38 protein-coding genes and 1 tRNA gene are annotated in these 40,459 nt (G+C 42.7%); 30 read left to right on the top strand and 9 right to left on the bottom strand.

Features of this window, described 5'->3' with window-relative positions:
* From QZ488_RS09605 to QZ488_RS09575, 7 genes are all read left to right on the top strand, one after another.
* A partial coding sequence (locus QZ488_RS09605; RefSeq protein ID WP_293748004.1) for a PLP-dependent transferase occupies window positions 1–1,158 on the top strand: 1,158 nt, incomplete at its 5' end.
* Window positions 1,159–1,225: 67 nt separating this feature from the next.
* Window positions 1,226–1,462 carry a DUF2164 domain-containing protein gene (locus tag QZ488_RS09600; protein WP_293748002.1) on the top strand — a complete coding sequence of 79 codons (237 nt, stop codon included), beginning with the start codon at window positions 1,226–1,228 and terminating at the stop codon, window positions 1,460–1,462.
* A gap of 184 nt (window positions 1,463–1,646) precedes the next feature.
* A complete protein-coding gene (locus tag QZ488_RS09595; protein WP_293748001.1) occupies window positions 1,647–2,768 on the top strand; it encodes an efflux RND transporter periplasmic adaptor subunit in 1,122 nt (373 codons plus the stop codon).
* The gene (locus tag QZ488_RS09590) at window positions 2,768–5,911 is read left to right on the top strand and encodes an efflux RND transporter permease subunit (protein ID WP_293748000.1); all 3,144 of its coding nucleotides are present in this window, start codon (window positions 2,768–2,770) and stop codon (window positions 5,909–5,911) included. The genes QZ488_RS09595 and QZ488_RS09590 overlap by 1 nt, the downstream gene beginning before the upstream one ends.
* Before the next feature lie 74 nt (window positions 5,912–5,985).
* Window positions 5,986–6,546: a hypothetical protein gene (locus tag QZ488_RS09585; protein ID WP_293747999.1), complete on the top strand. Its 561-nt coding sequence runs from the start codon at window positions 5,986–5,988 to the stop codon at window positions 6,544–6,546.
* Between the two features lie 117 nt (window positions 6,547–6,663).
* Entirely contained in the window at window positions 6,664–7,251 is a 588-nt protein-coding gene (locus QZ488_RS09580; protein WP_293747997.1) for a glutathione S-transferase family protein, read from the top strand.
* Window positions 7,252–7,265: 14 nt separating this feature from the next.
* Window positions 7,266–7,574, top strand: coding sequence for a DUF1244 domain-containing protein (locus QZ488_RS09575; RefSeq protein ID WP_293747995.1), 309 nt, complete (start codon window positions 7,266–7,268; stop codon window positions 7,572–7,574).
* A 141-nt stretch (window positions 7,575–7,715) separates the two neighbouring features.
* On the opposite strand, the gene QZ488_RS09570 is transcribed toward QZ488_RS09575, so the two are convergent.
* Entirely contained in the window at window positions 7,716–8,555 is an 840-nt protein-coding gene (locus QZ488_RS09570; protein WP_293747993.1) for a class I SAM-dependent methyltransferase, read from the bottom strand.
* A 310-nt stretch (window positions 8,556–8,865) separates the two neighbouring features.
* Here QZ488_RS09570 and QZ488_RS09565 point away from each other — a divergent pair, with 310 nt between their 5' ends.
* From QZ488_RS09565 to QZ488_RS09530, 8 genes are all read left to right on the top strand, one after another.
* Window positions 8,866–9,570 (top strand): ABC transporter ATP-binding protein, encoded by a 705-nt coding sequence (locus tag QZ488_RS09565; RefSeq protein ID WP_293747991.1) that lies wholly within the window; start codon window positions 8,866–8,868, stop codon window positions 9,568–9,570.
* 7 nt (window positions 9,571–9,577) lie between these two features.
* The gene (locus tag QZ488_RS09560; protein ID WP_293747989.1) at window positions 9,578–10,579 is read left to right on the top strand and encodes an HlyD family efflux transporter periplasmic adaptor subunit; all 1,002 of its coding nucleotides are present in this window, start codon (window positions 9,578–9,580) and stop codon (window positions 10,577–10,579) included.
* Complete coding sequence (locus QZ488_RS09555) at window positions 10,576–11,571, top strand: efflux RND transporter periplasmic adaptor subunit (protein ID WP_293747987.1); 996 nt, start codon at window positions 10,576–10,578, stop codon at window positions 11,569–11,571. Before QZ488_RS09560 ends, QZ488_RS09555 begins: the two co-directional genes overlap by 4 nt.
* A complete protein-coding gene (locus QZ488_RS09550; RefSeq protein WP_293747985.1) occupies window positions 11,568–12,770 on the top strand; it encodes an efflux RND transporter periplasmic adaptor subunit in 1,203 nt (400 codons plus the stop codon). The genes QZ488_RS09555 and QZ488_RS09550 overlap by 4 nt, the downstream gene beginning before the upstream one ends.
* Window positions 12,763–14,004, top strand: coding sequence for an ABC transporter permease (locus QZ488_RS09545; RefSeq protein ID WP_293747983.1), 1,242 nt, complete (start codon window positions 12,763–12,765; stop codon window positions 14,002–14,004). Before QZ488_RS09550 ends, QZ488_RS09545 begins: the two co-directional genes overlap by 8 nt.
* A 119-nt stretch (window positions 14,005–14,123) precedes the next feature.
* On the top strand, window positions 14,124–17,408 hold the full coding sequence (locus QZ488_RS09540) for a S41 family peptidase (RefSeq protein WP_293747981.1): 3,285 nt from the start codon (window positions 14,124–14,126) through the stop codon (window positions 17,406–17,408).
* Between the two features lie 88 nt (window positions 17,409–17,496).
* On the top strand, window positions 17,497–17,964 hold the full coding sequence (locus QZ488_RS09535) for a (2Fe-2S)-binding protein (protein ID WP_293747979.1): 468 nt from the start codon (window positions 17,497–17,499) through the stop codon (window positions 17,962–17,964).
* 1 nt (window position 17,965) lies between these two features.
* Window positions 17,966–20,164, top strand: a complete 2,199-nt coding sequence (locus QZ488_RS09530) for a molybdopterin cofactor-binding domain-containing protein (protein ID WP_293747976.1) — start codon at window positions 17,966–17,968, stop codon at window positions 20,162–20,164.
* 59 nt (window positions 20,165–20,223) lie between these two features.
* Here QZ488_RS09530 and cdd read toward each other — a convergent pair whose 3' ends face one another.
* Entirely contained in the window at window positions 20,224–20,634 is a 411-nt protein-coding gene (cdd, locus tag QZ488_RS09525; protein WP_293747974.1) for a cytidine deaminase, read from the bottom strand.
* A 245-nt stretch (window positions 20,635–20,879) separates the two neighbouring features.
* Here cdd and nlpI point away from each other — a divergent pair, with 245 nt between their 5' ends.
* The 12 genes from nlpI to QZ488_RS09465 all read left to right on the top strand — a co-directional run bounded on the left by nlpI (window position 20,880) and on the right by QZ488_RS09465 (window position 29,705).
* Window positions 20,880–21,788, top strand: coding sequence for a lipoprotein NlpI (gene nlpI / locus QZ488_RS09520; RefSeq protein ID WP_293747972.1), 909 nt, complete (start codon window positions 20,880–20,882; stop codon window positions 21,786–21,788).
* 41 nt (window positions 21,789–21,829) lie between these two features.
* A complete protein-coding gene (locus tag QZ488_RS09515; protein ID WP_293747970.1) occupies window positions 21,830–22,903 on the top strand; it encodes a hypothetical protein in 1,074 nt (357 codons plus the stop codon).
* Window positions 22,904–22,994: 91 nt separating this feature from the next.
* On the top strand, window positions 22,995–24,053 hold the full coding sequence (gene nadA, locus QZ488_RS09510) for a quinolinate synthase NadA (RefSeq protein WP_293747968.1): 1,059 nt from the start codon (window positions 22,995–22,997) through the stop codon (window positions 24,051–24,053).
* A gap of 108 nt (window positions 24,054–24,161) precedes the next feature.
* A complete protein-coding gene (locus QZ488_RS09505) occupies window positions 24,162–24,749 on the top strand; it encodes a beta-phosphoglucomutase family hydrolase (protein WP_293747966.1) in 588 nt (195 codons plus the stop codon).
* A gap of 54 nt (window positions 24,750–24,803) precedes the next feature.
* Window positions 24,804–24,938, top strand: coding sequence for a hypothetical protein (locus QZ488_RS09500; protein WP_293747964.1), 135 nt, complete (start codon window positions 24,804–24,806; stop codon window positions 24,936–24,938).
* A 74-nt stretch (window positions 24,939–25,012) separates the two neighbouring features.
* Window positions 25,013–25,102, top strand: a tRNA-Ser gene (locus QZ488_RS09495).
* 340 nt (window positions 25,103–25,442) lie between these two features.
* Complete coding sequence (locus QZ488_RS09490; protein WP_293747962.1) at window positions 25,443–26,675, top strand: DUF1800 domain-containing protein; 1,233 nt, start codon at window positions 25,443–25,445, stop codon at window positions 26,673–26,675.
* Window positions 26,676–26,684: 9 nt separating this feature from the next.
* A complete protein-coding gene (locus QZ488_RS09485; RefSeq protein ID WP_293747960.1) occupies window positions 26,685–27,812 on the top strand; it encodes a DUF1501 domain-containing protein in 1,128 nt (375 codons plus the stop codon).
* Between the two features lie 269 nt (window positions 27,813–28,081).
* On the top strand, window positions 28,082–28,651 hold the full coding sequence (locus QZ488_RS09480; RefSeq protein ID WP_293747958.1) for an RNA polymerase sigma factor: 570 nt from the start codon (window positions 28,082–28,084) through the stop codon (window positions 28,649–28,651).
* Window positions 28,635–29,006, top strand: a complete 372-nt coding sequence (locus QZ488_RS09475; protein ID WP_293747957.1) for a hypothetical protein — start codon at window positions 28,635–28,637, stop codon at window positions 29,004–29,006. The genes QZ488_RS09480 and QZ488_RS09475 overlap by 17 nt, the downstream gene beginning before the upstream one ends.
* A gap of 1 nt (window position 29,007) precedes the next feature.
* A complete protein-coding gene (locus tag QZ488_RS09470) occupies window positions 29,008–29,274 on the top strand; it encodes a hypothetical protein (protein ID WP_293747956.1) in 267 nt (88 codons plus the stop codon).
* Window positions 29,271–29,705, top strand: a complete 435-nt coding sequence (locus tag QZ488_RS09465; RefSeq protein ID WP_293747955.1) for a DUF3106 domain-containing protein — start codon at window positions 29,271–29,273, stop codon at window positions 29,703–29,705. Before QZ488_RS09470 ends, QZ488_RS09465 begins: the two co-directional genes overlap by 4 nt.
* 90 nt (window positions 29,706–29,795) lie before the next feature.
* Here the strand turns inward: QZ488_RS09465 and QZ488_RS09460 are convergent, their stop codons facing one another.
* From QZ488_RS09460 to QZ488_RS09445, 4 genes are all read right to left on the bottom strand, one after another.
* Complete coding sequence (locus tag QZ488_RS09460; protein WP_293747953.1) at window positions 29,796–30,683, bottom strand: hypothetical protein; 888 nt, start codon at window positions 30,681–30,683, stop codon at window positions 29,796–29,798.
* 189 nt (window positions 30,684–30,872) lie between these two features.
* Window positions 30,873–31,181, bottom strand: coding sequence for a hypothetical protein (locus QZ488_RS09455; protein ID WP_293747951.1), 309 nt, complete (start codon window positions 31,179–31,181; stop codon window positions 30,873–30,875).
* Window positions 31,182–31,243: 62 nt separating this feature from the next.
* The gene (locus QZ488_RS09450) at window positions 31,244–31,495 is read right to left on the bottom strand and encodes a hypothetical protein (RefSeq protein WP_293747949.1); all 252 of its coding nucleotides are present in this window, start codon (window positions 31,493–31,495) and stop codon (window positions 31,244–31,246) included.
* 1,285 nt (window positions 31,496–32,780) lie between these two features.
* Window positions 32,781–33,335, bottom strand: a complete 555-nt coding sequence (locus QZ488_RS09445) for a hypothetical protein (RefSeq protein WP_293747947.1) — start codon at window positions 33,333–33,335, stop codon at window positions 32,781–32,783.
* Window positions 33,336–33,632: 297 nt separating this feature from the next.
* Here QZ488_RS09445 and QZ488_RS09440 point away from each other — a divergent pair, with 297 nt between their 5' ends.
* The 3 genes from QZ488_RS09440 (at window position 33,633) to QZ488_RS09430 (ending at window position 38,333) form a co-directional block, all read left to right on the top strand.
* Window positions 33,633–35,087, top strand: a complete 1,455-nt coding sequence (locus tag QZ488_RS09440; RefSeq protein WP_293747945.1) for a sensor histidine kinase — start codon at window positions 33,633–33,635, stop codon at window positions 35,085–35,087.
* Window positions 35,080–36,432, top strand: a complete 1,353-nt coding sequence (locus QZ488_RS09435) for a sigma-54 dependent transcriptional regulator (RefSeq protein ID WP_293747943.1) — start codon at window positions 35,080–35,082, stop codon at window positions 36,430–36,432. The genes QZ488_RS09440 and QZ488_RS09435 overlap by 8 nt, the downstream gene beginning before the upstream one ends.
* Before the next feature lie 404 nt (window positions 36,433–36,836).
* Window positions 36,837–38,333 carry a M20/M25/M40 family metallo-hydrolase gene (locus tag QZ488_RS09430; RefSeq protein WP_293747941.1) on the top strand — a complete coding sequence of 499 codons (1,497 nt, stop codon included), beginning with the start codon at window positions 36,837–36,839 and terminating at the stop codon, window positions 38,331–38,333.
* Between the two features lie 88 nt (window positions 38,334–38,421).
* Here QZ488_RS09430 and QZ488_RS09425 read toward each other — a convergent pair whose 3' ends face one another.
* The 3 genes from QZ488_RS09425 to QZ488_RS09415 all read right to left on the bottom strand — a co-directional run bounded on the left by QZ488_RS09425 (window position 38,422) and on the right by QZ488_RS09415 (window position 40,308).
* Window positions 38,422–38,733 carry a TraR/DksA C4-type zinc finger protein gene (locus tag QZ488_RS09425; RefSeq protein WP_293747939.1) on the bottom strand — a complete coding sequence of 104 codons (312 nt, stop codon included), beginning with the start codon at window positions 38,731–38,733 and terminating at the stop codon, window positions 38,422–38,424.
* 165 nt (window positions 38,734–38,898) lie between these two features.
* Window positions 38,899–39,387 carry a hypothetical protein gene (locus tag QZ488_RS09420; RefSeq protein ID WP_293747937.1) on the bottom strand — a complete coding sequence of 163 codons (489 nt, stop codon included), beginning with the start codon at window positions 39,385–39,387 and terminating at the stop codon, window positions 38,899–38,901.
* A gap of 27 nt (window positions 39,388–39,414) precedes the next feature.
* Window positions 39,415–40,308 (bottom strand): serine hydrolase domain-containing protein, encoded by an 894-nt coding sequence (locus tag QZ488_RS09415; protein ID WP_293747935.1) that lies wholly within the window; start codon window positions 40,306–40,308, stop codon window positions 39,415–39,417.
* Between the last annotated feature and the right edge of the window lie 151 nt (window positions 40,309–40,459).

Below are 40,459 nucleotides of genomic sequence, written 5' to 3'. Positions count from 1 at the left end.
CTGTTATCTAATGTTCTGACTCATGGAGATGTGTTGATTGTATCGCGCAATGTATACGGTGGTGTGTATCAATTATTGCACGACTATTTTGCTCGCGAAAACCGTTTGAATGTTCAATTGGAGTGGTTTGATGGTTACACGGCAGAAGAGTTCGCTAGTTTTATGCAACAGACTAAAGTTAAACACGCTAAACGCCTTGCCGAAGGCAGCGCGTTGCATGTATATATGGAATCACCTTGTAACCCACATGGTTATGTTCTCGATGTTGCGGGGATCAGTAAATTAGCCCATGCATCTGGCCATGTTGTGATGTTGGACGCCACACTCGCCACCCCCATATTGCATCAGCCACTGCAACGACTCGACAAAGAAGAACGCCCCGATTATGTAGTGCATAGTTATACCAAAGATATTTGCGGCAGTGGGGCCACTACAGCAGGAGTGGTGATTGGTGAAGCCTATCGTATGTTCCAAGGAAAAGGCGATTGTGTGAATGGTTACGAATGGTCAAAAACCATGTTTTGGGATGTGTATTACATCAAAGGTGCATTTTTAGACTCTGAAAAAGCCTTTGATGTCTTAACTGGTATGAAAACCCTTGAGATGCGTATTATGCAGAAGGTGATTAATACTTTTGTGTTTAGTCAGTTTCTCGCATCTCATTCAAGTTTTAATGTTAATTGCCATGCCATAGATGGACATCCCAATGCAGAATTGCGAGAAGGTCAAATGCGCCACGGTTGGCCATGTGCATTATTTACTGTGGATATGCATGGAACAGATATTAGTCGCGATACGTTTGTGCGTTTCTTTGATGCCCTTGAGCCAGCTTTTAGTCATCAAGTTAGCATTGGTCAGCACAACACTATTATTTTGTGTCCTGCCTTAACTTCTCACAGTGAGCTAGACAAAACGGCACAAGCTAAAAGTGGAATTTATCTGACAACCATGCGCGTGGCAATGGGTACAGACAATGTACGTGAATTAGTCGCGCATTTTATCAACAGTGCCATATTGCATATTGATCCGGTTATTCCTGGGTTTAGTGAGCAATTTATGTCGGCACCTGAGATTGATGACTTATATTTGCAAACATGTATGCGGGTAAGCAAACAACACTTTTCTAGTGGTGGTTCTATTTCTGAAATGTTGTCTTAGCATAAGTAAGGAGCATGTAAGCCGAGTATGGGTCATACTCGGCTTTTTATTTTAAGCGAGATAGCAGATGTCCAAAATTGCGTTTCCAGCACAATTAAAAGAACAAGTGATTCAAAAGCTACAAAACTATATGAGTCTAGAATTAGAGATTGAACTCGGCCAATTTGATGCTGATTTTCTGCTTGATTTTATTTCTAAAGAAATGGGCAGTCACTTTTACAATCAAGGCCTTTATGACGCACAAGCGGTGCTGGCAGATAGAATGGAGTCACTTAACGATGCTATTTATCAGCTAGAACAGTAAAACCGTTTTCAAAATGTATATTTTAATTTTTCACTTGAAGTCTAACAATTATTCTCAACCCATAACGTGGTTGTAACAATCTAAGCATTTAGTAACACTTTCACCGGTAAATTGATGATTTTCGCCATGATATTGCCGTCAAAAAAGGGTAAATTATGCGTTCTTAACTTACCGCGGAACAGTCATGGCGTTTACACTCAACAAACTTAGGCAACAACCAGCATGGATTGCATTGATACTTTTTATCGCTCTTTGTTTATGGGTCGCCTCAGGTATGCTGAAAGCGCAAGATGATAATGGCTTGGCAAAAAGCAAAAGCACCGAAATTCCCTTAGTCAAAGTCACGGTAGAGCATATTACCGCTGATGAAGTGACCCGTGAAATAAGTCTGTACGGAAGGACTGAACCAGACAGAGTTGCTACGCTGCGCTCAGAAGTAAAAGGTTTAGTCGAAGAAGTATATGTAAAAGAAGGGGATCGTGTCAGTAAAGGTCAGAAAATTATTAGCCTTGAAAACAGTGACAAAGTGAGCCGTTTGCAATCCGCCAATGCAACGTTAAAACAACGGGAAGTGGAATTGAAAGGGGTACAGTCCCTTAAAAATCAAGGTTTTCAATCGCAAACCGCATTGGCTCAAGCAGAAGCTAATGTAGAAATGGCCAAAGCCGATGTGGTGTCCTACCAATTAGCGGTTTATAAATCACAAATTATTGCGCCTTTTGATGGCATCATAAACGAACGTTTTGTTGAACTGGGTGACTTTCTAAAGGATGGCGACAAAATCGCTATGTTAGTTGATTTAGATCCCTTAGTGATCACTGCCAATGTCACAGAGAACAATTTACATGGATTGAAAACGCACCAGCAAGCTACTGGGCGCATGGTGAAAGGCGATTTGTTACAAGGCAAAATCCGTTACATTTCGAGTATTTCAGAGCTCGGAACCAATACCTTTAAAATTGAAGTTGAAGTGCCTAATCCAGATTTCACTCAAATGGCTGGCATGAGCACTGAGTTAGCTTTACCCCTCGAAAAAACTTGGGCTATGCGCATCTCGCCTGCGGTGATGGCTTTAGATGAACAAGGAAATTTGGGTGTTAAAACCGTGGTCGATGAACACGTTAAATTTGTGCCTATCGATATTGTAAAAAGTGATAGTCAAGGTGTGTGGCTAACTGGTATGGGTGAAAGAGCAGATATCATTACCCTTGGCCATGGATTTGTGCGAGACGGTGACAAGGTAGAAGTAGTCCGCACTGACGAAAGCAGTAACGCCTCAAGCAGTATTTCCGCAAAGGCTAACTAATGAATAATATAATTTATGGGGCCTTAAGCCACAGCCGAACAGTGTTGATGATATTTGTTTTGTTACTTGTATCTGGTGTGGTGACCTATTCGAATATCCCTAAAGAGTCTAATCCAGACGTACCTATTCCGGTGATTTATGTGTCTATCACCCATGATGGTATCTCCCCTGAAGATGCTGAACGTATGCTGGTTAAACCCATGGAGCGCGAGTTACGTTCAATTGATGGGGTAAAAGAAATGAGAGCTACCGCTGGCGAAGGTTTTGCCAGTATTACATTGGAATTTATTGCTGGTCTTGATTCTGATGCCGCACTAGCGGATGTGCGAGATAAGGTCACAGTAGCCAGAGCAAAATTACCCTCAGAAACCGAAGAACCAACTATTCACGAAGTCACTATGGCTGGGCAACAAGCGGCGGTGACTGTGGTGTTATCCGGGCCTGTTTCAGAAAGGGCACTAGTAACCGTGGCCCGGGAGTTAAAAAACAGACTTGAAGGCATTAGCGAAGTTTTAGAAGTGGATATTGGCGGTGATCGTGAAGATATCGTTGAGATTGTGGTTGATCCATTGTTGATGGAGTCTTATGGACTGGATCAAACTGACATCTTGAATTTATTGTCTCGCAACAATCGGCTTGTTCCAGCGGGGACTATGGATAATGGCAAGGGCAGTTTTGCGGTTAAAGTACCCTCTGTGTTTGAATCAGTAAAAGATGTGATGGAACAGCCTGTTAAGGTACAAGGCGACAGTGTTATTACCTTTCAGGACGTAGCACAAGTGCGACGTTCTTATAAAGACCCTAGTAGTTTTGCCCGCTTAAATGGCGAGTCATCTGTCTCTCTAGAAGTGAAAAAACGGCCCGGTGAAAATATGTTGGAAACCGTTGCTAACGTGAAAGCCCTAGTCACAGCAGCGCAAGAGTCAACTATCTGGCCAGCTAGTATTAACGTGACCTATACGGGCGACCAAACCGTCGAAGTTAATATGATGCTTAACGACCTGCAAAATAATGTATCCAGTGCGGTAATTTTGGTAGCCATTGTAATTGTGGCTATTTTAGGTCTGCGCACAGCTTTTTTGGTCGGCGTGTCTATTCCCGGCTCATTTTTAACCGGCATTTTGATTATTTCTTTGTTTGGTTACACCTTAAATACAGTGGTGCTTTTTTCACTCATCATGGCGGTTGGTATGCTGGTGGATGGAGCAATAGTCGTAACCGAATATGCTGACCGCTGCATGAGTGAAGGCATGGATAAAAAACTGGCATACAGTAAGGCGGCACAACGTATGGCTTGGCCTATTATCGCCTCTACTGCTACCACCTTGGCCGCATTTGCACCCTTGATGTTTTGGCCGGGTATGATGGGTGAATTTATGAAGTATTTGCCTTTTACTCTGATTGCTGTGTTATCAGCATCATTGTTAATGGCATTAATTTTTGTGCCTGTATTGGGCGGTGTATTTGGTAAACCTAGGCATGTTTCTGAGTTTGATAAACAACAAATACATGAAGCAGAAAATGGTGATATCAGAAATTTACAGGGGTTTACCGGCAAGTATATTCGTGTTCTCGCTACCGCTATTCAACACCCATGGAAAATTTTACTTGGCGCCATAGTCGTCGCTTTCTTATCTTTTACTGCTTATGGACTATCTGGTTTAGGCACGGAGTTTTTTCCACATGTAGACACTAAGGGAATTAATGTAACAGTGCGCAGTGCGGGTGATATGTCGATTTATGAAAAAGATACTGTTGTGCGCAAAGTGGAAAATCGTTTGCTTGATATGCCAGAAATTGAATCTTTATATGTGCGCACTGGTGGCCGCGACCAAATAGGTTACATGAGATTGAACTTAGTCGACTGGCATTTACGTGCACATTCTGACGATGTACTTAAAGATGTCCAGTCTCGGTTAAAAGACATGGCCGGTATGGATATCGAAATTACACCAGACCAAAATGGCCCTCAATCGGGCAAAGATTTACAAATTCAGTTGTCCTCTCGTTTTCCTGAATTGTTAGATGAAGCAGCGTTACAAATACGCTCAGTTTTAGATAATAACGATAAGTTTACTTCGGTCAGTGACACCGCTTCTCAAGCCGGTATTGAATGGCAACTTAAAGTGAATCGCGCCGACGCTGCCCGCTTTGGTGCGGACGCCACACTGGTGGGCAGCACAGTACAATTTCTGACTAATGGTTTAAAAATTGGCGAGTATCGCCCCGATGATGTAGATGATGAACTTGATATTCGTGTGCGTTATCCGGTGGAGTCTAGATATATTGGTAAACTTGATCAGCTTAGAATGAAAACGGCTGGTGGCATGGTGCCCATCTCCAATTTTGTTGAGCGCACGGCTAAACCGAAAACGGACTTGATTAGACACATTGATAGTCAAAGAGTGATCACGGTGCAAGCGAACATGGTCCCAGGAGAATTGTTGAGTATTGAGCTACCTAAATTGCAAAAACTGTTACCTAGTTTAGGTTTAGATCCTCGAGTGAGTCTCACAGTCAAAGGGCAAAATGAGCAACAAGATGAGTCAACAGCATTTCTTCAGAACGCATTTTTAGTCGCTCTATTTGTGATGGCGATTATTTTGGTGACCCAGTTCAATAGCTTCTATCAGGCATTTTTGATTTTAAGTGCAGTGCTGTTTTCTACAGTAGGAGTATTTCTTGGACTGTTAATTTTTCAAAAACCCTTCGGTATTGTTATGTCTGGTATTGGCGTGATTGCTTTGGCAGGCATAGTGGTGAATAACAATATTGTACTTATCGACACCTACAACATTTTACGTAAAGAAGGTGTGGCTGCTATGGAAGCCATTTTGCGCACGGGAGCTCAACGTCTGCGCCCCGTATTGATGACCACAGTCACTACTATTTTAGGTTTGTTACCTATGGTGGCAGAGGTCAATATCGATTTTATAGACCGTAATGTGGATATTGGCGGCCCTTCAACAGGGTGGTGGTCACAACTCGCCACTGCAGTGGCGGGGGGCTTAGCTTTTGCTACGGTTTTAACCTTAGTGTTAACCCCTTGTATGTTGGCACTTAAAGCAAAGCGTGATGATCGAAAAGCCTTAGTGGCATCTAAGTCAACCAATAACCAACAAACAGAGGCGGTTTCACTTTAATCTAAATCAAAATAAACTTTTTGAGCCTGGCCTTCGACTTAGATAATGAATTTACTAAGAACGAGACGAGCCAAATGAAATCATTCAACAAAAAGTTTATTTTGACTGCCACTTTGATTGCATCGATCTACACCGCTTTAGTTTGGGCGGGAACGGATACAGATAGCAACTTCGAGTTCGTAGTCATGAAAGACTGCCAAGTCGTCATGCAAAAAGAGATGACACCCGAGCAGCGTGAAGCCTATCTATCCCTAAAGCAACAAGAACAAAAAATGCATGAGTTGGAATTACCCATTCAAGATATTGAAGTGGAAATTCAACAATACTCGGAGCAAATTGAGTCGCTAGTAAAACTTGCCATTGTGGATAATGAAGACAGTTTGTATATAGATAAAACCTTGCTGGCAGAACATGATGCAATCGCCAGGGAGTTCACTGACTTTATGTCTGACCATCAAGCTAAATTCGATGCGGTTGGTCAGCACGGACAAGTGATTGTTGAATATGCTAATGTATTTGAAAGCAGTATCAAAGCTGATTTAGATAATGTTGATTATGATCATATTCAAGTTATTACACCTGATAAACCAACTGTTAATGCTTGTTACGACAACAATTTTGCTAAGTTTATGTGAGCTAACACCACTGATTTATGGTGATTAACAGTTAGGGCAAGATAATAAATCTTGCCCTTTTTTTTATTTGGATTAAGTTAATTAGTGCAAACAGTGATTGAAAGGATGTATTTATTTATGCTGACACTTTATGGTTCAACTACCTCCCCCTACGTTCGTAGATTACGTATCTGGTTAGCTAATACCGAACACACATTTGTAAATTTACAGATTTTTGAAGAGCAGGACAGGTTAGCTCTTGCCGCTAAAAATCCAACCATGAAAATTCCTATGCTCGAAGATGGTGTCGATGAAAAAGCCGAAGTTATATTCGACTCTAGGGTGATTTATCGTTACCTCACCGCTAAATTTGCGGATCCAAACTTAACCTGGGAACAAGAAAACCAACTGACTCTGATTGATTCGGCAAATGATTCCTTGGTACAAATGTTTATCTTGTCGAATTCAGATGTTAAAGCTGACGAAGATAAATTGTTTTTTAAATTACAAAAAGAACGGGTTAATGCCGTTTTATTGCAACTTAACGACTTGGTAGGTGATAAACAATTTAGCAGTTGGCATTACCCTTCAGTTTGTTTGTATTGCTTAATCGACTGGATTGAATTTAGGCAGTTGCACAATATGCAGGGCTTAAATCATCTATTAACCTTTCACGATGAAAACGCCGAACGAATTGAAGTCACCGCCACCGACCCGCGCAAATAAAAAGGTAATCCCAAATGAACGAACAACAAAAAATCGCCACCGAAGCCGCCGCTTTTAGACGCCTACTCAAACACTTAGATGAAAACAAAGACGTGCAAAATATTGACCTGATGATATTGGCTGATTTTTGCCGCAATTGTTTATCAAAATGGTATATGGCAGGGGCAAAAGAACAAGGAGTTGAGGTAGATTACGACCAAGCCAGAGAAGCGGTGTACGGTATGCCTTATAGTGAATGGAAAGCCAATCATCAATTGCCTAGCACACCAGAACAATTTTTGGCTTTTGAAGCGAGAGAAGCCACCCGTAAAGGCTCTAGCTAATCTATTTTTGAGTTGGATTCGCAGTGGCTTTGAATTTTATACTTTACATGTCATTGCGAACAACAGTGCGATAATCACAAAAGATCTAACATGCAAGGCTACTTTATCATCTTAATAGACTAGTTTTTGCAGCTCCTTTAGTTAAATTTCTGCCGGTTTATGAGCAATGATTTCAATTGGTGCAATATGACCATTTAGTATATTAGTAATCATATTTGTTATTTTATCTGCAGTACTGTCCTTCATCAAAACATGTAGGCCTAAAGGAGGAGCGCCTTTTTTCGCAGCAGCTTTAATTGCTAGTTGTTGAAAAAAGCTAACAGCAAAGTCACGGCGACTTGCTACTTTTGACACGGTAAAACCCGCATCCTTTAAAGCTTGTTGGTATTGCTCTGGCGTTGCTAGTTTGCTGGTATTCTGGTTAGCCGCCCACGGAACGGGGTAGATTGTCTCACCGTGTTTTTCACGCATTATGTCATAAACGCCAAAATATGCGCCGGGCTTTAGGACCCGATATATTTCTGAGAATAATGCGATTTTATCATCAATGTTCATGCCTACATGCAGCATAAATCCTGTATCAAACATATTGTTTTTAAAATGCATTGCAAGCGCACTACCTTGTTCAAGGCTGACCTGTTGTTCAAGACCTAACCATCTGCACAATGTTTTGCCTGTTTGAATATACTCATGGGTTAAATCAATGCCGGTAACATGGCTTTTATATTTAGTCGCTACATACCTACTGGCACCACCTAAACCACAACCCAGATCTAAAACGTGGCTCTGTTGTGTAAGGTTAAGTTGACCGAGTAGATGATCAGTTGCTTGGCTCCCGCCAATATGGAATTCATCTACTGGGGCAAGATCTTCAATTGTTACATTCTCAGTCGTTTTACTCAGAGCTGGAAGTGCGGATTCAATGGCATTGAGTAAATCACCATGTGAATAATGATTTGATACAGTTTTATCATACGACATGAATATTTCCTTTTTCTGATTTCGAATGTAAAACATAAAACTGGCAAGGTCATGGATTATGAATACTTTTTAACAGATGACTAACCGTACCGGCATTTTGCCAGCTGCGTTTATACTCTTAGAGTTTACATTTGCAATAACCATTTAAACCGTCAAGCAAACTATGAAAAACAGCTACTAGCTTGATTAGATAAGGAAATATTTTGAAACAGTTAAGCTAAGCGATAACACTAGGGTTTAGCCTTAGTTGCATTGATAGTTGATTGCCATCTGTATATGGTAAGACTAACGCCATTTTAGTCAAATTATCATGCTCGAACTTCGTAATATTGCCAAATCTTTTGCCAATGGATCTGAAATAGTCCATGCGCTTACTGATATCTCATTAACCATTGAGCAAAATGAATTTGTCGCTTTTATGGGCAGCTCAGGCTCAGGTAAGTCTACACTAATGAATATTTTGGGCTGCTTAGACACGCCTAATAGCGGTCAGTATTTTTTAGATAACAAAGATGTGGCGACCTTAGACGATGACACCCTTTCAGCTATTCGTAATCAACACATAGGTTTTATCTTTCAAACTTTTCATTTGTTACCCAAATTGGATGCCATAGGTAATGTGAAGTTGCCATTGCGTTTTAGCGACGTGTCGGAAGAAGAGGCGAATGAGCGCGCTCATGAACTTCTGGATAAAGTTGGCTTAGGCCACCGCAAAACTCACAAACCTTTTGAAATGTCTGGTGGCCAGCGACAACGAGTGGCTATCGCTCGTGCCTTAATCAATCGACCAACAGTTGTATTAGCCGATGAGCCAACAGGCAATTTAGACAGTAAAACCTCAGTTGAAATCATGGCCTTATTGACCGATTTACATCAACAAGGGCAAACCATAGTCATGGTGACCCACGAAGACGAGATTGCTTCTTATGCGCAACGAGTGATCACTATGCGAGATGGGCAAGTTTTAAATGACACAGGTGCCAGTCAGACATCGCCATTAACGGCGCAAGGTTAAAAGAACTATGTTTGTTAAAAATCTACTTTTTGTGTGTGGCTTTCTACTTGTTAATCAAGCAAAAGCGAATGATCAAGTTACCTTGCTGACCGGTATTATTACCTCATCAGAATACCATTTAGTCACAGCGCCTAAAACGAATCGCTGGCAAGTACAGATTCAATGGATGGCCGATGAAGGCAGTATTGTTAATGAAGGTGATCTAGTGGTTGTATTTGATTCAGGGGGAATTGAATCACAACTAGAAGTTAACGAGGAAAAGCTTGAGACGGATGCCTTAGAGTTATTGAAATTAGAAATGGACAAAGGCCAAGCAGTGTTAGAGGCTGAAGGTGCATTAAAGTTAGCTAACATTATGCTTGAAAAAACTCGTATCGAAGCGTCAGTGCCAGACGGTGAAATCAGCGCCTATGAAAAAGGCAAAAGTGTGATTGATTATGAAAAAGCCCTAACCGCCAAAATTAAGGCCGAAGAAAACTACAAACTTAAATTAGAAGAACAGCAAGTTGAGTTAAATAAAAAAAATATCGAAATACTGAAATTAAAAGAACAAATTGTTTATCAACGTAACCAGCTAGAAAAGCTTAGTGTTAAAGCCAAAGTCACTGGGCCAGTCACCCACGCAATGCATCGATGGATGCCGCAAAAAGTGGCGACTGGCATGAACATTCAATCCAGTTCAGAAGTCTTGACTGTGCAAGCCGCCGCAACCTATCAAGTCACGGCATGGTTGCATGAAATTGATGCCGCCCGTATTGATTTGCAGCAAAGCACATTTGAATTAGCCCTCGATGCTTATCCTCATCAAACCTACTCTGGAAAGGTATTGTCAATATCTAGTCAGGCAGAGCAAAAAAGCCAATGGAGTGATAGTGCTTACTATCGCGTTGAAATAGGTTTTGTTGAGCCACTTAAGCAAGCAATATTCCCGGGCATGAGTGTACGGGTCACGCTAAAACAAACAGATGTTGCTTTGCAAAATACGCCAAATGATGAGGAGTCACTATGAATTCCGTTTCTTATGTTCGCACAGCTATTTTGGCCCTCAGTAGTATGTGGTTAGTGGCATGTCAATCGGAACAAGAGCCAATTAAGCAGGAAGTGGTAGCCGCTAAGGTCACAGCTTCTGCAGAACTCATTTCACTTGAAAATGCCACTATTGGCCCACCTAATGTGTCACGTATGTGGCAATACAAAATTCAAAAAATGGCTGCTGAAAATAAACTCGTTAAAAAAGGCGAAGTCATTTTAGTGTTCGATGGAGATAGATTAAACAATAATTTAATTGATAGGAAAAGTAAGCTTAAAGCAGCGGTAAAAAAAGCTGAAAGCGACAAGTTAAAAGATGATGCAGTCACCCAAAATTTAATTTTACAGCTAGCTGAAGCAGAAATGGAATACGAAAAAGCTAAACGCAAAGCTGAAATAGTGGATGAATCTCGGTCTAAAATTGAACGTTTAAAACAACAGGCTGATTTTCGCTATCAAACAGAAAATTTCGCTCAAGCTCAACAAAAATTGGCTCATCATAAAAAGGCCATGTTGATTAATGTCAAAGTGTCCGAAGGCAAAATAAGGAGCATGCAAAGTAGGGTGAATAGCATTGAACGGGAAATTGCCAAACTAAGTGTAAAAGCACCAAAAGACGGATTGGTAATGTACCGAGAAAACGGCGATGGTGAAAAACCGGCTGTGGGTGAAACGGTTTTTATGGGGCGAAGCTTATTGCAATTGCCCTCTCTAGACTCTATTGCTTTAAAAGCTGAATTTGCCGAACCTGACAAAGCTAAAATCAAACAAGGTCAAGCGGTAAGAGTGATCTTTGAGGCTTATCCTGAAATGTCCTATATGGGCACAATTTCTAAATTAGGCCAGGCATTTTATCCCAAGTCAGCTAATAACCCTAAGGTGATATTTGATGCTCAAATTGAACTAGGTGAATCAAGACCCGACTTCATGCGACCAGGCATGAAAGCTAAAATTGAGGTGATAGGTTCATGAAAAACGGAATTTTATTGTGCTGCTCTATATTGTTTTTAGTGGCCTGTAGTGAATCACCACAATCTACCATGCCTTTGTATCAAGTCGAACAAAAAGAGTTTGCAGTGCTTATTCCAGCTGTGGGTGAATTGGAAGCAGCCCAAGCTGAACGAATAAACACCCCAGGTCGCAGTCCCATGACGATTGAATGGTTAGCAGAGGAAAATAGTTGGGTCACTAAAGGGCAAGTAGTCGCACGTTTTGACGCGGAACAACTCCTGCTAGACAGCCGCGAAGAAGAATTGGAAATGATGCTGTTAGATATGGATATGCGTCAACAAAATGCGCAAGAAAGTCAGCAGCAAAACGAGTTGAATTCTGAAAAAGTGTTAGTTGGTAAAGAATTTAAGTTTGTTGATACCTTTGCTATAGATGACCTTAGGCTTTACTCCAAAATTGAAATTATCGATACCTTGTCAAACCGTGATTATCTTGGGGCCAAGGAGGAGTTTATCGAATGGAAAGAAAGCAGTATTGGTGAGAGAAATCAAAGCGCATTAGAAGTATTAGATATTCGTAAAGGCGGCCATCAAGCCAAATTTCAGCAACATCAATCGGCACTTGCTCAATTAGAGGTGTTAGCCCCGTACGACGGTATGTTGGTATACGAACAAAACTGGCGTGGCGAAAAAGCCAGTGTTGGTCAAACTGTTTTTCCAGGTAGTACGATTGCCAAAATTCCTAACTTAGAAAAGATGCAAGCCAAGTTGTTTGTATTAGACAAGAACGCCATAAATTTGGAAGTGGGCCAAAAAGTAAACCTGACCTTAGACGCGCATCCAGATGAAAACTTAACCGGCAATGTGCTGTCTGTTTCTGGGTTTTCGCGCACCACTAAGCGTGGTAATCCGACTAAATATTTTGAGTTGGTGGTCTCCTTGGATGAACAACCATCAACTTTACAGCCTGGCGCTAAAGTAACTGCCAGCATCAGTGTTGCTGCTGCTCAAGCTAAAATCATCATTCCTTTACAGGCCATATTTAACGAAAGAAGCGAAAACTACGTGTATATAAAAGAAGGGCGAAGTTTCACTCGTCGACCAGTTAAAACCGCTGAGAAAAATCTATATTTTGTGGAGATTGTGCAAGGTTTGACTGCTGGAGACACGATTGCTTTGAGTATCCCCGATGACGTAGCGCGGAGTTCTTCCTATGAATAATAGTTTTTTGCCCTTAGTGTTAGATGCGCTGGCTGAAATGGCCTCTCACAAATTGCGGACATTGTTGACCTTGCTAGGCATGATTTTTGGTGTAGGTGCGGTGATTGCGATGCTTAATATTGGTGAAGGTGCTGAGCGTCAGGCGTTAAAAATGATTGATTCCATGGGACTTCGAAACTTAATCATAGAAGCCAAACAATTTGCTGATGATGAGCTTATCGAAATACGCCAAGAATCTTTAGGATTGACCATGGCAGATGTTGAATCAGCCAGGCAAACCCTGCCCTTTGTTGAAGATTACAGTGCAGAAAGGCATATCAAAACCCAATCTGTATACAGTGATTTAGGCGCAGCAGATTTAAAGGTGGTAGGCGTCAGTGATAGTCATTTTAGGTTGTCCAATATGCAAGTAAAAACAGGGCGACTGTTAACACAGCAAGATAATAAAAATGTGGCTCAAGTCGCAGTGATAGGTGCTAATGCTGCCAAACAGTTGTTTCAAGACAATCAAGCAGTAGGGCAGTATTTAAAAGTTAATCACTTATGGTTAGAGGTTGTAGGAGTTTTAAACAATCCATTTTTTGATAAAGATGAATTTCAAGGTGTGAAAATCGGCGGAGACAGTGCGCGTATTTTTGTGCCTCTTAGTACCAGCATGAAAAAGCTCAGTAGTCCGGCTTTAGCCAGCGAATTAGATTTGGTTAAGCTAAAAATTGCAGAGGGAATCGATCCCATAGTCGCAGCAAAAGCGGTGGCGCATTTATTCAAGTTACGGCATGGAGAGGCTGAGGATTATCAGCTGGTTATCCCCGCTGCTTTGTTGGCGCAACAAAAACAAACTCAGCAAATATTCAACATTGTTATGGCTTGTGTGGCAGGTATTTCATTATTGGTGGGTGGCATTGGCATAATGAATATTATGTTAGCCAACGTGCTTGAGAGAACCAAAGAAATTGGTTTGCTGAGGGCTGTGGGTGCCACACAAAAAAATATCAAAATGCAGTTTATCGCTGAAAGCTTTACGATTTCAGTATTGGGCGGTTTATTGGGGGTCGCCTTTGGTTTGATCTTATCCGAAGTTATAGGTTTTTATTCTGGTTGGGCGGTCAGTTGGTCAATCACTGCTATAGTGTTGTCGCTGACGATTTGTATGGCAGTAGGCATTGGTTTTGGTGTGTATCCGGCTATCAAGGCTTCGCAACTTAATCCTATTGATGCATTGCACAGTGATTAATTTGGACTAGAAATATTATTGCTTTGCAAAAATTGATAAGAATTGGCTGGTACAAAAAATGTACAGTGGTTTTGCTGTCTATTTTATTTCACGACTACCATCACGAAAAGGAACTGAGAATGAATAAGTGTTTACCTTGGTTACTGGTTTTGACCAGTTTATTTTTATTACCCAAGTCTTTTGCCCAAGAAACACGACTGTTGCGACAGCCTAGTATGAGCGATAATCATATCGCGTTTGTCTACGCCGGTGATATTTGGATAACCGACTTGTCAGGGCAAAATAGTAAAAGACTGACCAGTACCGCAGCAGTAGAAAGCCATCCCCATTTTTCTCCCGATGGTCAACGCTTAGCGTTTTCATCTAATCGCTCAGGAACTGATTCAGTTTACGTTATGCCGACTAATGGTGGCGAAGCTAAGAGATTATCATGGCATGCAGTTGGTGGAAGTGTTCGAGGATGGACTCCTGACGGTAAAAAAATATTGTTTGCTTCAGGACGAGACACCGCGCCAGGGCCGATTAATCGTTTATGGACAATATCAGCCAATGGCGGCTCAGCCGAGTTAGTGCTTAATCAATGGGCATATAATGGCGCGTATTCAGCTGATGGCAAACAAATCGTGATTGACCGTATGTCTCGTTGGGATGGTGAATGGCGTAATTATCGAGGTGGGCAAAATACCCCATTAGTGGTGATTGATTTAGATAACTTAAAAGAAACTATGATCGATAGTGACTCAACTATCGACATCGAACCTGTTTGGGTAGGTGACACTGTCTATTTCTTATCAGACAGAGATTGGGTTTCGAATATCTGGTCATATTCTGTAAAACGTAAAAGACTCAAACAAATTACAGAATTTAAAAATGCTGATATCAAACAATTAGACAGCAATGGCAAACAGTTAGTATTTGAACAAAATGGTGATTTATTTACTTTTGACTTAGCCAGTAAACAGCAGCAAAAATTGTCTATTAGCCTTACCGGCGATTTCCCTTGGGCTGAAACCAAATGGCAAGATGTGGGGAAAAAAGCAAATTCTGCATCACTGTCACCCTCTGGTAAACGTGCGGTCATGGCTTCTCGCGGTGAAATTTTCACTGTTCCAGTTGAACATGGCAGTGTTCGTAATCTCACGCAATCATCTGATGCGGCTGACAGAGCGCCTATTTGGTCACCTAAGGGCGATCAGATTGCTTGGTTTTCTGATAAAGGCGAACAAGGTTATCAGTTGATGTTGCAATCTCAAGATGGTTTATCTGAACTACAGTCTATTGCAATCGGAGAGTCAAAAATGGCCTGGGAGCCTAAATGGTCGCCTGATGGCAAGTATATTGCGTTTGTAGACGATGATGTGCGTATTCGGTTAATAGAGTTAGCGACTAAAAATATCATTACCGTTGATGTGGGCGGCAACAATTTAGAACGAGGTAGAAATGATTTAGTCTGGTCTCCAGATTCGAATAATTTAGCTTACGTCAAAACCGCTGATAACAGTTTTCAGCAAATAAAAATCTACTCAGTAGACAGTCAAAAAACGCATTTTTTAACCAATAAATTTGCCAATTCATTGTCACCTGCGTGGGATCAAAACAGTCAATATTTGTATTTCTTGGCTAGCACCGATTATGGCTTAAATAGTGGGTGGGCAAATACCAGTTCAATGGGAGCTGACTCAGAGTATGCGCCTTATGTAGTGAGTTTATTGGCCGATGAAACCTCGCCTTTTGCGCCGCGCAGTGATGAGGAAGACATTGCCGAGGATGAACCTAAAAATGAGGACGAAGAGTCTACCGAGGACGATGAATCGGTAAAAAATGACACTGAGAGCAAAGACTCAGAAGAACAGCCGATAGAATTAATAAAGATAGACTTCGAAAATATTGAAAGACGTATTTTACCGCTACCCATGCCAGCGGGAAATTATGCTTTTACTCTGACAGCCCCAGAAGGAACAGTGTTTTTTGCCAAAAGACAAGGCGAAGACAGAGATGTCGAATTGCTAAAATTTGACTTGAAAACACGAAAAGCAAAACCCTTTATAAGCGGTATTCAATCAGCCAGTATTTCGGCAAATCATAAAAAAATGTTGGTCAAAAAAGGCCCTGAATGGTTTGTAGTGGATGCCGATAAAGCAAAAGCCAAAACCGAAGATCCTTTAAATGCCAAGTTGATGATGAACCTTGATCGCCAACAAGAATGGCGACAAATGTTTGTAGAGGCCTGGCGTTATCAACGTGATTATTTTTATGATAAAAACATGCACGGGCGCGATTGGAATGAAGTGTTTAGTCGCTACGAACCCTTAGTGAAACATATCAAACATCGTGTTGATTTGACCTACTTATTGGATCGGGTGAACGGTGAATTATCGGTAGGCCATAGCTTTGTGTTTGGTGGCGATTATCCAAAAACAGAAAAGGCCAGTGCAGGTTTATTAGGTGCCGATTTACGCATTAATCAAGGGCGTTGGCAGCTTAGCCGAATATTTACCGCCGAAAGTTGGAACCCTAAACTAAAAGGCCCATTGGATCAGCCAGGTTTGAAGGTTGCGCAAGGGCAATATTTGGTGGGTGTAAATGGCAAAGAATTAACTAGCGCAGATAACCCTTATGAATTTTTAGACGGTACAGTCGGTCAGCAAACCGTATTGCATATTAACGATAAACCTAATTTCAGCGAAGCATGGCAAATAACAGTCAAACCTATAGGTAAAGAAAGATCTTTAAGACAACGTGCTTGGGTCGAAGATAATCGTAGATTGGTCGACAAGTTATCGAACGGAAAATTAGCTTATGTTTGGGTACCTAATACGAGTACACCGGGCTTTGTGTCGTTTAATCGATATTTCTTTGCCCAACAAGATAAGTTAGGGGCGGTAATTGATGAACGTTTTAACGGTGGTGGTTATTTAGATGATTACATGGTGGATTTGATGAGTCGAAAACTCCGCTCTGCTCTTACCAACGAAGTACCTAATGGTAAACCCTTGTTGCTACCAGCAGGGATAAAAGGGCCTAAAGTGCTGCTTATTAATGAGTTGGCTGGTTCGGGAGGGGATTATTTTCCTTGGGCCTTCCGTCAACAAAAAATAGGTAAGTTAATTGGCGCACGTACTTGGGGTGGTTTAGTCAAATCATCGGTGCATTACGCCTTACTTGACGGTGGCGCACTCACCGCCCCAGATAATGCTGTGTTTGACCCTCTGAACAATAAATGGGTCGGAGAGAATGTCGGTATTGCCCCTGACATTGAGGTATACCAAGATGCTAAATCTCTGGCTAAAGGTAATGATCCACAATTACTCAGAGGCGTGCAGGAATTGATGAAACAGTTGAAAAAGACTAAAAATAAACAAGTAAAACCACCTAAATATTCTACGCCAGCGATTCAAGATTAAACTTATGTTTATCTAGCAGCGTAAACAAAACAATTAGGCAGATTCAGACCATCGATTCAGCCTACAGCTAAGTTAAGCGGAGAGAGTGATGAGTCAAAGTATTAAGATTAACGGTAAAAGTTATCCTATCGATGTTGAAGGTGACATGCCTTTATTATGGTTTCTACGAGATAAACTTGAACTAACAGGCACCAAATTTGGTTGTGGTATGGGTTTATGTGGAGCTTGTACTATTCACATCGATGGGCAGGCAACACGTTCATGTGTGATGCCGGTATCGGCTGTTGCGGGCAAATCTATCACTACCATTGAAGGTTTATCTGAAAATGGTGATCACCCATTGCAAAAAGCATGGTTAGCCAACAAGGTTCCACAATGTGGCTACTGCCAAGCTGGTCAAATCATGAATGCCGCCAGTTTTTTAGCGACCAATAAAACCCCTAGTAGTGACGATATCGACAATGCCATGCAAGGGAATATTTGCCGCTGTGGTACCTATCAACGCATCAAACAAGCGGTTTCTGATGCAGCTGAAGAAATGTATAAGGAGGCTTAAAATGACTATAGCAAAGCAAAATACAGTTTCTAATCAAAGTCGTCGTAAATTTCTTAAACAATCGGGTTTAGCTACAGGTGGTTTAGTGTTGGGTATTAGTTTACCGCAAACCACTATTGCCGGTTTTAAAATGGGCGAAGATAACACCTTTAATCCGAATGCGTTTATTCATATTGCTGACAACGGCGACACTTTAATCTACTGCGGCCGCTGTGAAATGGGGCAAGGTATTAGCACCGCATTACCAGCAGCAGTCGCCGATGAACTTGATGCCGATTGGACCCGAGTGAGTATTAAACAAGGTGAAGGTAACGAAGAAAAATACGGCTCTCAAGCCACTGGCGGCTCGGCCAGTATTCGCACTATGTATATTCCCATGCGTGAAGCAGGGGCCGCTGCAAAAGTTATGTTAGTGGCCGCCGCAGCTAAAGTCTGGGGAGTACCCGCATCTGAGTGTATGGCTGATAACCACTTTGTGATTAACAAAAATAATCAACAAAAGTTGGGTTATGGTGAGTTAGCTAGTCTTGCAGCTGACCAAGCAGTGCCTGACAGTGTTACCTTAAAAGAGAAAAAAGATTACAAATATATCGGCAAAGACATCGCTAGACACAATCAAGGTGACATTGTGGTGGGTAAGTTAACCTACGGCGTGGATACCAAAATGCCAGGCTTAAAATATGCCGCTATGACCCACTGCCCAGTTATGGGTGGTAAGTTAAAAAGTGTCGATAAAACCGCAGCCATGCAAGTCAAAGGCGTGCTGGATGTGATTGAAATTCCAATATTTGAAGTGCCTTTTGGAACACTTGGCGGCGTAGCTGTAGTGGCAGACAATACCTGGACTGCCCAACAAGCTCTAAAAAAATTAAAGATTGAATGGGACTTAGGCGAACACCAAAGTTACGACACTAAGGCCTATAAAGCCCAGCTAGTTAAAAATGTAGAAAAACCCGCGCAGTTAGCCGCTGAACGTGGTGATATCACCAAAGCGTTTACCGAAGCAGAACACATAGTGAAAGCCACCTACACGGGCGGCCATTTATCTCACTCACCTATGGAGCCAAATGCTTCAGTGGTTTGGGTGCAAAAAGACAGCTGTGAAGTATGGGCCGCCACACAAAGCCCAGCAGATATCCAAAAAGTATTGGCGCAATATTTAAAACGTGAACCTAAAGACATCATGGTCAATGTGACTATGGCGGGTGGCGCGTTTGGTCGTAAGTTTAAATGTGACTACGTACACGAAGCTGCGGTTTTATCGCAGGCAGTGAATGCACCCGTACAACTAACTTGGTCGCGAGAAGAAGACATGCGCACCGGCTATTACCATTCGATTAGTGCTCAACATATTGAAGCGGCGATAGACAAAGATGGTAACGTCACAGGTTGGTTACACCGCGCTGCCTTCCCGGCAATTGCATCATTGTTTGACCCTTCACTTGATAGAGCCCCGGCCAATAATTTAGGTGATGTGGATAATCACCCTTTTGGTATAGCCAACTATCGCAGTGAAACCGGTGAGGCAAAAGCTCATACTCGTATTGGTTGGTACCGAGCGGTATATGCCATATTTTACGGTTTTGCCTTTGGTAGTGCGGCCGATGAATTGGCTCACAAAGCTAAAACAGACACCCTTAGTTTATTAAACAGCATTTACGATAACAACAAAAATGCCGAACAAGCCGAGAAAGTCGCACGTTCAAAAGGTGCATTAGCTATCGCGGCTAAAAAGTCCAACTGGGCTAACCGAGATAAGCTACCCAGTAACCAAGGTTTAGGCATAGCTGTGCATTTTAGTTTCAACACCTATGTGGCCATGGCTGTGCGAGTGGAAGTTAACGGCGATGACATCAAAGTGCTTGAAGTTGACGCTGTGGTTGATTGTGGTCAAGTGTTAAACACCGATAGTGCAACTGCACAAATGGAAGGCGCAGTGGTCATGGGCATGTCGTTGTCGTTACGCACCGAAGTGGTGTTTAGAGAAGGGGCAGTAGTGAATTCAAATTTTCACAACTACCCAGTACTACGCATTAACGAAATGCCACAGGTCAATGTACATTTTGTTGAAAATGACTTTAAACCCACAGGTTTAGGTGAACCAGGCCTAGGTCCATTTGCGCCGGCATTAGCCAATGCAGTGTTTGCCGCCTCAGGTAAACGTTATCGAGATCTACCGTTTAAGCCTATGTCGATGTAGTTTGGAATGTAGACTGATGAAATGCCGCTAAATATAGCGGCATTTTTGTGTGTTACGACCTAGTTTTTATCAAAACCAAATGCCAACGGCAGTAACTCGGTAAACTTAACGGTTTTGATTTCACCGGTTTTCGTTGCCATATGCACTTCTGTTTGAGTATCAGCAAACTCAGCAATCTTTTGACGACAACCGCCACAGGGGGGGCAAAAATCGTCGTTGGGACTGGCGATCAATATTTGTTTTATTTTCTTACTACCAGAGGCCACCATGGCTGAAATAGCACCAGCTTCGGCACATTGCCCCAAAGGATAGGCGGCATTTTCCACATTACAGCTGGCATGTAGTTGGGCGTTTTCATCAAGAATGGCCGCACCTACATGAAAGTTTGAATAGGGCGCATGGGCATTTTTTTGTGCTTTATTGGCAAGGGCCATAAGCATTTTGTGTTCGGCTGTTAGTTCAAGTGCCATAAAAAATTAGACTTTAAATTTAACTCGGCCGCGTAGTTTGCTTTATTTTGGGCTTTGGATTCAAGTTTAATTGATATTTTAACTGGACAGATGCTCCGGCAACTTTACTTTTACAGGGAAATAAGCGACTCTACAAACATAACTTCTTCATGTTTTCTGACTATTTTAAAGGCTTGTATTGAAACCTAGGCTCAAAATGAGAGTCATATAAATAGTCTATTTTCAGGTAAAACTTCTCAACTAATATGCATAAACATCTCAGCATCATCATTGTACTTAGCGCACTCTTTTTTGGCTGTGCAAATAATAATGGCTCTACCCAGGGCAACAGGCAAATGGGCAATTTGTTATTGGCCGAACCTGCACCGATGAATCCGCGTTCACAACTAGCCATTGCCCGTTATAGCCATATTTTGGTAAACACTGAATTAGAAGACGAACAACGAGCACAACTGCTACATCAGCGCGGCACGTTATACGACAGTGTGGGGTTGTCTGGACTCGCACAATACGATTTTAATCAAGCTATTCGTTTAAAGCCTGATTTGGCTGAAGCTTATAATTCTATGGGTGTACATTACACTCAGCAAATGGATTTCATCCAAGCGTACGAAGCCTTTGACGCTACCTTAGATATTAATCCTGAAATGGAGTTTGCCTTTTTAAACCGTGGTATTGCTTTGTATTACGGAGGTCGTCCTGATTTAGCAGTACGTGATTTTGGTACTTTCTATAATAAAAATGCTTCAGATCCCTATCGCGCCCTTTGGAGTTATCTTGCGTCTAGCGAAATAGACAAACCGAAGGCGCTGATTGAACTTGCTCAGCAACGTAAAAATTTAGACGATACTAACTGGGCAACTCAGTTGGTCGATTTATATCTTGATAAAACCACTGAAAGTGAACTACTCAATACCTTAATAAGCGGTGTGACTAGCCAACAACAATTAACCGACAGGTTATGTGAAGCCTACTTTTACCTAGGTAAATACCACTCTGCACGCGGCAACACGGGTATCGCATCAAACTACTTTAAGTTAGCGTTAAGTACTAATGTGTTCGAGTATGTTGAACACCGCTACGCGCGTTTAGAGCTTAACTTATTGCGTGACTCTGCCAATAAAACCGCTACAAACGAGCTACAAACCCAATAACCATGTTTGCAATGACCAAATGGGGAATAGCCTTAGCTTGTATGTTAACCCCTGTTTGGCTCATGGTTGAACATTGCAATTTAGCTCCCTCACACCAACAAGAATATGTGCCTGTTGCCAAACAGGTACCGAATAAAGTGGCTGAACAACAACTTGCCTATGGCTTAGCATTATGGCGAGATAAAAAGTACCAGCAAGCATCTCAGGAATTTTCAGTACTTGGCTCACAAAATCTGAGCTTAGATTTACAATCATTAACTGGGTTGTACCAATATCACGCTGCCGCCTTCACGCAAAACCGCAATGCTGACTTTATCCAGCAGTTATCCTCTTTGCCTAAAAGCTGTAAACAAACACTGTTGTTCGTGACGCCAGACATCGAGTCATTGGCACAGGCCGAACATTTTAGATCACGTTTCGCCCAAGACGCGCGCCTCAAAGACTTATCGATTTGTATCCATGATGTGACTTGGTTTGATCCTGTAGACATTACGTGTGATAAAAATTGGCAACAAAGCGGTAGGTTAGGTTGCCAACTATTGTCCTTAGCCGAAAAGCTAAAACCTTTACCTTTTACCCATTTAGTGATGTTTGCCAACCAAGGTAAAGCTAACGTACATAACGGTATTATGTTTCTTGACCGCCAAGACACCTACGATGTGTTTATCCATGAACTAGCCCACTTCTCTGGCTTTATAGATGAATACCCTCTCAGTCAAGGACTCGCACAACGTGTATGTGCAGGCGTTGATGCACCTAATATGGTATTTAAACAAGCAGAACAAACAGAGCCAGACCAACAATATTGGCAATCAATTGGTGTGCAAAAACACACCGACCTATTTACCGCTCGCACCTGTGATAATCACGCCACCCAAGCGTTTAAAGCGTCTAACCAGTTAACCTTTATGGAATATCACGATACTGGCTTTATTCCAGCGCTGTACTTAACCGCGTGGCAAAGGCAGCTGCAAAAAGCCCCTAATCAACCTTCAGCGCATATAAACTTTGCACAACTGTACGAACAGTCTAATAACCTATCAGAAAGTAAATTTTGGCGAGCTAGGTATCAGCAATACTTAAACGCAAACAGCAAAAACATTAATAATCTATAACAAATGAAAATGCCATTTATGTGACAAGGCCCTATCACCAAGGGTATAATACTCGGACGTTATTTGCTCCCGTTAGTATTATATTCAGATTATGTCCCAGTTATTTCCCATTGAAACCATTGAATATCCGTTTCCTGCTAAGCCTGTTGCGCTAAGTAAAGAACAACAGCAACAATACGTGTATGGCATAAAAACACTGCTAAAACAAAAAAATGCAGTGTTGGTTGCCCACTATTACACCGATCCTGAAATCCAAGCCTTAGCCGAAGAAACCGGCGGATGTATTTCTGACTCACTCGAAATGGCCCGTTTTGGCCGTGACTGCGAAGCCGATACTTTGATTGTGGCTGGTGTTAAATTTATGGGGGAAACCGCTAAAATTCTCAGCCCTGAAAAAACCGTATTGATGCCAACCTTAGAGGCCACCTGTTCACTTGATATTGGTTGCCCTGATGAGCAATTTTCAGCTTTTTGTGATGCTCACCCCGATCATACAGTGGTAGTGTATGCCAATACCTCAGCGGCGGTAAAAGCTCGAGCTGATTGGGTGGTTACCTCAAGTATTGCCTTAGAAATCGTGGAACATTTAGACTCACTAGGTGAGAAAATTATCTGGGCACCGGATCGCCATTTAGGCGCGTATATTGCCAATCAAACCGGCGCTGATATGTTGATGTGGCAAGGCGAATGTATTGTTCATGACGAGTTTTCAGCAAAAGCGCTGTTAGACATGAAACACCTCTACCCTGAAGCCGCTATTTTGGTACATCCAGAATCACCTGCCAGTGTAGTCGCTTTGGCTGATGCGGTAGGTTCTACCACTCAGCTAATCAATGCAGCTAAAACTCTACCCAATAGTCATTTTATCGTGGCCACCGATCGCGGTATTTTTTACAAAATGCAGCAAGCGGCACCCGGTAAAATATTGTTAGAAGCACCTACCGCTGGTAACGGTGCAACCTGTAAAAGTTGTGCTCATTGTCCTTGGATGGCCATGAACGGCCTTAAAGCGATTCACCAATCACTAACAGATACCAGTGGCCACGAAATTTTTGTAGACGAAGCGTTGCGCCAACGAGCATTAGTACCGTTGAATCGTATGCTCGATTTTTCAGCCGAATTAAAAATGAAAGTAACGGGCAACGCCTAGTAAGTTTGTTTTGCCGTTCAATCAACAACTTAAAAGCCAGCAACGCTGGCTTTTTGATTTATAACCCTCATAACCTCTGTAGTGTTTTAATTATAAGGAATGTGTGCAATGCCCGATTTAAGCCGCTACAAAGGCATAGTGTTCGATATGGACGGTACATTGATAGATTCAATGGGTGCACATGGTAAAGCGTGGCAACAAATCTGCGAATTATATGATTACCCCTACGACAGTGAATACATGCATAACCTTGGTGGCGTGCCTACCCGAGAAACTGTTGAGTTAATGAATGAAAAATATGGGCTTAGCCATGATATAGATGACGTTACCGAAACAAAACGCTTAGCCTTTCTCGACCTTAAAGATAGCCCAAGTATTATCGAGGATACCTTCCAAGTGATGCAACGTTACCAAGGCAAACTTAAGATGGGGATTGGTACCGGCTCAGATCGAAATAACGCCATTAAAATACTTACAGCAACAGGTTTACTCGACCGCGTAGAAACCGTTGTTACCGCTACCGATGTAAAACAAGGCAAACCCCATGGCGAAACCTTTTTAACTGTAGCTAAAAACATGGGCTTAGCAGCAGAAGAGTGCGTAGTATTCGAAGACACCGAAATAGGCCGCCAAGCAGCCCAAAATGCTGGTATGGATTGCATCATGGTCATCAAGGGTAAGATAGTTTTACCATGATATTCAGGCTAACTGTCGCCAGTAAGGTCATTTTTGTATGCTATTGGCGGTGATGTGAATAAAAAACAACCACATCACTCCCATGACTGCAGTTATTACTTGCGCAGCCATGCGGTTTTCCCTAACATACGCGCCTCTTTCGTAGCAGCGACTATAGTCGCGAATAGCCAACAGACTGCAAAAGAGTAAAAACCAAAGCGCAGGCCAAGCGCCTAGTTGAATAAAACCAACTTAAATAAATAGGCAAAGATTTTAAAAGTTTTGGAGAGCTGGCTGAGTGGCTTAAGGCGCACGCCTGGAAAGTGTGTTTAGGGTTAAACCTAACGAGAGTTCGAATCTCTCGCTCTCCGCCAAATACAAAAGAACCCGCACATGTTGCGGGTTCTTTTGTATTTGGCACAGAGCGATGATTTGGTTCCAACCTCCAGCTTCTGATTCCGTTGTTTAACATTCCCTTTATCTATTTTGATTTGCCTATTGCCAGCACAATACAGCTACGAGCCGCCAAAATTGACATCGACAGCACAAGATTAAGGCCTTTTGTCGCAACATTATCTCCTTTAACCAAACGTCTGATAGATAGGAAGTTTGCTTGCGACCCATTTATTTACAAAAATGTTGCACCTGCCTGTCAACCAAAATCCCTTTGGTGCGTTTTAACTTAGTAGGTTAACAACGTACACGAGGCACATTATGAGCAAACTCTCGACCCAACAAGCTAGTCATCTGGCCAGGCGTGCAGGATTTTCAGCGAACAATAATCAGTTAGAACGACTCGCTTCGGCGAATTCTCTGGAAGAGGCAATAGAACAATTACTCACACAGTCACCTAGCTTGCTGGCACTGCCACAATGGCACAATGAAACGCCCACTGGCCGGGTTGAGGATGCGACACTTCGCCAACAGTTAGCCCGCCAAAGGCGCAACATGGGCAAAGAGTTAAAGTTCTGGTGGTTTCAACAGATGGTGAGCAACACCTCGTCACTGCAGGAAAAAGCCACACTATTTTGGGCGAATCATTTCACCTCTTCATTGGAGAAAGTCAAATGGGCGCCGGCCATGCTGCAACAGAATCTCAGTTTACGAGAACACGCCTTGGGCAGCTTCAGAGATATGCTCAAAGCCATGCTTAGAGATCCCGCTATGCTCAAATATCTCGATAATGCTAATAGCAAAAAACAATCGCCAAATGAAAATTTATCCCGGGAACTACTGGAATTGTTCACTATGGGCGAAGGTCATTATTCAGAGCAGGATGTTAAAGAATTGGCCCGCGCATTGACCGGCGCATCCGTTGACAGACAAACCGGCAAGTATGTTTTCAGGCGGGGTATTCATGATAATGGATCCAAGACAATCTTCGGTGAAAGTGCAAACTTTGGTCCCGATGACGTGGCCGATCTGATTTTACGGCAGCCACAAGTCGCCTCTTTTATCACCGATAAACTTTGGTGCTTTTTTGTTGATGAGCAGCCTGATATGGCTGTCATTGCCACACTGAGCAATAGCTTTGTTCAAAGCGACTATGATCTGGCCGAGTTATTAAAGGCAATATTTCTACAAGATGCCTTTTGGTCGGCTCAGGGCGGACAAATCAAATCCCCCATGGAGCTGGTCGTGGGGAGTATGCAGTTGTTTGACACCGCGATGTTAAGTCAGCAACAGGTACTCAAAATATCCGGAAATATGGGGCAGGATCTATTTAGTCCACCACATGTTAAAGGTTGGCCTGGAGGCAAGGCATGGTATTCCAGCGGTAATCTGGCGATGCGAGAACGTGCCGCTAGTTTTTTTGCCAAACGCGCAAGTTTCACTCCAGACATAGCCCAATTATTAGCCACAGATGCCGTTGGTAATTTACCCGCAACAGACGATAGCGATTATTTAGTTGCCGTGCTGAGCGATCCAGCTTTTCAGGTTGTATAGGAGACTATTATGCAAAGACGTACATTCTTAAAGACCCTGGGCTCACTGCCTGTTGTGGCTTATTTTCCGACAGTCGCTGCAGCACAACAAGCTGAGGATCAAAAACTGTTAATACTGGTCCAATTTGGTGGTGGCAACGACAGCTTGAATATGTTTGTTCCCTATGCCGATCAAGCCTACTATGAGGCACGGGAAGATCTGGCCATATCTGCTCAGGAAGTTATGCCTTTGAGTGCCAATATAGGCATGAACCCGGTAATGAGCGACTTGCTTAACGCCTGGGAAGAAGGCGATATGGCGGTGGTGCAAGGGCTGGGCTATCCTGAGCCCAACAGATCCCATTTCCGCTCAATTGAGATATGGCAAACGGCTTCCGATGCTGACGAATTTAGCCACCAGGGTTGGTTAAATCAACTACTACCTGAGTCTGACTTTTCCTTACAAGGTGTGATGATAAGCGGCAGTCCGGCAGCTTTGTCGGGTGAGACAAACCAGTTTTCGCTGACGTCCTCAGATGACGATCAAAGCCAAGTCTATATACCCGAAGGGCTCGCAACTACCACGGCAGTGCAGCACGTACTTGATCAGCGCCACAGTTATAACAACGCAGTAAGCTTATTAAACGCTGCATTTGAACAAGACATAAGCTTATCAAATGAATTTGCGGGTGATGACTTTTCTCAAGATTGTAAATTGGTTGCAGAGCTAATTGCAGCGGGAATAAGACCCCATGTGATACATTTGAGTCTGGGAAGTTTTGACACACATAGTAATCAACGTACGCCCCATGATAATTTGCTTGATCAACTGAGCAAGGGACTATCAGCACTGCGCGCTGAGTTACAGGCACTTGGTCTGTGGCAGCAAGTAAGCATCGCGAGCTATTCGGAGTTTGGCCGGCGAGTAGCGGTAAATGCCAGTAACGGAACTGATCACGGTACCGCTGCGAGCCATTTCGTATTGGGTGGTGATGTTAAGGGAGGGCTGTATGGCTTGGCTCCATCACTTACAGAGTTGGATAATGGCGATCTGATATTTACTGAAGATTTTCGAGACTACTATCGAACTTTGGCAGATTGGATGCAATGGCAACCATCACAGGAAATACAGAGCTTTACCAATATGGGATTTTTGTAGGGCTGCTTGGGTCATAGTTAAATTTTTTTTTTGACCTTAATATTGCCATGCTTGTCAACCAAAATGAGTTTGAGTCGTTAACATAAAGACAGTATTTAATTACAAGCGATTAGTTTAGTGTGTAGTAATACCATTAATCAGTATAAGACCATCGAAGCGCAAATAAGAGCGTAATCGTTCAGTGTCGTTGTGTTGATTAATTGAAAGCAGAATAATCGAGTAATACTTATGTGCAGTAGGTGGCAAGAACCGATGGTTTATTAATATAAATGCTGATTGTTGAGCACAGCACCGACGAGCCACAAGATATGGATAGCTTTTTGTTGCAGATAGAACAAAAAGCATACCGTATGGCTCTGATGTCAGTGAATCAGCATGCTGACGCCATAGATTTACTGCAGGACAGTATGTTAAAACTAGTTGTAAATTATGCCCACAAGCCACCCCAGGAATGGAAGCCTTTGTTTTATCGAATTTTGCAAAATAGGATCCGGGATTGGCACAGGCAACAAAAAGTAAAACAGTTACTTTTTTTCTGGAAAGCGAATAATCATCCAGATGATGCAACTGAAGAATGGTCCAGCTATGTTGGGGATGCAAAAGAATTACCTGACAATCGCTTAGACGCCAGCCAGCAGCAAGACACGGCATTGAAAGGATTGGCTGAATTATCAGAGAAACAACGGCAATGTTTTCTGCTGAGAAGCTGGGAAGGTATGTCTGTTGCAGACACCGCTGACATTATGGGCTGCTCACAAGGCAGTGTAAAAACCCATTACTTTAGAGCGGTGCATAAATTACGAAGTGTGTTGGAGGATGCCCATGACATTACAATCTAAATCAGGCACGGTGGAGCAACAGATAAATGCACGACTCGATCAGGCCAATGCAGCCTTGCCTGAATCGGTTAAACAAGACATTGGGGCCGCGCGACTCAATGCTCAGGCCAAAGCCCTTGCACTCACCCAAAAAAGGACAACAGTGCGCAATTGGCACTTTACCTTGCCGGCTACCTTTACGTCGGTAGGAGTTGCTTTAGCGGTGGTTGTGTTAGTAAGCTATAAGCAGACACCGCTCATTCCCGTATTACCCGCGGAGCTGTTAACGCTAGATGTTCCTCTGAAAGATCTAGCCTTGTTAGAGGATTTGGAATTTGCAGACTGGTTGGCAGAACAACAAGAGGTACTGCTTTAGCATGTTAGCCGCCGCTTGTTTAACTACACCTATATTCGCTGACGAGCCTGTTAAGGCCTTGCCTGCTGTGAATTTTTTTGAATATTTAGCCGACATGCAAAAGATTGAGGGTGAATGGGTGAGCCCTGTCGACTTGTTAGATAAAAACATTGATCTTGCCTTACCCCCTAGCGTTGCAACAACAGCTGGTCAGCCTCTGAAAAAAGACGCTACCAGCAACGTTGTTGATAAACCTGCTCCTATCAAGACCCAGGAGAAAAAACTTTGAAGCTGGGTATAATTAGTTTTCTGATGTTTATCTTGTGTTTGACATTTAATGCACAAGCCCTTGAATGGCAATCCCTGAGTAAGCAGCAAAAACAAGTATTAGGTGAGTTCGAAAAGAATTGGAGTTCCTTTGATGAGCAGCGCCAAGCCAAGATGGCCTTGGGCGCCCAGCGATGGATAGGTCTCGATAGTGAGGAGCGTACTAAACTCACCCAAAAGTTTGAGCAATGGAAAGCCTTATCGCCTCAACAAAGGGAAAACTTACGCGGGAAATTTAAAAATTTCCAACAGTTGTCTCCCGAAAGACAGGCCAAACTAAGGGCCAAATATAAGCGTTTTAGAAAGCTATCTAGAGAACAAAAACTGAGATTACGAGAAAAATTTAAACGCAACAAACAAAAACAGACAAAGCGACCCAAACATCAGAGATGAGGGAAATCCAGCTATTGTGAGCAAGTTCAACGCGGATAGGCGTGATAATGGTAGTACTGAACGCTATGGCTTTTCCAAAGCTCTGGTTATTTAAAATAAATAGCCGATATTCACTGACCATGCCTGAGTGTCGTCTTCACTACCAAGATCGAAGTTCAGATCAAGATCCACCAGCCAATCATCATTCAAATTATAAGAAGCGTATAAATTTAACTGTCCATAACTTTCGGTGCCCGTCACCACCGACGCTGACAAACGGTTGGCAGCGCTTCTGTTTTTTATCTGACTCACATTGCGGCCATTGCGGGCAATAGCGGCAGACCCACTACTGGTAAGTTGATTCCAACCCAGGCTTGCGCCTAACATCAAATCCTCCCGTCCACCTACTGTGATTAAACGGGCCATCAATATTTGCACACTCACAAAGCTTGAATTCCCCCCATTCAGGGAAGATTGCTCAGCTTGTGTTTCGCGGTTTATGACCTCTTGATACTGTCGCCAGTCGCCGTAATGAATGCCTGCCATGAAGCCTAACTGCCAAGCTGTCAAATCCCAATTGTAGGCCAAGGATATAGTCGACGATGGTGATTCTGAACGCTGAGTAAAAAGCGTCTGTTCGGTATTAGGTGAGGGTATAATCAGGTCATCTTGCCAGGATGAATAATTCGCCGAAAACGACCATGCTGCCCAATAATAGCTTGCTCCAATTCCCCAGCTTTTTATGTCCAATTTACCACTGATATTATTGGTGATGGATACGCTGTCAGCAAGAGCAGCATAGTCAAAAGTCAGGCTCAAATGGTCGTTAAGATCAAATGAAAAAAGGGCCACATTGCCGTTTGGCTCGAAGTTTAGGCTGCGATTTCCGGCGACTGATAATTGTTCCGTTTGGGAATAACCAAGATACACAGAGCCCGCTTGAGCATTGGAAAACGCCCATGGTGACAAAATAAATAAGGTGGGAATGACACGGAGCATCTGAACACTTATATTAAGCAACTATGCCAGCTAATCTATCCAAGGTAGCGACGTTGAGCAAGCAATTTGAGCCTGCCACCCACCATTACCAAGGTAGTTCCGCAATCAAGATAACACCTGATAAACAAAAAATAGGATCTGCGATGGCAGATCCTATTGATATACTCAAACCAATTAAATTTGAGATGTCTAAAAAAGTTCCTCTTCACTGAGCTCATCAATACAGCTTTTTACTGCTCGGCGACTGGAATGATAGCGCTTTTTATGGGCCGTAAACTCATCCAAGGACACATCAGCACTAAGATCCGTATCCATATGGCTGAATTTAGCCTCTACCTTGCTCGTGACCGTGGCCTGAACTTCTGCTAAATCAAGCACGCCATCACCTGAAGTATCGGCATTATCAAACTTCTCTTGTGGCGATATAAATAGGCCTGGGTCTGGGACAACAATATTATCGTTGCCGGTTTCTGCCTTGATATCAGCGACACATTGCACTATTTCATCGGCGATGACAGCGAGATCAACTGGTTCGTTGTCGCCAGTCTTTTCGTCGAATGTTAAAAAGCCATCTGCATCACTGTCTTTTTTGATAAACCGATTTTCGGCTCTATTAAGGCAGTGGTGAGCAGTTCGTCCAAACTGAGCAAACCATTGCCATCTGCATCCAGGCGATTAAACGCAGCGGCTGGGGTACTCTTTGCGCCCTTCCTGTTGCCTTTTGCCTGAGACTCCATTGCAGTGAGTAACAAGGAGGCAGAAATAGCGCCTATTATGCCAATGGTCATAAGATTTTTATTTATTTTGAGCATGTTATTTTCCTTTAGATTGTTGAATGCTTCTATTACTAAAACGCACTTCAACGCATTCCGTTGACATACACTCAAAAAAATCCTCCAGTTTCTGCCAAGTCTAGGAACTAACCCTTTCACTTTTCACTTAAACAACAGGGCCTGTAATAACACTTACTCAGCTAATTAAATAAGCAAACACTTTAATAATTGAAGGGAGTTGCGACTTATGATCAATGCTCGATTAATAGCGGGTTATTGGATTTTATTTTTTGGGTAGTTCATGTAATTGTCAAAAATTAAATGACTTTTACTTTTCAACGAACCTGACGCCACAGGTTTTAAATTGCTAATTTCCAAATTAGGAAGCACAAACTTAAGCGCAACATACACTCAGATGCCCGCAATAACACTTACTCACTAAGGTAAATAAGTAAACCCTTTTAGAAGTGAAGGGTTGTTGCGATGGATGATAATTCAATTGTTCTTAAGAAAAGAATTGTAGGTTAGCAGCTATAAAACTGCTTAAATATTCTGATAACAATTTTTTCATAAAGTGAAAAGGAATTAGGTTGGCTAGAAAAGGAGCGTACTATTTGAGGTGAGTTCTCAAACTTGGAACATTAGAACAAAGAAACCCAATGCAATAAATCGGTAAAAAACAAACTAAATCAATGTATTAACAAGCTTCATGATGTTGAGAATAGAAATTAACAAAACAGAATCATAGTCGCCAGCGCTGTAGAATAATCTTTGGTGGCTCAGCCACTGCTCTTCCGCCTTTTAAGTTTCAGCTAAAAATGGCTTATTTTTGGGGTAAATGACAGCGGACGCCGAGCGGGGAAGTCATTTGAGTGGAGCTTGAAGGGATACATTCGTAACGAGAATGCGGTTGGCGCCCAAAAATCAAGTCTTTTTTTGCTGTTGACCATATTTACGGGATAAATATAGAACAGCTTTAGCTAGCCTGTAAGGTTAAGTGTATGGACGCACTTAATAAAAAAGAGTAACTGGCTTGAAAGGATTAAAGTCAAAAACCATCGTGGATGATGGCGCGCAGCGTGCTTTTAGTTTTTATAAAGAGCTAATAGTTGGCGAGCCTTGAATCGACGATAAATTAAAAGAAAAAGCCCCGATTCTGCCGACTATATCTTTGGTGGATGCAGCATAAAGCACCCTTCATTCACTCATTGCTAAACCGTGTAATTGGTTGAATTATTTGGAAAGATTAATTGAAAAAGCGGCCATTTGCCGCTTTATAGTTATCTGGGTAAACGCGATGAATTAAATAACCCAGCTAACAGCCTTACCGCTTTGCATCTAATGCAGCCTGAATTTTGTCAAGATCGTCCTGACTAAACTCTCCCCTTTCAATTAAACTTGCTATGACGGATGTGTGGCCTTTCAAAATACCTTCGCCTCCATCCCCATGGATAAAGTGTTTTCGAATGATTTTATGTTGCCCACCTGCAACAATTTCCATCTCAATATCGCCATCGTCGTCAATAAATTCTACTCGTTGACCTTCTCCCTTGTTCAACACATAGACTTTTTTAACTTCATGTTCGCCAGTATCTACATGTGGAACTCCTTGTAAGGCATCCATCACTGTTTGACGAGTTTCTGGATCAAGGCTTTCTAGTTTGGCTGCTAGTACTTGTGTATCCAATATTTCACTTGGACTAAATACCAAGGTTTGGGAGTTGCCGTCTGCATCCACCCAAACACTGACATCCTGATCTTTGATCACCTTAATTTCGATGGTTTTGTGCTTTACTTCTTCTTCAGCTATAACGGCACCTGTTAGCGCAAAACTTGCCACAACCGCACCAGCCAGTAAATTTTTAGTGAGCATATTCATATTACTTCTCCGTTGTCATCAGTTATCTTGTTGTTCAGCTAGCATACCCATTGCTGAAGCATTCCATGAGTCTATTACAAGTCTTGTACCAACAAAAAATAAAACATAACTTTCAATAGCTTAACCTAAAACATCCAAAATAAACTGAAGCTCAGCGCTAACAAAAGTCTGCAAATGAGGATATGATTTCCTCATATAAGGATATTTCTAAATTTTACTGATTGGCTGATTTATTTAATCCCATTAATATCAAACAGTTAAATGTTGAACCACTATGGCGTGATACTTGTTTACTTTATGCAAACTAAATTCATTAATTCACTAGTCTCTATGTCGTTAAAGCGTTATCTGTTCCTATTAATCGCGCTCTTTGTTTTAGGGTTGGCGAGCACTCAGCTGTTTTTTATCAATTATATTCAGCAACAAATTGGTGCTGAGGTAGAGGATAAAAGCCAAACGCTGTCAAAACAAGCCTTGAAATTGTTGGTGAATTCTCTGCCGCACTCTCAGCAGCAAGTCGTTGTGCGCGAAAATAACCTAGCAGCGACTCCAGATAATCAGTCAATTGTTGTGCGTATCGAAAACACCCCAAATAAATCTGTTGAACTGGGTAATGGCAACCGCTTTATCAGTGGTGATCAGACGCAAACTGTTACTGTTGGTGAAATGGGTATAGGCTCGAATATAGTTGTTCGTGAAGCACTTGAAGGTCGTTTGCAAGAAATGAGTTTTAAACCTATCGGTGGCTCAAATGCCTTCATAGTAAAGGAGCAGCAAGTTCAACATATTGTTCAGTTTGATAAAGAAAATTCGGCTATCAGCCAATATTTTCGCTGGTTGGCAATTGGCACAATCATACTGACAGCCCTTGGTTTAATGCTTGCCTATTTGTTGGCAAAACATATCAGTCGCCCTCTAGGTGAACTCTCAAACGGTTTTAACCGCTTACAACAAGGTGACTTGGGTAGTCAGGTTAAACCTAGTGGCATACTTGAGGTGCGCGAAACCCTGCAGAGTTTTAATCAAATGAGCACTCGACTAGAGCAGTTAAACCAAGTTGAAATACGCTTTCATCAGCAACAACAATTAGTTGAACTTGGTGAAGTGGCCCGTGGTTTGGCGCATACCTTGCGCAACCCCATTAATACTATTGGTTTAGCCATTGAACAAATAGGTCAAACAGACTTATCTCAACAGCAGCGCTGTGAACTTGCTCAGCAAGCAAGACAAAAAATCATGCATTTAGACAATACTATCAAGGCCTTGCTAACACTCACCACCAATGACTTACAGCGCGACCAACAGGTTAGCATTAATCAAGTTATCAACGACATATTGTTGGAACTAAGCATGACGGGCAAACATAAAATTGAGTTTGCGCCTATGCAAGATTTGCAGATTTATGGCGCACAGGTCGAAATTAGGGCGATGATCCATACTTTGCTTGTGAATGCGATTGAAGCCAGCACAGAGCAGCAAAGTATTAGTGTTTTTGTAGCCCAAGAAGTTGAGCAACTGAGCATTAAAATTGTGGATCAGGGCAAAGGCCTAAGTGAAAAAATTAAGACTGAGCTATTTAAGCCCCACGTAAGTAGCAAACCAGAAGGGGCGGGCATGGGCTTGTATATCGCCAAGCGAATTAGCCAATCTTATTATCAGGGGGATGTGCAGCTAAGTAACAACAGCCCCCACGGTTGTATCGCCACCCTCACGCTAAGCAACTGTAATAAAGAAGTGAAGCCGAATGAGTGAGCAAATTCATATCTTGTTGGTAGAAGACGACCCCCAGCAAAGAGCATTGATCCAAAGTATTTTGCAAGCTGAACACTATCAGGTTAAGGCCTGTGAAAACGTCGAAGAAGCCATACTAGAGGTAAAGAAAAATACTTATGACTGTGTGTTTTCCGATTGGAAGTTGGGTGACTTAAGCGGCCTAGATTTGCTCAATTATGTGCGCCGCAATCAGCCAGAATTGGGTTTTGCTATTGCCACGGCTTACGGCACCATAGCCCATGCGGTTGAAGCGGTAGACGCCGGTGCCGATGACTACCTTGCCAAACCCTTCCAGCGTCAAGAGTTACTGCTGTGTATTGATAAAATTTACAAAGCCAAACAACTACGAAGCCAAAATCAACAACTCACACAAGCCTTGTCTGAGCAACAGCAACTGGTCGATTTGGTGGGTAACGCACCTTGCATGCAAGCCGTGTACGAACGTATCAAACGGGTATCCAACACTGACGCCATGGTGCTCATTACCGGTGAAAGTGGAACCGGTAAGGAACTCGCAGCCCGAGCTTTACATCAACTTTCACCACGAAAAACCAATAATTTTATTGCTGTAAATTGTGGTGCGATCCCCGAATCGTTGGCCGAAGCAGAACTTTTTGGAGCGTTAAAAGGGGCGTTTACAGGTGCCATACAGGATAAGCCAGGTAAGTTACAAAGTGCTGACAAGGGCACCTTGTTCCTAGACGAAATTGGCGAGTTGCCGTTATCCATGCAGGCAAAACTGCTACGTTTTTTACAAGAAGGCACAGTCACCCCACTAGGAGCTCAACACGAAATCCAATTAAACGTGCGGGTTATCGCCGCCACCCATCGTAACTTGGCGCAAATGGTGCAAGATGGCGAGTTTAGAGAAGACTTATTTTATCGCTTAAATATCGTGCCCTTGGTAATGCCGCCGTTGCGATCAAGGCAAGAAGACATCCCTAGGCTAGTGGACTTTTTTATTCATAAAAGCTGCCAACGTTACAACATTCCCAAACCCATACTCAGTAAAGCCACCTTAAAACGGCTAATGGACTTCGAGTGGCCCGGCAACGTGCGGGAGCTCGCCAATAAAATTGAACGTTTTGTGTTGTTGGGTGATGAGCAAGAGCTACTAAACATCGCCGACGTCGCAAGCACCCAACCAATAGGTCAAACAGAATTTGTGCTTCCCGAACAAGGCTTAGACTGGGAAGCCTTTGAACAAAACTGTTTAAGGCAAGCGCTCACTAGGCACCAAGGAAATCGCACCAAGGCCTCACAGTTTTTAGGAATGAGTTACAAAGCGTTTTTGTATCGCCTTGATAAGCATGGGGTAAATTGATGTTCAGCATTTATGAGCATCGATTTTAGCGGTCTCGTTCGAAATTAAAACTAAGCAAAAAACAAAAATCATTTCACCTCAGAGGACACAGAGAAAAGTCACTGGGAAGCTTGTGTTTTCAACCGTAAATATGGATGTGCTGATTCTTTAGTATGGCTAATAAATTAGCAATAGTAGATGATTTACGATGCAAATCATTGTAGGGAGACCGCCCAAGAATCCCGGAAGGAGCTAATTTTTATCTGTTACCTATTTTCTGGATCTGCCCCCGATTATCTATATCCTATTCTCTATTGAAGTTTGAAACCGATACAGGTATTACTAACCTAATAATATCTAAAAATAAGGGCCTACTCATTAGCAAATACAATTCCTCCTTAAACCTTCTGGTGCGAAGCAATGTTGTGAAAACAGCCTTACTCACGGGCATGATCTTGATGTTTGGTGGCTCGTCTTCGGCGTTGGCGCTTGGTAATGATGATTACCCGGCCATACGTAAAGCGGCCGAAGCTGGTCGTGCTGAATCGATCAAACGCATCCAAGATTGGATTGCGCTGCCGTCTATCGCTGCTGAAAATCTAAATATGATGGAAGGTGCCGAATACATGGCAAAACTTGCTCGTGATGCTGGTTTTGACCACGCTGAAATCGTGCCGACTGATGGTCACCCCGGGGTTTGGGCCACCATGGATAACGGCGCTGAGCGTACTCTGGCGATATACTTTATGTATGACGTTAAGCAATACGACGCAGACGAGTGGTCGTCACCGCCTTTGGAGGGGCGCATCGTCGACAAACCGGGATTCGGTAAGGCCATTATGGGTCGCGGTGCAGTCAACCAGAAAGGTCCTGAGGCAACCGTGCTTGCAGCTTTACACGCCATGCGAGCAGCGGGTGTGAAACCGCCGGTCAATCTTGTGCTGGTGGTTGAAGGCGAAGAAGAGATAGGTTCGCCGCACTTTCAACAGATCGTCAGCCGCCCTGACATCATGGCAAGGCTTAAACAGTCCGAAGGTATTTTTATTCCTATTGGCTGGCAGAACATGAAGGGCAATGTAGGGGTAAATTTGGGCGCCAAAGGCATAGTTGAACTTGAACTCATTGCCAGTGGTAAAAGTTGGGGGCGTGGTCCTGAAAAAGACATTCATTCGAGTTTAAAGGCGATGGTTGATTCGCCTGCGTGGCGCCTTGTGCAAGCCTTGCAGACCCTTGTCACGCCTGACGGTAATACGCCCCTTATCGACGGCTGGTTTGAGAATGTGCGCCCACTGAGCGCGCGAGAAAAAGAATTGATCGCACAGGCAGCCGCCAGCAGTGACGAAGCGACGAGCAAGAAACTCTTAGGTGTTAAACATTGGATTGATGACTTGCCGCACAAGGATGCACTCGAGCGTCTCGCTTCGCAGCCTACGGTTAACATCGAGGGCTTGGTAGCCGGTTATACTGGGCCTGGAGGCAAGACCATCTTGCCGGGCAGGGCTGTTGCCAAACTGGATCTTAGACTGGTACCGAACCAGACTCGCGCCGAGGCTGAAGCGAAGTTGCGGGCGCATCTTGATAAGCGCGGTTTTACCGATGTTGAGATGAAAATAGGTGGGGGTTACGACCCAACCGAAACGGCCGAAAATAGTCGAATTATCCAAGCCGAGCTTGAAACGTATCGTCGCGCTGGCGTTGCAGCAACGCTGAATCCGCGACTGGCAGGTTCATGGCCAGGCGCCATGTTTACCGCGCCTCCGCTGTCACTACCTGCGGGCCAATTCGGTCTGGGACACGGATCGGGTGCGCACGCGCCAGATGAGTATTTTGTGGTCGAGTCGAGCAATCCCAATGTGGCTGGTGTGGTTGACGCCGCGATGGCCTACGTTGACTTTTTCTACCAAGTGGCAAAGATTCGCTGAAAAACCCATAGGGGTTAGGTCTTTGATTTAGGGGTTAGCGCCATTTGGCACTGACCCTTTTCTTCCAAGAATAACTTGGGGAGGTCACTCAAAGCGCACAGTTTTTACAGTATGCAGTAAATGGAATGGCATCCAAACGTTCAGTACTGATGACACTATGGCATTTTTCACAGGTGCCGTAGACGTCCCGTTCTATTTTCAACAACGCATGGTTTATTTGTTCTAATTCTTGCTGTGCTTCATTTTTTAAATTCAAAAGTACATCATCATTTTGGTGATCAACCACCTGTTCAGAGAATTTCGCGCTGCTTAGGCGACTATGTAAATCCTTATCAATTTTAGCGATACGATTGCTGAACTCTTTTTGTAAAACGAGTAGTTGCTGTTTGTTATTATGCATACGGTCTCTCCAATGTGAACTGACTCAAACATCACTCATTTTAAGTGATTAGCTAGACTTAGCATTGATTTGCATCAAGTTAGGTTGGCGCACAATTCTCAAATGACCTTGCTCGTTTGTACTTTGCTGGGCCACCACTGCTTTGGAGCTTGGGTCTATATCGATTCAGGTGCATTGCTCAGCGAAGCTCTTTGCACCCCTGGCTAAGTGGTGATGACATGCTTTTTGTAGATTCTGATTGGCGGTTGATGAGTTAGGAAATTCGCTAACAATAAACGAAAACAATTGCAGTGATTGATCGGCAAGGCTGGACCAAAGTAGCTCAAAAGCAAGGGATGCAAGACTCTCTTCACTTATCTGAAATTGAGTATTGTCAGCAGTTAAACTTTGTAGTGTTTGACTGAAGTTTGCCGAAAATAGGCTTTTGATCAAATAAAGAGTGGCGTCGTTTTTACGGTTTGGCGGAACTTGGTTGTATAATATTGCTGCAATATCAAAAGTAAGTTGTTGTTTTAAATCATAACTTATCCCAATGTTACTCAGTAAAATAATGCTGTGTTGCTCATCAACAAAACGGGTCATCATCGAGCTATAGCCATCGAACTTACCATCTGCTATTTGCACACTTACCTGTAATTCGGGTGAAAAGGGCACAAGACCAATCTGCCAGGCGTAAGCATGTTAAGGGTTGAAAATGCGCTTTTTGTTTGTATCACTGAGCAATTTGTCACTGTATAAAGCCGTATCAAAGCGATAGAGATCTTCAGCGGTAGTGTAAATAGCCGCACCTGCTCCAAACAGTGCCATATTTTTTGTTGTTTGTGTTCTGTAAGCACCCTGATCATCCCATTGATACGCCTGGACATATGGCACAATAGTTTCGATACCCGTCGCGACGCCAGATTGTTTCATGTTCAATCGATCAAATATGCTTTTCTTGATGGTCGTTGCATAGGACTCTTCGGTTACTAATTCGACGATTTTTCCCAACAGGAAATAAGCCGGATTGGAGTAAAGGTAAGCACTGCCCGGCGGAAATGCAGGTGGCAACTTAGCGATTATTTTTACAAACTCCTGTTCTGAGGTGTTGCGGTGAAAGTCCGGGTTAAACCATCCGTCAATAACAAAATGATTAGGGATCCCGGATGTATGGCTAAGCAGGTTATCAATCGTTATCTGTTTACCTATAGCGCTATCATATTCAGGGAAATAATCTGCCAGTGTATCTTCGAGGGTTAATTTGCCTTGTTCCTCAAGCATTAGTACTAAGGTTGCAGCAATAGGTTTACTTAACGAGGCTATTTGAAACGCGCTATTGTTATCGAGGGGCCGGCTCTCTTTGCGATCAGCGAAGCCATAAGCTTTTTGGAAAAACGGTTTACCAGATTTTGCAATTAAGACGGTACCTTCGAACGCACGACTTGAAACGTAATGATTAATTATTTGTTCAATCTTTATTTTGTCTTCATCATTTAGTTTTTTATCAACATTGTCTTCAATGGATGATGCTGTGGCGAAGGTGAATGATGTCATTGACCCAATAAATAACAGCCATGTAATTACCGATAATTTCATATATTTCCTTTTAGATGGGCAACTAAAACTATGCCCATCCGGTTCCTAAAAATATTCCGAGGGCCATAATATTAAAGGCTATGTTTGTATTAACTGTTGTTGAACACTAAACATACTGTTTTTATTGAACTTTTCATCATTGTCCAAATAT

The sequence above is a fragment of the uncultured Paraglaciecola sp. genome (assembly GCF_913020055.1).
GTDB lineage: Bacteria > Pseudomonadota > Gammaproteobacteria > Enterobacterales > Alteromonadaceae > Paraglaciecola.
This window is presented reverse-complemented; position numbering and strand designations above follow the sequence as displayed.

Excerpts from the sequence above, each read along its gene's own strand:
- QZ488_RS09600 (WP_293748002.1), top strand. The coding sequence starts at position 1,226 with ATGTCCAAAATTGCGTTTCCAGCACAATTAAAAGAACAAGTGATTCAA.
- QZ488_RS09580 (WP_293747997.1), top strand. The coding sequence starts at position 6,664 with ATGCTGACACTTTATGGTTCAACTACCTCCCCCTACGTTCGTAGATTA.
- QZ488_RS09555 (WP_293747987.1), top strand. The coding sequence starts at position 10,576 with ATGAATTCCGTTTCTTATGTTCGCACAGCTATTTTGGCCCTCAGTAGT.
- QZ488_RS09445 (WP_293747947.1), bottom strand. The coding sequence starts at position 33,335 with ATGAATATGCTCACTAAAAATTTACTGGCTGGTGCGGTTGTGGCAAGT.
- QZ488_RS09595 (WP_293748001.1), top strand. The coding sequence starts at position 1,647 with ATGGCGTTTACACTCAACAAACTTAGGCAACAACCAGCATGGATTGCA.
- QZ488_RS09570 (WP_293747993.1), bottom strand. The coding sequence starts at position 8,555 with ATGTCGTATGATAAAACTGTATCAAATCATTATTCACATGGTGATTTA.
- QZ488_RS09515 (WP_293747970.1), top strand. The coding sequence starts at position 21,830 with ATGTTAACCCCTGTTTGGCTCATGGTTGAACATTGCAATTTAGCTCCC.
- QZ488_RS09460 (WP_293747953.1), bottom strand. The coding sequence starts at position 30,683 with ATGCTCCGTGTCATTCCCACCTTATTTATTTTGTCACCATGGGCGTTT.
- QZ488_RS09545 (WP_293747983.1), top strand. The coding sequence starts at position 12,763 with ATGAATAATAGTTTTTTGCCCTTAGTGTTAGATGCGCTGGCTGAAATG.
- QZ488_RS09565 (WP_293747991.1), top strand. The coding sequence starts at position 8,866 with ATGCTCGAACTTCGTAATATTGCCAAATCTTTTGCCAATGGATCTGAA.
- QZ488_RS09475 (WP_293747957.1), top strand. The coding sequence starts at position 28,635 with ATGACATTACAATCTAAATCAGGCACGGTGGAGCAACAGATAAATGCA.
- QZ488_RS09440 (WP_293747945.1), top strand. The coding sequence starts at position 33,633 with ATGCAAACTAAATTCATTAATTCACTAGTCTCTATGTCGTTAAAGCGT.
- QZ488_RS09450 (WP_293747949.1), bottom strand. The coding sequence starts at position 31,495 with ATGCTCAAAATAAATAAAAATCTTATGACCATTGGCATAATAGGCGCT.
- QZ488_RS09415 (WP_293747935.1), bottom strand. The coding sequence starts at position 40,308 with ATGAAATTATCGGTAATTACATGGCTGTTATTTATTGGGTCAATGACA.
- QZ488_RS09535 (WP_293747979.1), top strand. The coding sequence starts at position 17,497 with ATGAGTCAAAGTATTAAGATTAACGGTAAAAGTTATCCTATCGATGTT.
- QZ488_RS09540 (WP_293747981.1), top strand. The coding sequence starts at position 14,124 with ATGAATAAGTGTTTACCTTGGTTACTGGTTTTGACCAGTTTATTTTTA.
- QZ488_RS09425 (WP_293747939.1), bottom strand. The coding sequence starts at position 38,733 with ATGCATAATAACAAACAGCAACTACTCGTTTTACAAAAAGAGTTCAGC.
- QZ488_RS09490 (WP_293747962.1), top strand. The coding sequence starts at position 25,443 with ATGAGCAAACTCTCGACCCAACAAGCTAGTCATCTGGCCAGGCGTGCA.
- QZ488_RS09575 (WP_293747995.1), top strand. The coding sequence starts at position 7,266 with ATGAACGAACAACAAAAAATCGCCACCGAAGCCGCCGCTTTTAGACGC.
- QZ488_RS09585 (WP_293747999.1), top strand. The coding sequence starts at position 5,986 with ATGAAATCATTCAACAAAAAGTTTATTTTGACTGCCACTTTGATTGCA.
- QZ488_RS09505 (WP_293747966.1), top strand. The coding sequence starts at position 24,162 with ATGCCCGATTTAAGCCGCTACAAAGGCATAGTGTTCGATATGGACGGT.
- nadA (WP_293747968.1), top strand. The coding sequence starts at position 22,995 with ATGTCCCAGTTATTTCCCATTGAAACCATTGAATATCCGTTTCCTGCT.
- QZ488_RS09530 (WP_293747976.1), top strand. The coding sequence starts at position 17,966 with ATGACTATAGCAAAGCAAAATACAGTTTCTAATCAAAGTCGTCGTAAA.
- QZ488_RS09590 (WP_293748000.1), top strand. The coding sequence starts at position 2,768 with ATGAATAATATAATTTATGGGGCCTTAAGCCACAGCCGAACAGTGTTG.
- QZ488_RS09485 (WP_293747960.1), top strand. The coding sequence starts at position 26,685 with ATGCAAAGACGTACATTCTTAAAGACCCTGGGCTCACTGCCTGTTGTG.
- nlpI (WP_293747972.1), top strand. The coding sequence starts at position 20,880 with ATGCATAAACATCTCAGCATCATCATTGTACTTAGCGCACTCTTTTTT.
- cdd (WP_293747974.1), bottom strand. The coding sequence starts at position 20,634 with ATGGCACTTGAACTAACAGCCGAACACAAAATGCTTATGGCCCTTGCC.
- QZ488_RS09480 (WP_293747958.1), top strand. The coding sequence starts at position 28,082 with ATGCTGATTGTTGAGCACAGCACCGACGAGCCACAAGATATGGATAGC.
- QZ488_RS09470 (WP_293747956.1), top strand. The coding sequence starts at position 29,008 with ATGTTAGCCGCCGCTTGTTTAACTACACCTATATTCGCTGACGAGCCT.
- QZ488_RS09435 (WP_293747943.1), top strand. The coding sequence starts at position 35,080 with ATGAGTGAGCAAATTCATATCTTGTTGGTAGAAGACGACCCCCAGCAA.
- QZ488_RS09560 (WP_293747989.1), top strand. The coding sequence starts at position 9,578 with ATGTTTGTTAAAAATCTACTTTTTGTGTGTGGCTTTCTACTTGTTAAT.
- QZ488_RS09550 (WP_293747985.1), top strand. The coding sequence starts at position 11,568 with ATGAAAAACGGAATTTTATTGTGCTGCTCTATATTGTTTTTAGTGGCC.